The organism is Mesorhizobium sp. P2_C7, assembly GCF_056404515.1.
Map to the genome: position 1 here is coordinate 57672 of NZ_JBFUDW010000014.1, position 57671 is coordinate 115342.

Genomic DNA, 57671 nt, shown 5'->3' on the forward strand with positions numbered 1-57671 from the left:
TTCGCAAGATCTTTCGCCCACGCACGTATGTCTACATGGGTTTGTGGTCGCTGATCGGCCTGGGCCTGCTCTATTCGCTGCTGACGCGTGACAGGCTCGAAGTCAACGTGCTGCATGACCGCAATCCGCAATTCGTCACGCTGTCCGACGGTTCGATCCGCAACGGCTACACCGTCAAGCTGCTCAACATGATCCCCGAGCCAAGGACGATCGTCGTCACCATGCAAGGCTTGCCAGGGGCTGAAATGAGCGTGGTCGGCGACGACATCCCGGCAGGCCGTTCCTTCGCCATTCCGGTCGAGCCCGACCGCCTGAAGATGCTGAAGGTCTTCGTGCGCCAGCCGGTCGATCAGATCCGCGGCATAGCGCAGACCTTCAAGTTCCGTGTCGAGGACAAGGCGAGTTTCGAGGCGGACGAATACACCGCCACTTTCAACGCGCCGGAGACCGCCAGATGAGCGCGAATACGCAGAAATCCCGCGAATTCACCGGCAGGCACATGTTGGCCATCATCCTTGCCTTTTTCGGGGTGGTGATCGCGGTCAATCTGACCATGGCGACGCTCGCCAACACGAGCTGGACGGGCCTTGTCGTCGAAAACACCTATGTGGCGAGCCAGCAATTCAACAAGCAGGCCGAGGAGGGTCGCGCGCAGGCAGCGCTCGGCTGGACCGGCAAGCTGACCATCGCATGGGGCGAAGTTCGATACGGGCTCACCGACGCCGCCGGCAAGCCTGTTCCCTTGCATGGCGTCAAGGTGCTGTTTCGCCATCCCGCCTACGAGAAAGAGGACAAGGCCGTCACGCTCGCGCTCGCCTCCGGCCAGGAGTTTGCCGCGCAGCACATGCCGAAGGACGGCGTCTGGATCGTCGAGATCGACGCCGATGCCGGTCTGGCGAAACCCTATCGCGACGTCCGCAGGATCATGATTTCCCATGGAGCGCTGCAATGAGCTGTTGTGCGCCGGGCGCTGAAATGGCGCTGGATGTCTCGAGCACCACATCGGTCCTGCCATCTAGCGAGGAGATCAGGCTGGCGAGCCGATCGCTTGGCGATGACCTTCGCCAGACCGATCTTTCCGTGCCGACGGTTTATTGCGCAGCCTGCATCCAGACGATCGAGACGGCGTTGGGAAAACTCGATCGCGTCGAGGGCGCTCGTGTCAACCTGTCGACGAAACGGGTTTTGGTCCGGTGGCGTGGGGACGAGGTTCCACCGTTCGTCGCCGCGATTGGGCGGCTCGGCTACCAGGCGCATCTCTTCGCTCCCGAGGCCGACGCCAAGGACAGGACGCTTTCGGAGTTGATCCGCGCCGTCGCGGTCGCCGGGTTCGCGGCGGGCAACATCATGCTGCTTTCGGTCTCTGTCTGGTCAGGTGCCGAAGGTGCAACCCGCGACCTGTTCCACTGGGTTTCGGCGCTTATCGCCATCCCTGCCCTCGCCTTCGCCGGCGGCATCTTCTTCCGCTCGGCCTGGAATGCGTTGCGCCACGGCCGCATGAACATGGACGTGCCTATCGCGGTCGGGGTGTCGCTCGCCTACGCCATGAGCCTCTATGAGACGGTCAACCATGGCGATCACGCCTATTTCGATGCGTCGGTGTCGCTGCTGTTCTTCCTGTTGATTGGCCGCACGCTAGATCATGTCATGCGGGAACGTGCCCGGACCGCCGTGAAAAGCCTGTCGCAGCTGGCGGCGCGTGGCGCAATGGTCCTGCGCAGCGATGGAGCACGCGATTACCTGCCGGTTGGCGACATCGAACCAGGCATGCTGCTGCTGATCGCAGCCGGCGAAAGGATACCCGTCGACGGCAAGATCGTTCAGGGGGCGTCGGATCTCGACTGCTCGCTGGTTTCCGGCGAGAGCACGCCGAAAACGGTGGCGTCGGGGGAACGGGTTCAGGCCGGTACGCTCAATCTCACCGGCTCGCTGACGATCGAGGCGACAGCCGCCGCGAAGGATTCGTTCCTGGCGGAAATGGTTCGGTTGATGGAGGCCGCCGAGGGCGGCCGGGCGCATTATCGCCGGATCGCCGATCGCGTTTCGGCGCTCTATGCCCCTGTGGTTCACCTGACCGCCTTCGTGACGTTCCTTGGCTGGATGGCGGCAACCGGCGACTGGCATAGGGCGATCACCATCGCCATTGCTGTTCTCATCATCACATGCCCGTGCGCGCTCGGCCTCGCCGTGCCGATCGTTCAGGTGGTCGCCGCGCGGCGCCTGTTCGAGAACGGCATCATGGTCAAGGACGGTTCGGCCATGGAGCGCTTGGCGACGATCGATACAGCGGTGTTCGACAAGACCGGAACGCTCACGCTTGGACAGCCTCGGCTCGTCAATGCGTCGTCGATCGACCCAGCCATAATGGCAATCGCCGCAGACATGGCCGCGCATTCGCGTCATCCGTTTTCGAAGGCCATCGCCGGATTTGCCTCTCCTGGCAGGCAACAAAAGTTCGATGCCGTCACCGAGCATCCCGGGTTTGGGATCGAAGCTGCCGACGCGGGAGCCATCTGGCGGCTGGGCCGACGCGGATGGGCCGGATGGAAGGCCCGAACTGGCGGCGAAGGCAAGCATGGCTATGGCGGAACGGTCCTGACGAAAGACGGCATCATCGTCGCCACCTTCGATTTCGAGGATGCGCTGCGTGCCGACGCCAGGGCGGCAGTCGAGCGATTGAACGATGTCGGGGTGTCGGTGCAAATGCTGTCTGGCGATACCGCAGGCGCCTGCGCCGAAGTCTCGAAAATTCTGGGTGTCGGTGACTTCGTTGCGTGCCTGCTGCCGTCCGGCAAGGTCGAATGCATCGAGACACTGGCGAAAGACGGACACAAGGTCCTGATGGTTGGCGACGGCCTCAACGACACGCCTGCGCTGAGCGCGGCGCATGTCTCGATCGCACCGGCCACCGCAGCCGACATTGGCCGCAACGCGGCGGACTTCGTATTCCTGCGCGAAAGCCTTCTGGCCGTGCCTCTCGCACTGGACGTCTCGCGGAAAGCCGGGCGGCTGATACGCCAGAACATCGCGATCGCGATCGTCTACAATGCCGTCGCCGTGCCGATCGCAATCCTGGGACAGGTCACGCCATTGATTGCGGCGATCGCCATGTCCGCCTCCTCGCTGCTGGTTATTGGAAACGCGTTACGGCTGCAGGGCTTTGGGCCGCACACTCCAGCAAAAAGCACTGCGGCCGACAGGCGCGCCGGCTTTGGTGCACTGGCACGATCCTCATGACGACGCTCGTCTACCTCATACCTGTGGCGCTGTTCCTCGGCGCGCTCGGGCTGGCCGGGTTCCTGTGGGCCTTGAGGAGCGGTCAATACGAGGACCTCGACGGTGCGGCGGAACGGATACTCATCGACCGGGACGACAAGTCAAATTGACGTCCTCGACGCCGGAGATGACGCAGATCAAGGCATGCCCTCGCACAAGGCCCGACAATGATCCGATAGATGTTGGAGGAGGCAGACATGCAAGCCAAAGCCATAATGACCGCTCCCGTCATCGGAATAGAACCAACAGCATCGATCTCCGATGCAGCAGGGTTGATGCTCTCCAAGAAGTTCAGTGGCCTTCCCGTCATTCGCAGCGATGGCACGCTGGTGGGCATTGTCAGCGAGGGCGATTTCTTGCGCCGGGGAGAACTCGGCACCAACCGCAAACGCTCACGCTGGCTGGAGTTTCTTGTGAGCCCCGGAAGAGCCGCCGACGAATATGTTCAAGCCAACGGACGCCGTATCGAGGAGGTGATGACGACGGATGTCGTCACGGCATCGCCGGGCGTACCGCTGCCCGAGATCGTCGAGCTCATGACTTGCCATCGCGTGAAACGCATTCCGGTTGTCGACGACGGGAAAGTCGTTGGCATCATCACCCGTTCCGACATTCTGCGTGCGCTGCTCACCGTCCTGTCGGCCCCTTCGGCAGCCAGGGACGACGAACGGATCCGCCAGGACATCATCGCCGAGCTTGCGACGCAGAAATGGGCCGGCAAGGACATGATCGACGTGACCGTGGACAAAGGGGTGGTGGAGCTGAGCGGCGCCATCTTCGACGAACGCGAGCGCCAGGCGGCCATTGTCGCCGCCGAAAACGTCGCCGGCGTAAAGGCAGTGAAGGATGGGCTTTTCTGCCCGGGGCCGCTGTCGGTGGTGCTCGTCTCTTAGAGCGGTTCATCGTTTCACGGAACCGCTCTATCTATTTGTTTTGACGCAATTCCGGACGGAAATCGTTTCACACTTTTCCTGTAATTGCTCTAGTTCAGCACCAAAGAATTCGCGGACTCCGCATTGCGCGACCCGACATCCGAATTGGCGAAATGTCCGCGTTGAACCTAGATCAAGGCTACCGCTATCAACGGTCGAAGCAGCAACAGGGCGAATAGAACAAGCGCCGCGCCCGCGACTCTGTCTGCTACTTTTTTGCCTCCGTTCAGCCGCCTGCCGAGCAAGATCCACATCGACCCGGTGGCAGCCGTGGTCACCAGGAGCGCGATCCAGAAGAGGCCCAGTTCGTACGGTCCCGCTTCTACCGGCACGATTGCCAGACAATAGATAAAGGCTTTCGGGTTGAGTGAAGTGGTTGCGAGAACCGAAAGGCTATCGCCGCCGTCGGACGTGTCGACCCGGTCGGTGCCTATCAGACGCAGGCCAAGAATTACGAGCCATACAGCTGCGGCCAGCTTGAGCACCTGGATGGCGCCGGACGGCAGCAAGGGTCGCAGCAAAAGCCAGCAGGCCGCGGCGATCCCGTAGCCGCAGGCCTGTGCGACCAGGAGTGTAATTGCCTTCTCTCGCTTGACCGCCCCCGCCATCAGAAGAGCGTTGGTTGGCCCGGGCGCGATAAAGAGCAGAAATGCTTCCAGGAAAAATAGAGTGTCCAAAACTGCCTGGTCCCGTGGATGCAAATGTATCACAGAAGAACTCGGTTTGACGCGTTGACTCTCGTCAACCCCAAACGTCGAACGGCATTCGCAGACCTCTTTGCTGCAAGCAAGCTATAGGACACTAAATACGCACCAGCCCGTGTCTGGCGCTGAAAGCACTATCGGCGGCCGGCCGCATGCTGCAGCCGTGCGATCAGGTCGCGGTTACGGCAGTAATCCGGCGGATCATCCGCTTGCCGGTGTTCGTCGAGCCAGTTCGAGCATTCATCCTGGTGTCCGCAGGAGCGGCAGCGGTCCACCGCCCGATTTGTAACGGCTGCGTGGTCCGCGACGATCTTCAATTGTCTGTCGACGCCGAGCTTCCGCATCATACGGCCCATCAGGGCTGTCCTTGCGTCCACTGAAATCAGGTAGTCGAGAAAGGTCACGTCGGTCACTCCTATTTCTCAGCCATCTTTCCCAGCCATCATCGCCATGTTGGCGACCACTACATTGATCTCGGTCAACAGCGCGACGCACGCTCGGCCATCGTTCCAGCTTGTGACTGCGTGTGGCGACTTGAAGAAGCTGACGCGACACGCGTTCAATAGGACATCAAGCGATTGATGCCGTTGTCCTCGATCAGCGAGCGGGTGACGCCGCCGAATGCCCATTCCCGCAAACGGCTATGACCATAGGCGCCGGAGACGATCAGGTCCGCATGGATCGAGCGCGCGAATGCCAGCAGCCGGTCGCCGTCGGCCTCGCCGGCGATCAGTTCGGTCCGTGCCATGATGCCGTGATGCTCAAGAAAAACCGCCACGTCGGCGAGACTGTCGCGAATGCTTTCGTCGCGGTCGGTATCGATGGTGGCAACGACAACTTCGTTGGCCTTGGCCAGGAAGGGCAATGCATCCACCATCGCCCGTCGCGCTTCCCGGGTGTCCTTCCAGGCAACAAGCACGGTTTTCGCCATGACATGCTCGACATTGCTCGCGGCGACCAGGACCGGCCGTCCAATTCCAAGTGCGAGGCTGCCGACATCCACGGCGCGAAACACATTTTCGCCTTTCCCGCTGCCGGTAACGACAAGATCGGCGGCTCTGGCCGAAGCGCTGAGGAAGCGGGTTGGGCTGCAAACGGCTTGGCCCCATTCGCTAAAGATCGAAGCGGGAACCAGTTCCTCGAATTCGGCACGCAGTTCGGCAAGCCGTTTTTCGATCTCCGTGCGCTGGATCTGCATGATCTCGCCTTCGTAGACCATGCCGTCGCCTGTCGCGACCAGTGGCGGGACATCTGCTGCCGCCAGGCCGATAAGACGGGCTCCAAACCGTTCCGCAAGCTCGATCCCCAATTTCACCATGGCCGCCGGAGGTGCATCCACCGCAAGATTCACGATGATTGACTTGTAGGACATGATGGAGGCCTTTCGCTGGACCGGTGAAATACGATGGTGAAATGGCATCCATCGGCGCTCGACGCCTTGATGCGTGTCAAAGAACCCGCCAATTGCATCCGTGCGAAAAAAGTCGGCCTCGATCCGTTTTGCCTGTACGGAGAGAAGTGATAGTTAGCCTCTCTTGCAGGCGTATCGAGCCCAGGGATCTCAGGTGAGCCAATACGAAGCGCCTATTTTGTCGGCCGGCGGCGCGATGCTGAAATCAGTCTTGTCGCAAATGTTCGAGCAGGCTCCGGGCTTCATGGCTCTGATGCGCGAGCCGGACCATGTCTTCGAACTGACCAATGCTGCCTACCAACGGCTGATCGGCCATAGGCGGGTGATCGGAAAGTCGGTGCGCGAGGCCCTTCCAGAGTTGGAAGGTCAAGGCTTCTTCGAACAGCTGGACCAAGTGTACAAGACCGGCGAACCGTACAGAGGCCAGGGCATGAAGATTGCCCTTCGCAACAACAACGACGAACCGGCAGAAGAGCGCATCCTGGATTTCGTCTACCAGCCGATCAAGGGCGACGATGGTCGCATCACGGCCATCTTCGTCGAAGGCACCGATGTCAGCGAACTGTCCTTTGCGAATGCCGCACTTCGGTTGCGTGAGGATCATCTGCGCTCGATCCTGGCAACGGTGCCAGACGCAATGGTCGTCATCGACGAACAAGGCCACATCCAATCCTTCAGCACGGCCGCGGAAACGCTGTTCGGTTACAAGTCCAGCGAAGTCATAGGCCAGAATGTCAGCCTGCTGATGCCGGCGCCGTATCGTGGCGAACATGATGCCTACCTGCACCGCTATCTGACGACGGGGGAGCGCCGGATCATCGGGCTTGGTCGCACCGTCACCGGGATGCGCAAGGACGGTTCGACCTTCCCCATGGAGCTTTCCGTCGGCGAGATGCACCCGGGAACGGGACGCTTCTTCACCGGCTTTTGCCGCGACCTGACCGAGCGCCATCGGGCGGAAGCGAGAATACAGGAGCAGCAGCAGGAATTGCTCCACATGGCGCGATTTACCGCGCTCGGCGAAATGGCCTCGACGCTTGCACATGAGATCAATCAGCCACTGACGGCCATCACGAACTACCTCAAGGGCAGCCGCCGGTTGCTCGAGAAGAGTACGGAAGAGAACGCCCCTATGCTGCGCGATGCCGTGGAAAAGGCGGCTGAGCAGGCCCTGCGGGCAGGAAACGTCATTCGTCACCTGAGGGACTTTGTTGCGCGGGGCGAAAGCGAGCGTCGGGTCGAACGACTGCCGGCGCTGATCGAGGAAGCTTCGTCGCTCGCCCTGGTCGGCGCAAGGGAGATCGATGTCCGCGTCAGCTACGAGCTTGATCCCGCCGCCGAGCTGGTGTTGACCGACCGCATCCAGATTCAGCAGGTTTTGCTCAACCTCATGCGCAACGCGGTGGAAGCCATGCAAGGTGTACCGCGCCGCGAGTTACACGTGAGGACCGTCGCACGGGAGGATGGGATGGCCGAGGTAAGCGTGACGGATACAGGCACCGGCCTTGCGCCAGAAGTCTCGGTCCAACTTTTCCAGCCCTTCGTCACAACCAAGAAGCAAGGGATGGGGGTCGGACTCTCCATTTGCCGTACCATCGTCGAGTCGCATGGCGGCCACATCTGGGCCGAGCCAATGCCCACCGGAGGAACAGCATTCCGGTTCACATTGCGCATCGTTGAGAAGGAAGAGGTCGCCAATGGCCGGCAATGATCTTGTGCATGTCGTCGACGACGACGTCGACGTCCGCAAGTCGCTTGGGTTTCTTCTCGCCACAGCCGACTTTGCCGTGCGCCTGCATGAATCAGCGACAGCCTTTCTGGCCGCGACGACAGACAATATTGATGGCTGTATCGTGACCGATGTGCGCATGCCGGGTATCGACGGCATCGAGTTCCTGCGACAGCTTCGGACTCGCGGACATAGGCTTCCGGTTATTGTCATGACTGGCCATGCCGATGTGGCACTCGCCGTCCAGGCGATGAAGGAAGGCGCTGCTGATTTCATCGAAAAGCCGTTCGACGACGAGATGCTGATCGACGCGATCCGCTCCGCCTTGGCCAATCGCAATAGGATAGATGCAACGCACCCGCAATCCGCGGAAATCCGCGGGCGTCTGTCTACACTATCGGATCGGGAGCGGCAGGTGCTGGATGGACTTGTGTCGGGTCTGCCGAACAAGACAATCGCCTATGATCTGGGGATCAGCCCGCGCACTGTCGAAATCCATCGCGCCAATGTCATGAGCAAGATGGCCGCGAGCAGCCTGTCGCATCTGGTTCGCATGGCACTCATCGTGGATCCCAAGCACTAGGGCGACCGAGAGATAGAGTTGCCGATATCTGCCGGTGTCTTGTCCGGCACCCAGTCGCGCCAATGGGTCGGGTGGATGTCGAGATAGGCGCCGGTCGCGGCGTTCCTCCATCCTTTCCGCGTCTTCATGCAGGGAAATACAAGCGCATGCTCGCCATCCTCGTCGAGGACGGCCAGTTCGAGATCGCTGTCGAACGGAGCGCTTAGGATCGGCTTCCACATCCCCCTAGGATGCGCGAGATGGCATGCCTCGCCTTGATTTGAATCAGTTTTCGACACCCGAATGCAGCCTCGAGCTGGCTGCCCTGCGTCTGCCGAACCGCCCCTTTTGATCGCGATCAATGTCCATCTTGGCGGTTGGGCTACTTTCCCGGCTCATAAGGAGAAACGCGATGCACGAAATCAAGGTCGATGAAGCGCTGTGGGCGTCCAGCATGCTTCCCGAGGGCATTGTGGAACGATGGTTCGTTGCCAGCGGCGCCACGATCAAGGCTGGCGATAGAATAGCCGAGGTTCGAATTGAAGACGCGCTGCATGAGATCGTGTCGCCGGCAAGCGGTCGCGCGACGATCATGGCCCCCGTGAATGCCGTGATCGAACCCGGATCGGTTCTGGCAACATTGGACGATACGATCCGGGCCGACTGACGGCGCATGCCGACCACCGATCGGACATCGTCGGCTGTGGGTCGGATGCAGAAAATTGATCCGGCGCGATGCTCACGCACTCCCGGGATTGGAAGATCAAGCCAGACTTGAGCGAGCAATTGATATGACCCAAATCTCTCACACATCATTTTCTGGCTTTTCCCACGCCGCGCAGCAGGCTCAGCAGTGGGTCAACGAACTCGCCAGGGACCTTTGCTGGAGCGAGCCGAGCGCGTACCGGCTGCTGAAATCTGTTCTGCATACGCTGCGAGACTGGCTGTCGCCTGCGGAAACTGCCGACCTTGCAGCGCAGCTCCCTGTCTTGGTTCGCGGCATCTATTTCGAGGGTTGGCAACCAACGAAAGCACCTGCCTGCAAGCGAACGAAGCGAGACTTCATCATCGATGTCAGAAGCGATTTCGGCTACGATGACGAAGTCGATTTCGACACTGCGATCGGTGCAGTTTTCAAACTCCTCGATCGCCATATATCGCATGGCGAGATCACTCAGGTGCGAAATTCGATGAGGAAGTCACTTCATCATCTCTGGCCGGCGGACTGACGATGTTCCGCGACCGCAAAGAGGCTGGAGAGAAGCTCGGCATCGAACTGGGCAAGCTTCAATTGCGCCAGCCCGTCGTGCTCGCGCTGCCGCGTGGCGGGGTTCCGGTTGCCGCCGAAGTGGCCAAAGCTCTGAAGGCACCGCTTGATCTGATTATCGTGCGCAAGGTAGGCGCGCCGGGAAATCCTGAACTGGCCATTGCCGCAATCGTGGACGGCGATCCGCCGGACATCGTGCTGAACCGGGAGATTGTCGAAGCCTACTCGCTCGATGATGACGCACTTCGCGCCTTGATCGCGCAGGAACGACCCGAACTTGAACGTCGCCGGCTCGCCTATCGGGCAAAGCATCCACCCTTATCGATCGCGGGGAAGACGGCGATCATCGTCGATGACGGCGCGGCAACAGGAACGACGATCAAGGTTGCCATTCGTGCCCTGAGAAAACGAGCCCCCAAGGAGGTCGTCGTAGCAGTTCCTGTTTCACCGCAGGATACGATATCGGAATTGGCTGGCGAAGCCGACCGGGTGATTTGCCTTAGTCAACCAGCGCGGTTCGGTGCACTGGGCTACCATTACTTGTCGTTCCCACAGCTTTCCGACAGCTCTGTTGTCGCCGCAATGGACGAAGCTGCCCTGCGGCAAGCGACCCGCCAGCGCAAGAATCTCAAGAAGCCCGCCGGCCGCCCCACAATCGAGACTGAGCGGCAGCGTGACGGGGCCACCTCGAAAAAGTAGGAGATCGCACCGATGCTGATCCGTAGCCTTTCTGCCTTGGAATGCACGAAATTGCTGACCGCCAACCGGATCGGTCGTTTGGCATGCGCGAAGGACGGCCAGCCTTACGTCGTGCCGATACACTATGCCCATTCAGACAATCACCTTTACGCGTTTTCGATGCCAGGCAAGAAGATCGAGTGGATGCGAGGCAACCCGCTGGTGTGCGTTGAGGTCGATGAACGCGGCAAAGGGCGAGGATGGAGAAGCGTGGTGGTCGACGGCCGCTATGAGGAATTGCCGGATCAGATCGGCCACAAGGTCGAGCGCGATCATGCATGGTCTGTGCTCAGCAAGCACGCGGACTGGTGGGAGCCCGGTGCCCTCAAGCCGGCAATACCTCCCGTTTCAGACAGCGCGTCACCTGTGTTCTTCCGAATTCTGATTCAGCAGGTGTCGGGCAGGGAAGCGGGCGAGTAAACTGCCTCCCATGGATCCGCTCATCGCCCGGCTCGGACTCGCCTTGGCAATCGGCCTGCTCGTCGGACTGGAGCGTGGCTGGCGGGAGCGGGACGCACCCGATCGCAGCCGTACGGCCGGTATTCGAACCTTCGGCATATCCGGCCTGCTCGGTGGCATTCTGGCCGCCCTGGCCGAAGCCCTTGACGCGGTTTCGGTGCTGGTCGCGGGGTTTATCGCCTTTGCCGCGATCTTCGCGTGGTACAAGGCGCGAGAAGCTGCTCATGACCAGGATTTCAGCGTCACCTCGGTCATGGCCGGCCTGGGCGTGTTCGCGCTTGGCGCACTCTGTGTAGCCGGCGACTATCGGGTTGCTTGCGCTGGAGGGGCCGCGCTCGCGGCGGTACTTGCCAGTCGCGAGGTCCTGCACGGCCTGTTGCGACGACTGACCTGGATCGAGCTTCGTTCGGCGTTGATCCTGGCGGTAATGACCGCGATTGTCCTGCCCTTGCTGCCGAGCCGGACCATGGACCCATGGGGCGGTTTCAATCCTTGGGAGGTCTGGTTCCTTACGGTGCTGATGGCGTCGATATCGTTCGCTGGCTATGTCGCCGTTCGCGTTCTTGGAACCACGCGGGGTCTGCTCGTCAGCTCGCTCGTCGGTGCAATCGTCTCCTCCACAGCCGTGACCGTGGCGCTTGCCCGCAACGCGATGTCGTCGAGCAATCCGCTACCGCTGGCAGGGGCAGCTTCGCTGGCAGCGATGGTCTCATTGCTGCGCGTTTGCGTGGTGGTTTTGATCATCCAACCAAGCGTTTTCGTCCCAGCCGGCATTCCCGCGATTGCCGCCGCATTCGCCTTCGCGGCCTGCGGCGCATTTCTGTTGGTGCGCGTCGGCGGGGATCAAAAAGGTGGTGGGCTGACGCGCAATCCATTCGAACTTGGTCCATTGCTGCTCTTTGCCCTGCTCTTTGCGGTGGTCTCGACCGCCAGCGCCGCACTGGCGGGTCAATTCGGCGGGCGCGGCTTGCTGGCGAGCTCGGCGCTTGCCGGAACGTTCGATGTCGATGTCTCGGTGCTCAGCGCGTTGCGCCTGGTCAGGCATTCGGTCCCTGTCGAGACCGTGGGGCAGGCAGTGCTGGCGGCGCTGGCGGCAAACGCGACCGGTCGCGTCTCGCTGGCGGTCGTTGCCGGCCCGGTCAGGTTCTGGTTGCCGTTGGCCGTGGCGACCCTGATCGCTGCAGCCGCCGGTTACTGCGCCATGGTGCTGCTAGCGACCTTCTGACTGCGCAGAAACGACGGCCCCTTTGATCGGGATCAAGGCCAAATCCGGTCGTCGCGCTATGAACTCCGTCAAGGGAGTTCGCCATGACCGATCTGAAAGATCTTACCCCGAAGTTCCGGCATGTCCGGCTGCTGCTTGCCCGCGAGAAGGGCCATCCGGGCGGCGATCGCGAAGAGGGCTATGATGTGCTCGCCCCATTGAAGAGCGACGGACGGATCGACGCCGACGAGTGGAAGTCGCACCGGGGTTCCTGCCGCGTTCGCCGTTTTCGCGCTGACGAAGAAGACTTGGTCGGTCTTCTGCGGCGCAAGCCCGGTGGACAGTGGTACTTCGACTATGCAGAAGGCGACCGCGATGACGAGATCGGCTTCCACCTCGGCGACGAACGTTTCGTCACCGGCGAATACGTGTCCATCGAACGCAACGGCACCATGCACACCTATCAGGTGGCAAGGGTCGAACGGCCTTAGAGATATGACGCCTGGAAGCACGAGGCGAGCGGCTCGAACAAAATGCGCAAGCTGGGCGAGCGGGCCAAGTCATTTGTCCGACACGGGAGGCCTACCCGTCAGGTCACGCGCGGCGATGCCGCCTGGGATGCAGCCTGTACATCACTGGCGACTGCCCTCTCTTCATCCGTGGGAATGACAAGCACGTTGACGCTGGAATCGGCAAGGCTGATCACGCCCTCGCCTCTCCGGTTCAACTCATGGTCGATGCCGACGCCGAGCCAACCGGCCGCGGCACCGATCTTCTCCCGGACCAACGGCGCGTTCTCGCCGATGCCGGCCGTGAACACCAGCGTATCCAGACCTCCGAGGGCAGCCGCCAGCGACCCGATCTCGCGCCCGATTCGATAGACGAAGAGATCGATCGCCTCGGCGGCGGCAGGATCCTGGGAACCGATGAGCGTGCGCATGTCTCCGGATATCCCCGACACTCCGAGCAGGCCGGATTGCTCATAGAGAAGCGTGACCAGTTCGTCGGGCGACAGCTTACCGTCCTCCAGCAGATGGAGGATTATCCCTGGGTCCAGGGCACCGCAACGCGTGCTCATCACCAGGCCGTCCAGCGTCGAAAACCCCATCGTCGTGGCGATACTTCGTCCGGAGTCCATGGCGCAGAGGCTGGCACCACTGCCGAGATGGGCAACGATCGCTCGGCCTCCAGCCCGCGCGCCGTAGCGGTCGCGCAGCTTCGAAGCGATATGGCTGTAGGACAGGCCGTGAAAGCCATAGGAAAAGATGCCCGTCTCGGTCATCGCGCGCGGCAGGCCGTAGATTTTGGCGACCTCCGGCCGGGCCGAATGGAATGCCGTGTCGACGCATCCGACCTGGAGGGCTCGCGGCAGGAACTCAGCGGCCAGGGCGACAAGCTCGAGATTGATCCTTTGATGGATTGGCGCGAGCGGCTCGAGCAGGCGCAGTGCCTCGAGCGTGGGCTCGTCGAGCAGCGTCGCTCCGGTGAAATTGCGGCCGCCATGGACGATCCTGTGCCCGACCCTGGCGATGCGGCGCAGGAGGTCGTGATCGGCAAGCACAGAGGCGACGGCCGCGAATGCCTTGCCGATGTCGATCGGTCCGTCGTCCAGGCTTTTGTCTGTCGCCGGCTCACCCGCAGTGGCCTCGACACGCAGCCGCGGGTGCCCCGCCAGCGACGAGACGTTGCCGCGCAACAGCAGGGGAAGCGCGTCGCGTTCCTCGAAGACGGCGAACTTCAGGCTGGAGGAGCCRCCATTGAGGACCAGGATAGCGTCTGTCATGCGTTCGTCCTCAGCGGCGACCGGTCGACGCCGCACCGGGATCCTGATCCCACTTCCAGCCGAGTATTTCCGGCATGTCCTGGCCATTAGCCCGGATATAGGCTCGATGCTCGAGCAGCTTGCTCTCCATTGCCTGCTTCAGGCCAACCTGCACGCTCCTGAGCTGCGGAACCCAGTCAAGCACGCTTTGCACGAGGTGAAACCGGTCAAGGCCGTTCAGGACCGTCATGTCGAAGGGCGTGGTGGTCGTGCCCTCCTCATTGTAGCCGCGGACATGGATGTTGTCGTGATTGGTGCGCCGATAGGTCAGCCGGTGGATGGTCCACGGGTAGCCGTGATAAGCGAAGATGACAGGCTTGCCGGTGGTGAACAATGCATCGAAATCGCGGTCCGACAGGCCGTGTGGATGATATTCCTTGGGCTGCAGGGTCATCAGGTCCACGACGTTGACCACCCTGATCCTGAGCTCAGGAACGTGATGCCGCAGGATCTGCACTGCCGCCAGCGTTTCAAGGGTCGGAACGTCGCCGGCGCACGCCATCACGACGTCTGGCTCGTCGCCGTTCTCTGTCGATGCCCAGTCCCATATGCCGATCCCTGCCCGGCAATGGACGATGGCCTTGTCCATCGACAGCCACTGCCATGACGGCGGCTTGCCGGCGACGATGACGTTGATGCGGTTCCATGTCTGCAGCACGTGATCGGTTACGCAAAGCAAGGTGTTGGCATCCGGCGGCAGATAGACGCGCACGATGTCGGCCTTCTTGTTGAGGGCGACATCGATGAAGCCGGGATCCTGATGGCTGAAGCCATTGTGTTCCTGGTGCCAGACATGGCTCGACAGCAGATAGTTCAGCGAGGCGACCGGCCGTCGCCACGGGATGTCACGGCAGGCATCAAGCCATTTCGCATGCTGGTTGAACATGGAATCGACGATGTGGATAAACGCCTCGTAACAGGAAAACAGGCCATGCCGCCCGGTCAAAAGATAGCCTTCGAGCCAGCCCTGGCAGGTGTGCTCGGAGAGGATTTCCATGACCCTGCCATCGCGGCCGAGATGAACGTCTTCGGGCAGGATCTTTTCCATCCAGGCGCGCTCGGTGGCTTCGAACACGTCCTGAAGGCGGTTCGAGGCCGTCTCGTCAGGGCCGACGATGCGGAAGTTCTTCGCGGCCTCGTTCAACTCCATCACAGCCCGAAGGAAGCTGCCCATTACACGTGTAGACTCGGCCTTCACCGTGCCGGGCCGAGCGACGGCCACTGCATGGTCCCGCAGCCCGGGCAAATCGAGGGTCCGGCGCAGCAGGCCGCCATTGGCATGCGGATTGGCGCTGATGCGCCGCGCGGCTTGCGGCGTGGTGGCGCGGATCGCCTCGACAGGGGCACCAGCGGCATCGAACAACTCATCCGGCCGGTAGCTTTTCAGCCACTCCTCGAGCATCGTCAGATGCGCCGGATTTTCCGCAAGGCCAGACAACGGGACCTGGTGCGAACGCCAGAAGCCTTCGGTCTTCAGCCCGTCGACTTCCTTCGGACCGGTCCAGCCCTTGGGGCTTCGCAGCACGATCATAGGCCACTTCGGCCGCAACCCCGCGTCGGCAGATCCGCCGCGCGCACCTTTCTGGATCACTTCGATGCGATCCAGCGCATCGTCGAGCGCTGTTGCCATCCGCTCGTGCATCAACGTCGGGTCATCGCCCTCGACGAAAAGTGGATCATAGCCATAGCCGGTGAACAGCGCGCGCAGTTCCTCTTCGGGAATGCGGGCAAGGATAGTGGGATTGGCGATCTTGTAGCCGTTCAGATGCAGGATCGGCAGCACTGCCCCGTCACGCGCCGGGTTGAGAAACTTGTTTGAATGCCACGCGGCAGCCAATGGCCCGGTCTCCGCTTCACCGTCGCCGACAACGCAGGCAACGACAAGGTCTGGATTGTCGAAGGCTGCGCCAAAGGCATGAGAAAGCGCGTAGCCCAGTTCGCCACCCTCGTGGATCGAGCCCGGCACATCGGGTGCGGCATGGCTTGGAATTCCGCCGGGAAAGGAGAACTGCCGGAACAGTTTGCGCATGCCTTGTTCGTCCAGGGATATGTCGGGACTAAGCTCGCTGTAAGTGCCTTCGAGATAGGCATTGGCGACCATCGCCGGACCACCATGGCCCGGGCCGCAGACGTAGATCATGTTTGCATCCCTCAGCCGGATGGCGCGGTTGAGATGGGCATAGATGAAACTCAGGCCCGGCGATGTTCCCCAGTGGCCGAGCAGACGCGGCTTCACGTGTTCCAGCCGCAAAGGCTCCCGGAGCAGCGGATTGTCGAGCAGGTAGATCTGCCCGATGGTCAGATAGTTGGCGGCGCGCCAGTATGCATTGATGTCGTGCAACTGGCGTTCGGACAGCCGCCTGCCGGGAGTTGCTGTTGTCGTGTGCTCGGTCATGTCTAGCTCCCATAGTCCCCATTTGCGAATGCCGCTGGATCGCGACATGCGCCGCTATTCATCGAAATCGCCGCGAATGGACGACCAACGCATTCGCGCGCCATTCGGTTCATGACTGCCGGACCAGTTTTCAGCGAGGTGGCCGTCAACCGGGCGTATGGCGGGCGGTCGTTTGCGCCATTCATAGTGGCGACGAACAATGCGAGCTTTGATCCACCGCAAACGCGTTTGCATCAGGTACCGAAGGCCGAACGCCTGGATCACAATGCGTTCGCTGGCTATGGCCAACCCTGTCGAAAATTCCCGGCTGACAACGCTGTCGAAATCGTCACGACAAGGGGAGTCTAGGTAGTATCCCGTAGGGACATAACCGAATTTCGCGCGGCGCGGATTCGAGCGATTGCTGTGACAAGGATCAACCGGGGAAACAGCCATGCACGCCTACACGACCTCCAAAATTTCGCTGCCGTCGCATTTTGCCCAGCCGAGCCTGCCAGCGGCATTCGACCCGGCACCGCTGCAGCCGCTCAGTTTTTTTCCCGCCGGTGCGGAAATCTATGCCCAGGGCGAGAAGGCCGGAGCTTTCTACCAAATCGAGTTTGGGGCCGTTCGTGTGTACCGCCTGCTCGCCGATGGTCGCCGGCAGATAAGCGCCTTCCACCTTGCGGGAGAGACATTTGGCTTCGAAGCAGACACGACGCATCATTTCTTCGCCGAAGCAATCAACGCGACCGGGGTCCGCGTCTTCCGCATTGCCGCCGGGGCTGACATGTCCCGTCAGTTGCTGCCGTTGGCGCTCAAGGGGCTGACCAGGGCGCAGGAGCATCTGCTGGTCCTCGGTCGCCAGAACGCCATCGAGCGCGTCGCGGCGTTCCTGGTCGATATGGCAGAGCGCCAAGGCGGGCTTCGGCAGGTCGAACTGCCGATGTCGCGCGTCGACATTGGCGACTATCTCGGCCTCACCATCGAGACGGTCTCAAGAATATTCACCAGGCTGAAGGAAAAGGGCATCATCCGCTTGATCAGCCTGCGCTGCGTCGAAATAATCAAACATGATGCGCTTCAGAATATGAGCGAGTGATCGCGGTTTCCATCAAAACAAGGCATTGCACGCCGCCGCATCATGCAAGCGCCGACCTTGCAGGGCAGCGCTTCGATTGAGGGGCTTGGAGGATAGGAGCGTTTGATGCTCTTCAGCCAGCCGCTTGAGCCGACTTGCGCCGCGCATCACTTACCGTCAACCAGACAGCGGAAACGAGGAAGTAGAAGGCGCCGAAGGCCGCATAGGGCGCGATGTTGGTGATGTCGATCGTCGCCGCACTGCCCGCCATCTTCACAAAGAAAATGCCTGCCAGTGCCGACTGAGCGCCGCTCAACACCATTGCCCACTGCGCGCCGGACTTCCAGCGCCTAACCGCGGTTGCAAGCTGAAAAAGGCCCGACAGGACCGCCCAGACGCCGAAGACGGCGAGCACCGTGTTCATATCTTTTCCGAGAGCAATGGCGACTGCCACCGTGGTGATGATGCTGATGACGAAGTTGAGCAACTGCGTCTTGTTGCGGTTCAAGCCGCCGGTGCGCTGGGCGTCGATGAAGTTGGCCAGCGCATCCCAAGCCGGATAGGCGACCAGCATGATGGCTGCCAGGGGAGGCATTGCCTTGGCTACCGTGAAGGCCAGGAGGACCCAGGCGGTCGAAACGGCAAAGCGTGTGAAATAGTAGCTTTTGAGCCAGGCGGTTGAGGATTGGACCAGGTTGGCTTCAGTCATCTTAGCAAGCATTTCGATTTCTCCTTCGCGCTTGATATTAATATCTACCTACTAGTAGGTAGATGCTGTGACGTCAACCACTTTCTTGGCGGTCTGACGCCGTCCCGGACGGCAGGGGCTGGGCGACCGGAGCTCGGCACGACCGATCAACCAAGCGGTGGCGGAGATCGTGAACCGTATTGGCCATACGAAATGGCCGGCCCTAAGTTGCTACTTTCAGCACCGATGCACTGGAGGTCTCAACGGTTCCCTGTGAGATGCGAATTTGGTTGCGGCGGCTCGCCGCCATGCCGTGCAAATGACTTGTTAGTGAACCTTCGCCGATAAGCGCTGCAAGGTCGACGTCAGGATCGCGCCAAAGATGGCAGGGCTGCCATAGGCACGCGCCGACAACATCGCGCCATGGACAGTCGCCATGAAAGTCTCTGCCTCCAGCTCCGCAGAGCCGGCGAATTTGAGAACGCCCTGTTCAGCGCCCCGCTCCATGACCTTGGTCAACCAGGACGATAGAAATCGAAAGTAGGCCCGCACCTCGACGGCAACCTCGGGCGGGAGTGCCGGGAGTTCGCTGGCAAGCAGCGCGCAGACGCAAAACGGGATGCTCGCGTCTTCAATGCATTTTGCCCAGTAGCCAGCATAGGTTTGAAGCAGTGCAAGCGGATCAGGGAGTTTACTTTCCAGATCTGCCATGCTGGCCTCGGTACGCTCGCGATGGCGCGCCACAAGCGTGCGAACAAGGTCGACTTTGCTGGGGAAATGATGGTGGATGCTCGCCTTGCGAATCCCCACCACCTCAGCGATATCAGCATAGCTGAAGCCGTTGTAGCCGCCCGAAACAATGAAGTTGCGCGCGGACGAGAGGATCTGATCGGAGGTAATGACAAGATTGCTCATGTAACATGCCTACCTTCTAGTAGGATCGTTGTCAATCGACCTTACTCCTTCACCTAGGGACCGTGGCGCCCCGGCCGCGGGATCAGACGTGTCGGGACGACGGTTGCTCCTAGGTGCGCCCGGCGTCCCGCTGCTTGCGATCGTTCCCGGTCAGTTGCACCGGGGCGGTATGCAGGGATTGCCGCGCAGCGGCGCGAAAAAGCAGGGGCAATCGCGGCGGCCGGTGCCTCACCGCCCGGTCGACGGTTCATCGAGCCGCCCTCAGCCAAAAGCGTGGCTTAGACTGCTGAACGGATCCAGCCTGGATTGCGTATCACCCTGAGCCGTTCTGGCGCCGGGATATCCACCACGAATAGGCCACACATATGAGTGCCGCGGCCAGCAGAATAGCCAGCACCGCCGGGCCGACGCGATCGTCCGACAAGTCGAAAAGAGGCAGCGACACGGTGAGCAGCCCGGCCGCCCGAAAGACGAGGCCGCCGAAACGGTGAGTTCTCGTCCAGACGTCCCGATCCGCAAGGGTCCAGGGTGTTCTGATACCGAACCATCGGTTGGGCTGCAGGAGCGGCATTCGAGCACCGACGACGATCATGATCACGCCGAGGATGATCGGCATCAGCCGAAGGCGGTTCGTCTGGAATCCAAACGCCGAAGCAATCAAGAAGGCCTGCAGCAGGATGAGCAGCAAAAGGCCGATGAGCCACGCATGGTCCGGCGCAAAACTTCTTGCGGGTTCGCCGGCTGCCTGCCTGTTCTCGACCTGCCGCCCAGGCCACAGGCGCAGAACCATCCACAGCACGGCGAGCAGCACCGGCGCACCAAGCAATGCGACCCAGCGGCCCGCAAAGACGTCAGCTTCGCCCGACGCCGACCAGTGAACCGCAATGCGTGCATTCGGCGACGTGAAGAGTGCCGCGACGATGCCGCTCAATACCATCACAACGAGCGCTATCAGCCTTCCGTGAATGAGAGGTCTCCCTGTTCGACCATTTGCCAGTTCAGGCGGCCGGTTCGCAGCGCCGCGTCCGCTCGCGCTACCGCGAAGGAATGCTGCCCCGAATCGGCGTCAGGATCAACGGCATGGCCAAACACGGCCTCGCATTCGATTGTGAGCCTGATTGTAAACCCTTTCTTAACTCACATTAGCAACGGTAAAATAACGTACTTTTCTTGCCTGAAAACTGGCGATAGGGTAGTAATCTTTAAGTTTCCGCCGCGAATTTGGAAACAATATTACGCTGGCAAACTGACGATTGTCACATTCGAGAGGCATGGCCAACGCGCTCAGCGTAGGGGGAACCTATGGTGTCGCCTTATGCAGATTTCATAAAGAAGCTCCACAGGGACAAAGCGTTCCGGCAGGCATTCGCCGATGATCCGCGCGGCGTTCTTCGCGCGAGCGGGCTCGATCCAGACCTCCTTGACCTGCCTTCCAAGATCGATCTCGACGCGCTGGAACGGCGTATCGACGCGCAAATATCCTCCGCTCCGCCGGATGCGGCCACACTGAGGCATGCATCGGCACAGGAACTGTGGGACAAGTTCAATTTCATCCGCGTCAACTATGATCTTGCGTCGCCGTCGATCCCAGCGACGAGCATCATCTACGGTACGACGGCAACCACCTCCGTCATATCCCTTGTTACGGCGCAGGGCAGCGCAGCCCGCACGGATGTGGAGTTGGCGCGTCTCGGCCGGTTGCGCAAACTGACCCGGCTGCCAGCAAGGGCCCTCAGTTTTGCGGTGAGCGGACCGGACGGGAGATCACTGCACGGCCTCGGCATCGAAGCGATCAAGGCGCTGGTCGGCCGCCTGCGCTGAGCGGCCCGACCCCGCAAGCATGCGAAGTACAAGGAGCTTGTCATGGGAACCGAAGCGGCGAGTTTCATCAACCGGTTGCGCAAGGACAAGGACTTTCGCCACCGCTTTGTCCAATCGCCCAAGGACGTGTTGTCCGAAGAGGGGCTGAACCCCGACGTGCTGGCGCTTCCCGACCGCATCAATGAACGGGATCTGCTGAAGAAACTCGAACACGTGTTTTCGGGGCGAGAGTGGCAAGACGAGTTCGCACGGGCCAAGCCGGAGACGTTGACGGCAGGGGAGTTGTGGGAGCGGTTCGGCGTGATCGGCTGGAAGGGTTCGGCAGCCGCGGGCGGCAAATCCGGGATCGACGTGTCGGTTGCCTCGGCGGTGGTCATCTACGGCGTCTCCGTGGTGACGTCCTCATCTACGCAGGTGGCGGCCGCCGGATCATTGGCCATGACATCGGTGGAGCAGTTGAGGTCCCTGCGCGAACTGGCTCGCTTTCCCAAGGAGAAGCTCAGCTTCTCTATCGTCGGGCCGGATGGCGTTGCCATCGAGGGCGTGAACGCCGACATGCTCGCCGCCTTTCTCGCACGTGTGAAGTGATGGTGCGCCCCAATGCTTGACGTCTACGATGGTGATCCGACGAAGACGGTGCGCTGGTGGTCCGGCCCGTCCGAGCCACCACGCGTCTGCGTCTGGGAAATCACGCTGAAGTGCGATCTTGGATGCCGGCATTGCGGTTCGCGGGCAGGCGCCGAACGCCCTGGTGAGCTGACGCTCGAGGAGGCCCTCGACACCGTGAAGCAGCTTGCGGCGCTTGGTGTTCGCGAGGTCACTCTCATCGGCGGCGAGGCCTATTTGCGGGATGACTGGGTCGATATCGCCAGCGCAGTCACCAAGGCCGGAATGGCCTGCACCATGGTGACGGGTGGCTATCGCTTTGATGATTTCCGCATCCAGGAAGCGCTCGCGGCCGGCATCAGGCGGATCGGCGTGTCGATCGACGGCATCGGCGCGACGCACGACCACCTTCGCGGCCGCATCGGCAGCTACGAAGCAGCACTCGACGCGGCAAGACGGATCATGGCCACTGGCCGGATCGGCCTCAGCGTCAACACCCAGATCAACCGGCTTAGCCTGCCGGAATTGCCGGCGCTTGCCGACCTGTTGGTCGAGATCGGCGCGAGCGCCTGGCAAGTGCAGCTGACGGTCGCTCTCGGCCGCGCGGCAGACCGTCCGGACCTGCTGCTGCAGCCCTACGATATGCTCAACGTGATGCCGCTGCTGGCAAGGCTCAAGCGGACGGTGCTGGAGCCGGGCGGCGTCCAGCTCTTCCCTGGCAACAACATCGGCTATTTCGGTCCGCACGAGCCCTATCTGCGCTACGGCGGCGCCGACGGGCATACATGGAGCGGTTGCCTCGCGGGCCAGGCTGCGCTGGGCCTTGAAGCCGATGGTACATTGAAGGGCTGTCCCTCCTTGCCGAGCGCCGACTATGGTGCGGGCTCGGTGCGCACCAGCTCTATCGAGGACATGTGGCGGTCGAGTGAGCGTATACGCGGCCTCGGCGCCAGGACGCGCTCCGATCTGTGGGGGTTCTGCGCCACCTGCGAACACGCCGATCGCTGCAAGGCCGGCTGCACATGGACGGCACATGCGCTGTTCGGGCGGCCCGGGAACAACCCGTTCTGCCACCACCGGGCACTGACGCTCGCGGGCCAGGGCCTGCGCGAGCGTATCCGTCTTGTCGAGCGTGCCCCCGGCGTGCCGTTCGACTACGGCCGCTTCGAGATCATCGAGGAGCCGCTCGATGGCGAGGAAGGCGATCAAGGCGGGCTCGAGGAGCTTGCCGCGCTCGCGACGCTCTTGGGCGCGGCCGGCAGCGGTGTCTGGTCGAACGCCGGGCTGCGGGCGGCGACGGCAAAGACAGCGCAGCCCCGTCACCGGGACGCCGCGTCATGAATGCGATCGGCACAGACGTTCAACGTCCGCTCGAACTGGGAATCATGTTCACGCACCGTTGCCCGATCGCCTGCCGCCATTGCGGCATCCTTTCCGGCCCGGACAATTTCGACAGCATGGCCATGGAATTGGCGGAGCGCTGCATCACCGAGGCGGCCTCACTCGATCCCAGGCCGTCGACGATCGTCTTCACCGGCGGCGAGCCGATGATGTACCCGCACCACCTGGAGCGCCTGCTTGGCGTGGCCAACCAGCTGGGATTTGCGACACGGGTGATCACCAACGGTTTTTGGGGCCGCAATCAAGCCACCGGCCGGCGCCTTCTCTACCGGCTGCAGCTCGCCGGGCTTGATTCCCTCAATTTCAGTGCCGACAAATTTCACCTGGAATTCCTTCCGGCCGAGGTATTCCGTCGCGCAATCGAGATCGCCTGGGAAGCAGGCTTTCCAGTCATCGTCAACACGGTCCTCAATATGCCGGGCGATCCTGTCGCCCTGTTCTCGCAACTTTACGGCATCCCCACCGGGAAGATCCGCCTCTTCGACGAGGACGAGTTCATCAGGCAGGTGGCTACGGATACAGTGCCACCCGAATTGAGCCAGATGGTGAACCTCTCGTTTGGCAGGCTTGTCGGCCTCGGACGCGCCGCCGAATACCCCGAAGAGCACTACCGCTCGGATCTCGCCACCTACACGTACACGCCTTGCCAAGAAGTGGTGAACCGACCGGTCATCTACCCCGACGGCAGTTTTCAGGCGTGCTGCTGCGCAGGCGGCAAGATCGCGAGCTTCACGGTCGGCAACGTGCGTGAGCGTTCGCTCGCGGACCTGTTTGACGAGATGCAAACGCGGACGCATTTCCGGTTCATAAATCAGTTCGGTCCGCGCGCGCTGCATGAGGCGATTGCGGAAATGAGCCCAGATCGCTCCTCCGACCCTGACGGCTACGCCTCGATTTGCGACGTCTGCGTCGCGGCCACGAAAGGCTTGTGCGCGAAGGAAGTCGATGCGCGCCTCGATCACTGGCTGCTCAAGCGATTTCTCGAGAAGGATGAAATTTCGGTCGCGAGCGAACCGAAGCGGTCGGAGCTGGCGGAGCGTGACGAGGAAGGCGTGATCGCGGCCGGATTTTTCGACACCGGCCGGCGACTGCCTGGCTCGCCGGAAGATATGAAAATTTCAACTGGATCGCTTGAAAATGTAATATGAGTAACATATAATAAAAAAATCTTGAAAAGTGCTGAAACCTGTGCTGATATTTAGTCGGCGCGGCATTTGTATTTGTATACACAACAGATATATCTCGAAACTCTTAGCTGGTATTTCTTAGTGCGGGTGTAATTCTGTGGCCAGGACGGATTTTCGGAGCATCGGTGGTTATATCGATGCGGCAGGAGCGGCGTCCCATGAGTATGCTTTCTCCAGTTGACCAAGCGACGTCGTCGACCGTCGCGTGCTGTCTTGAGCTGGAAATACGCGACGAAGACGGACGGCTTCCGCAGGGAAACATGTTCCCGGTACTGACCCATCTCGACAGCGGACGCACATGGCGCATCCTTCGCTACGCCCGCGCCTTCGACGGTTTGCTGTTCAGGGATTTGCCGCCCGGCGAGTTCAGACTGCATGTTGCGAGCCCCCGGCACGAAACGGTGGAGATGGAGATCATGCTTGCCGCGGGTGGGCGCGAGCGGATCAATCTGCAACTGAAAAGAAAGCCGGGGCGCCAACCGCTGATCATCGATATCGGGGCCGACGAGGATACGCTAATCCCTGCCCGCCATTCGGTCTCTCGGCTCGTATCCTGTCTCCTCAGTGATCGCGCCGTCCTCAATGCGGTCGAGGCGCCGCTTGATGCGTTGGATGCGATCGAAAAAAGCGAGCGGCACCATGTCCGGCGGCTGCTTTGCATAGGATTTCCCACCCCGCGCCGGCCGCTTGCCCAGCGGCTGTTCTGGAGCATTGTCGACCGGCGCTGCCGTCTCGAGGCATTGCTCGCCACGGTGTTCGCCAATGAGGCGGTCACCGAAATGCTGAATTGTGAACCAGATCAGGTGGCGGATGAAGCGCGGACGGCAGTCGACGGACTGGACCGCCTGGATATCGCCGACGCGTTGATGATGCTGGCGCTCTACAACGCGCCATGGAAGGCGGTGATGTCCGAGGTTTGCCGCACCCAGGCCGGAATTCGCGACGTGCTTATTCCAGCCGGCCTTGCCCACATGCTGCAGCCCGATGCAAACCCGGCAATCCCGACGCGGCCGAGCCCGCGCGGGCGCTGGGCCGGCGAGCCGTCCGACCAGACCGTGCTCGAGGCAGGTCCGCTGATAGCGCGCATCGCCCTGGTGATAGCTGGCGCTTCCGAGGCACAGCCGGCCTACTTCGCAATGTTCGACCCGGTCATCAGACAGATGCGGGAGGGCAACGCATGAACGCCGGCAGGAAACCAACCACGCTGACCTTGCTGACGTCCTACCAATGCACGGCGGCCTGCGAGAACTGCTGCTTCGCGTCGCATCCCGGGATCGCGGAGAAACTGCCGTTGTGGCGCATGCTCGATGCCATTGAGCAGGCGGCGGAGATGCCATCGATGAAGCTTGTGGTCTTCTCCGGCGGGGAATGCTTCATGCTGGAAGATGAGCTTGTCGTGGCGGTTGCGCGCTGCACCGAGCGAGGGCTCGCCAGCCGGTGTGTCACCAACGGCTATTGGGCGAAGTCGGTGAAAGCCGCGCACGCACGCCTCGAGCCGCTCTACAGGGCTGGCCTGCGTGAAATCAACTTGAGCACCGGCGACCACCATCAGCAGTTCGTACCGGTCGAGCGCATCGCCTATGGCGCAGCCGCAGCGATCAGGCTCGGCATGAATGCCGTCGTCGTGGTGGAACGCGAAATGGACCGGACTTTTCATGCCCAGGGACTGCTCTCTCATCCGGAGATGGCAGCGATCCGCGACCATCCCAACCTCATTGTGTTCGACAGTCCCTGGATGGCGATGGAGGATCGTAACTCCGTGCGGCATGGCCCCGCCAGCCTGACCAACCACCTGAACATTCACCGCCGCGCGCCCTGTGAAAGCGTGCTGGACACGATGGTGGTCAATCCGCGCGGCGAGGTCGGCGCCTGCTGCGGTTTGACGCGCGAACAGATTCCCGAAATGCAGATCGGATCGCTTCAAGACGCAACGCTCGTGGAACTCGCGGAAGCCGCCGGCAATGATTTCCTGAAGATATGGCTCGCGGTAGAGGGGCCGGAGCACATACTCGCCTGGGCTTCCACGATCGATCCACGCATCGACTGGGAGAACCGATTCAATCATCACTGTGACGCATGCCGCGCGCTCTATGACGATGCATTGGTGCGCGACGTGCTTGCCCACCATTGGCGCGAGCGGCGCGACGACGTCCTTTACCGTTATCGGCTGGCTCATCAAAAACCCGAGGCAGAATGGCCGGACCAGTCCACCCGGCATACGCCAATCGCCTCATCCCGGCAGGAGGCCATAGACCATGCATGATAGCGATCTCATCAGAAAACTCGTCAGCGATAACCCTCCGGAAAAAGTCAGGAACCTGTCAGAAAGACTTGCGTCCGACCCGAGCCTGCTCGAGAAATTCGTCGACAAACCGTCAGCGGTGCTGAAGGATCACGGCCTTGCGGTGAGCGGCGATATCAAGCTCGGCGACCGTGAAAAGGCGATGATCCGGATGTTCTCCGATCCTCGCGTCATCGAATTGTACAACAGCGGCAAGATCGACGACCTGCGCGCCCACATCACGGACAAGTACAGGGAAATCGTGATCACCAATCCCGGCGACACCCACGCAGTGGCGGTCGCGGACTTCGACGTGGCTATCGAGGTCGAGGTCGTCGCCGTTGCGGTGGCCGTCGCGGCGATCGTTGTGGCGGGCGCAGCCGACAGGTTTTCCAAGCTGGCAACGATCGAGGCCGAGGCGGGAATTCTCAGCGCCAAGGTGGCGGCGCTCGAGGCTCGGGTCAATCTTGTCGACAAGCTCGATGCGAAGGTCACCCGTCTCGAGCAGCGCATTCGCTGACGCGGCATCACCGGGTGAACGCCCATAGCGTTCACCCCCGTTCTTCGTCCGTGTGGAGACTGGAGGGGCTGGTATGCGGCAAAGGGAACTGTTGCGGGAATTTGTGACGGCACCTCCACCGGTCGGGCTGGCCCGGCTGCGCGACGACATCGCTGCCGATCGCAGAGTGCTCGACAGTTTCTGCGATCATCCCGGAACGGTGTTGCGGACCTATGGCGTGGCCGCCGACCAGACGATTGCGCTTGGCGACCGTGAGAAGGCAATCATCCGGCTGTTCTTCGACCCTCACGTGGTCGAGCTGCATAGCCGCGGGGAACTCGACCGGCTGCGCGAGTATATCCTTGCGCATCATCCTGAAGTCGGCATCGCCAACCCGACCGACCTGGCCGGTGCGTTTGCCTATGTCGACGTCGACGTGGCGATCATTGCCGAAGCCGTGGCCGTGGCGGTTGCGGTGACGGCGATCGCCGTCACCGGTTCCTTCAAGTCTGGAAGCACGGTTGGCAAGGCGATCGAGCCTCTCGCCGCGCGCATTTCGGTTCTGGAGAGCCGGTTGGCGAGCCTGTCGCGGCTGGAAGTCCGCCTCGCCGAACTGGATCGGCGAACACAGCAAGCCTCGGAGGCCGCCAATGCGAAAGGCCGCTAATTCGAAAGTGCTGCTGTGCGTGATGCCGTTCCTGCCGATCGAAAGGCCGGCCCTGGGCGTAAGCCTGTTTGCCGCGCGTCTGCGACAGCAAGGCATTGCATGCGACGTATTCTACGCCAATCACCGCTTTGCCGACCGCATCGGCTTTCCGCTCTATCAGCGGATCGCGCAAAGCGCTCCGACGCACGACCTGCCGGGGGAATGGGTGTTCAGCCGCGCACTTTGGAGACACGACGCGCTACCCGACGAGGCCTTCGATAGATATGCCAGGACCACGCCGGGCGATTACTACCCCAACGCCTTCCTGGGCCAGATCCGCTATGCACGGGAGCAGGCTCCCCAGTACATCGACGCTCTGGCGGAAACGATCGACCTTCAAGACGTCGACATTGTCGGTTTCTCGAGCACCTTTCAGCAGAACCTCGCGAGCCTTGCCATGGCCAAGGCGCTCAAGGCGCGCGCGCCAAACCTGCATGTCGTGTTCGGCGGCGCCAATTGCGAAGGTGAGATGGGGCTTGAACTGCATCGCAGCTTCAGCTTCATCGATGCGGTCTGCCGCGGCGAGTCCGATACGAGTTTTCCGCAGTTGATCGAGGCCGTTCGCAAAGGTTCGGACATGTCAACCATTGGCGGCCTCGTCTATCGTGGCGCGGGAGGCGAAACCGTCGAGAGCCTCGTGCCACAAGCTGCGATCCGCGACATGGACAGCCTCCCCTTCCCCGATCACAGCGATTTCCTCGCCGCGTTCGAGCGGTCCACGGCGCCGCAATTCATCGAACCGGAGCTAACCATCGAAACCTCGCGCGGATGCTGGTGGGGCGAAAAGCACCACTGCACCTTTTGCGGCCTCAACGGCCTCGGTATCGGCTACCGAGCAAAGTCGGCGGACCGCGCGCTGGCCGAGTTCCGCCATCTGCGGGACAGCACGGGGATTCATACCTTTTTCGCAACCGACAACATTGTCGACATGCGCTACTTCGCGACGGTGTTTCCGTCCCTGGTGGAGGACGGCACCAAGCTGCAGCTGTTCTACGAGACCAAGGCAAACCTCAAGAAGGACCAGATCGGGGTTCTCAGACGCCTGGGAACGACCTGGATGCAGCCCGGAATCGAGCACCTGAACACGCATGTGCTCAAGCTCATGGACAAGGGCATTCGCGGCATCCAGAATGTGCAGACCTTGAAATGGGTCCGCCAGCACAAGATGCTGGTCACCTGGAACGTTCTCTGCGGCTTTCCTGGGGAACGGCCGGAGGACTATGAGGAAGCCATCCGTTTCATGCGGTCGATACGTCACCTGACCCCACCGTCGTCCTTCGCTGCGTTTCGGCTGGACCGATTCTCGCCGATGTTCGACCGGCCGGACGATTTCGGGCTTTCCGACATCAAGCCATACCCATCCTATGACCTTTGCTACCCGGGCGTTTCACCAGGTGCACGGGCGCGCATCGCCTATTTCTTCACCTACCGCGGGACCACCGACGCGCAGACGCTGGAGGGGATCAATCGCGCCTGGCGCGAGGCGCAGGACTGGAAGCAGGAGCACCGGCACGCCGCGCTGAGCGCTATCGTCGGCACCGATCTGGTTACCATCATCGACCTGCGGCCGGATCACCCGGTTCGCCCTTACATATTGGTCGGGGACGATCGGCTCGTCTATCTCGGCCTCGACAGCATTCAATCCATTGCTTCTCTCACCGCCAATTTGCGCGGCGTTGCGCCCGATCGCGCATGGGACGAGGAAACCGTGGCCAAAACGGTGCAAGGCTTCATCCAAAACGACCTCGTTCTCCAGGAGGACGATCTCTACCTTGCGCTGGCGATCCAAGTTGCCGCCGACACGAGCCAGGATGCCGAGCACGTGGATATGGCGGCGCCATCGATGCGCTTTGCCCGACAAGACGAAGCGGCGGTGACCTGAGCCGGTGCAATGAAGCCAATCGATTTGCCTCGCATGGAGGGTTTCCAAATTTTGCTTCGCGGCGAACTCTTCGTCGAACAGGCGCGGCGGCGCGTATCGTCGACCGTCGACGAATATCACTGGACCACGCACGCCGAGAAGGTTGGCGGACCCAAGCCTGTTCAAGAAGCGGCAGTCATAGAAATCGGTGACGACGGCAAGGTTGCGAACTATTCGCTGTTTTCATCGGGCGCCGTGCTTCACCACGCCGCTTTCGGTCAGAACCGCGCGCTCCTGACCTTGCGCGACGGCAACGAGCATGCGTTGGCGCTGACTGTCGCACCCGACCTCGTGCTTCAACAGAATTTACTTCTGCAGCTTTCGCGCTGTCTTGCCGCGCTCGATCGCGATGAAGGTCCGCGCAAACTTCACTACTTTTCGCCCGAAGCGCTGGCAGTGCGCGAGTTCGACGTCGCGCCTGCCGGAGCGCTGGACTGGGAGACGTCGATCGGCATACGGCTCAACATGAGCGCCAGTGGCGCCCTGGTCTCCGCCGTGGCAATGGACGAGAAGGGAACGCTTGTCGGGCGGGCGGGGACGCCGGTGTTCCACGCGGTGCCGATTGAGACCCTTCGCGGCGCCGAGGAAAGCATCGAACCACCACCGCCTCCCCCTGGCATCGACCGCGAAGAAGTTACGATCGAAAGCGAGGATATCACGCTGCACGGCCTGTTCGTGCACGCACGCGAACCCGCCGGGCCTAGTCCGACCTGCCTGTTCCTGAATGGATCGGGCTCCATCACCCGCTGGGGCGGTGCGCCCGGCATGCGCCTGAAGACACTCGAGACCATGGATGCGCTCGCGCAAGTCGGCGTAGCCAGCTTGGCGATCGATGCGCGCGGAGCAGGCAAAACCGGATTCGGCAAGGCTGACCGCCCTTTGGGCGCGACGAGGCTGGCCGATGCCGCCGCCGCCTGGCGCTGGCTCGCCGCGCGCGCCGACATCGATGCCCTGCATCTTTTCGCAGCCGGTCATAGCCTGGGCGCCCTTGTGATCCTGCAGCTGTTGTCGACCGACCCGGCCCTGGCGCCGGCCGGCCTGATCCTGCTCGCGCCCCCGGGTAGGCCGTTGCGCGACATCCTGATGGAACAGAATGCACGCGAGAGCGCACGCCTGCAGGTGTCGGAGGAAGAGGCCGGCAAGCGAGACGCGGCACTACGGCAGTGGCTCGACCGGGAAGCAAGGACAGATGGCGCGGAACTGCGGCTCGGGGGGCTGAGACCGCTCACCGATCCGGCCGTTCTCGAAACCGATCCACGCGCAGCGGTTGGAGCCGTCCGCTGTCCGATGCTGATCTTGCACGGCGACAAAGACATTCAGACATCGGCAGACCGTGATGCCAAAGCGCTGCACCGCGCCGCCCGTAGCCACAATGTCCGCTCCACATACAAGGAAATCCACAACGCCGACCATCTATTCCGGCTCGAGCCCGAAGTGTCGACGCCGGAGCGTTACCGCCAGGATCTGCCACCGAACCCGGAGTACCTCGCAGCCGTTGCTGGATGGATTGCCGGACTTGCTGCCAGTGCACCCAAACCGCGACGTTGACGCCGAGTGCGTCACGCTTGGCCAAATACATTCTGGCGAAGCGTTCGACCTATATATAGCAATTGTCGGCGCCTGACCTCGGTCATGTCGCTTATAGAAAATTTTTTGCAGTATTTCTTTCTATAACAATTTTATTTTAATAATACAGATTAAAATAAATCTGTTGACGATGGGCATTGCAAACTTTAAGTTGCTTGCGCGGCGCAGATGCGAGCCGCTAGAGCGTAGTGAAGCCGTCCGATTTGGAGGCCGACCTGGAGTCTGTTTGTCTTGGAAGCGACAGACGAGACCGTTCGGCAACGCTACCTCCGACTAGTTTTTTCGGGAGGGCCGGCATGGTCCGACGTAGAAGTCGCGCGTCCGACGAAGTCGCTTCCAAGCGACGTTCTGCGCCTGAGCCGTCAGAGGGCCCACGATCGCGGGAGCTCGCCATGAGTGCTGAAAATGCCTATTCGAACTACTGCCTGAAAGGGTTTGAGGTGGCGCAGCAATATGCAGCGCGCGCGCAGGAACTATACGGCCGCAGCCGCCAGCAGCTGGAAGAGGCCGAAGTCCCGGCCCGTGATCAACTCCAACAAATCATGGCCTCGTGGCAGCGGGCGTTGAGCGAGGCTGGCAACGGCGACGACGCGCAACAGCGCGCCGCGTCTGCTTGGCTCGATCACGCGCGCCAGTACGGGCAAGTGATGAGCAAGCATCAGAACAGCGTCGGGCAGACCATCAAGGACTTGGGCGAGCAGTTGGCGTCCGCATACGACGAAGCTCAGCAAAAGGCACGCGCGAATTTTTCGGACTACCTGGCCGACCTGCAGACACTGGCGAGCGGCAAATCCGACGAATGACATTGCTCTGTTTGGGGTCGGCATATGACGGCAATCCCCATATCCGGCAACATAAGTGCCGAACGTCGTTCGCTGCTCGGCAAATTGCTTGGCTCGGCCGGACTGCAGCCCCCCGCGTCAGATGATCCGCTACTGTCGCCCCGCAGTCACCCTGGCCCGGCAGCGCTTTCCTGGGCCCAGCAGCGTCTGTGGTTCATGCAGCGCCTCGCGCCGGCAAGCCCTTTCTACAATGTGCCTCTGAACTTGCCCTTGCGCGGCCCTCTCAACTTGTCGGCGCTCAAGCGCGCCCTTGATCACGTGGTTTCACGCCATGCCGCCCTGCGCACTGTGTTCACTGACATTGCAGGCGAGCCGATGCAGCAGGTGATGCCACCCGGCCCGGTGCCGATGCCGCTGCTCGACCTTATGCATCTTGAGCCGAAGGAGCGCGAGAAGGTAGCGCGCCGCGAGGCCGGCGAACAGGCGCGCCTGACGTTTAATCTGCGGCATGGGCCCATGGTGCACGCACGTTTGCTGCGGCTGTCGATGCACGAACACTGGCTCCTGCTGACCCTGCATCACATCGCCTGTGACGGCTGGTCCATGCAGATCCTGCTGCGCGAACTGGCTGCCGCCTATGGGGCCTTCGTCGCCAACCGGCCCTCCCCGCTGCAACCTCTGGCGATCCAGTATGCCGATTTCGCCGAATGGCAGCGCCAGTACTTCAACGGCGAACGGCTGGAGACGGAACTGTCCTATTGGCGCCGGCAGCTCGCCGATCTGCCGCAATTGGCGCTGGTGTCGGACCGACCGCGTCCGGACGAGCCGAGCTTCGAAGGTGATTTCGAGGAGTTGAGCATCGGGGCCGCCGTGCTCGTTTTGCTGAAACGGGTGGCAAGTGAAGAAGGCGCTACCCTGTTCATGGTGCTGTTGGCAGGCCTTGCCGCGATGCTACAGCGCTACACAGGCGACGAAGACATAGCGATCGGCGCCCCGATCGCCAATCGCACGCGGCCCGAGGTCGAGGCGCTGATCGGCTTTTTCGTCAATACACTCGTGTTTCGCATCGACGTCAGCGGCAGACCGACCTTCCGCGAACTGGTGCGCCGTGTGCGGCAGACCGCGCTCGATGCCTACACACACCAGGACATGCCCTTCGAGAAGTTGGTCGAAGCGCTCCAGCCCGAGCGCCAGCCTAACCGCAATCCGTTGTTTCAAATCGGGCTGGTGCTGCAGAACGCATGGAACATCGATAGCGGCAGTGCACTGCCGGCTCAGGATTCAGTGGTCTCCATCGAACGCGGAACCTCCATTTTCGATATCGCATTCCACCTGCATGAGCATGCCGGCGGGATTTCCGGAGGCATGGAATACAGCACTGCGCTGTTCGATCCCGAGACGGCCGCGCGCATGGTCGGGCATTTCTGCTTCTTGCTGAACTCGGCGGCGGCGGACCCCGAGCAACCGATCGATACGATCGCGATGCTCGACCGGGACGAGCGGAACCGGTTCCGGCACGCGTCCGAGGGCAAAGCGGTCGCCTTCGACGAGACGCCGCTCTGCAAGCAATTCGAGCGCTTCGCAGCGAACGCACCCGACCGTATCGCACTTACCGGCCCCGCGGGCACCTTCACATATGGGGTGCTTGATCAGCAGGCTGAAGAACTCGCCGCCGGACTTGAGGAGGCCGGCGTTCGGCCAGGCGAACCGGTACTGCTGCTGCTCGACCGTTCCCCTGCGGCCGTGGTCGCGATACTCGCCGCGCTGAAGGCAGGCGCGGCGTTCGTACCTCTCGATATCGATCTTCCGATCGAGCGCTTGCGCTATATTGCCGAGGATACCGGAGCGCGCCACGTCCTTACCGAGCCTGCGGCGTGGGGCCGTGTCGAGGGCGCGCTGTCGTTGCTCGAATGCCGGCCACTCTTCGTCAGCGCGATGGCGCGCGACGGCACCACGGCCCCGCGTTCAACTGAGCGCGCATCAGGTGAAGTGGCCTACATCATCTACACTTCAGGCTCGACGGGCCAGCCCAAGGGCGTGGTCATCGAGCAGCGTGGACTGGCCAATGTTCTGGCGGCCCAACGACGACTGCTCGACACGACGGCGGAAAGCCGCGTGCTGCAGTTCGCCTCGCTCAGCTTCGATGCCGCCGTGTTCGAACTCGGCCTCGCCCTCGGGGTCGGCGCCACGCTGGTGATCCCGGGACCGGAGCAACGAATGCCCGGTCCCGCGCTCGCCCGGCTGATCGACGAGGCGCGCGTCACCCACGCGGTGTTGCCGCCTTCCGCGCTGTTCGCATTCGATGCATCGGGGTTGCGAACTCTCACCACGCTGATGGTGGCGGGCGAAGCCTGTCCGGCCTCGATAGTGGCCCAATGGGCACCCGGCAGGCGCTTCTTCAACCTGTACGGCCCCACGGAAACGACCATCTGGGCGACATGGGAGCGATGCGAGGATTTTTCGCGCGCGCCGACCATCGGCGTGCCGATCGACAATATGCGCGCCTTCGTCCTCGATGCGCACGGAGAGCTGGTGCCGATCGGCGTCCCAGGTGAGCTCTGTCTGGCAGGGATCGGACTGGCGCGGGAATATCTTGGCAGGCCGCAACTGACGGCCGAGCGGTTTGTCGAGCAGCCGCTGGGCAATGGCGCTGTCGAACGAATCTATCGCACCGGCGACCGCGTGCGATTGCTTGCCGACAGGCGCATCGACTTCATTGGCCGCATCGATCGCCAGATCAAGCTTCGCGGTCACAGGATCGAACTCGGCGAAGTCGAGGCGGCATTACAATCGCATCCCGAGATCGCCGAGGCGGCGGTCGCGGTGCGCGAGGTCGGCGCTGGAGATGCGCGTCTCGTCGCATATGTGGTGCAGCGCGACGACCCGCGCGCACCTGACGCACAGTTCGAGAGCGCAGCTTCCAGCGAGCAGGTGGAACACTGGCACCGCATCTACGATGAAACCTACGGTACGATAGCGGAAGCTACCGACCCGGCATTCGTCATCGATGGCTGGAACAGCAGCTACACGGGCCTGCCGCTCGACGAGCGGACGATGCGAGAGTGGCTGGCAAGCACGGTTGAACGATTGAATTCTCTCGCAGCCGAGCAAGCCCTCGAAATTGGCTGCGGCACCGGGTTGCTGGCTTTTCGCCTGGCACCCAAGGCCCGGCGCTATGTGGCAACCGATATCTCGCAGGGCGCGCTTGACCATTTGGCCAAGCATGCGGCCAGCACCGGGATCAAGGGTATCGAGTTCCGTCGATGCGCTGCGCACGAGGTCGCGGCCCAATCGATGGACACAGTGGACCTGGTGATCCTCAATTCGGTCGTGCAGTACTTCCCGAGCGAACGCTACCTGATCGACGTGATAGGCGCCGCGTTGTCAACGCTGGGTACCCGCGGCACCGTATTCATCGGTGATGTGCGGAGCCTGGCGCTGCTGGAGTGTTTCGCAGCCTCCGTGGAGTTGTACCGGGCCGAGTCCGACCTGCCTCTGGCCACCTTGCAGGAACGCGTGGCGCGCCGCCTGGGGCTGGAACAAGAGCTGGCGGTCGATTCCGAATTTTTCCTCGCGCTGGCAGCGGATTTCCCCGGCATCCGGGCCGTTGAAATTCTGGCCAAACCGTGCCGTGCCGATAATGAGCTGACGCTTTTCCGATATGACGTCATGCTCCATGTCGGCTGGTCGCCCGAGGTTGTGGAGGCGGGGGACACCTGTGACTGGGCGAGCGTGGGCAGCGCCGAAGCGCTGCTGCGGACGTTGCGGGCACTTGACGGGAAAACCCTGCTGGTCGCCGATATTCCAGGCCAAACCGTCGCTGCCGAGCTGCACGCAGCCGCAGAGGTCATGGGCAGCGATGGATCGCGCTGCGTCGGCGACCTGCGCTCGAACGCAGGACCGGTGACCGTGCAGGGGCTTGACGCGGACCAGTTGCTCGCGTGCGCGACCGAAGCCGGCTGCAAGGTCGAGCTTCATGTTGCGGGACGCCACGCGACCGGTCACATCGACGCCGTGTTCAGTCCGCTCGCAATGAATCGGGCGGGCCGCGGGCCAATCCCGAGGCGCACTCTTGGAGGCGGCGCCGCGCACCGCCGGCGCTGGACCAACAACCCGCTGCAATCCGCCTTCGCGCGAAAGATGGTGCCGCAGGTCCGCGCCTTCCTTGCCCCGCGTTTGCCGGCCTACATGATCCCGGCGCGCTTCCTGTTGCTTGACGCGCTGCCGATGACCGCGAGCGGCAAGATCGACCGCCACCGCCTGCCGAAGATAGACGGCATTCGGCCTGAACTCGGAGCTGAGTACGTTGCCCCATCGACGGCTGCCGAATTGCGGCTCGCCGCCATCTGGGGCGACATATTGCGGCTCGAGCAGGTGGGCATCAACGACAATTTCTTTGAGCTCGGCGGCGACTCCATCCTCGGCATCCAGGTCGTCGGCCGCGCGCGTGAAGCGGGGCTGTCGATCGAGCCGAACGACATCTTCGTCCACAAGACACTGGCCCTGCTCGCTCGCGCCGCGAAGCCGACCGAATCCGTTGAAGAGAACGTTGGCGAAGAAGAGGACGTTGGGGGGTTCGCCCGTCATATCAAGGCGGAGGATCTGGTCACGTTGATGTCGCGCCTCAACCGCGGGCAGGGAGGCCAAGATTGAACACGAACAGCGTTGACGTTGAAGACTTCTGGCCACTCGCGCCGCTCCAGGCGGCGATGCTGGTCGCCAGTCTGCGTGCGCCGGAAAGCGGCGTCTTCATCCAGCAGGAGGTGATGTCGCTGCCGGAGCCCGTCGATGCGAGCGCGTTCCAGGCGGCGTGGCATGAACTGGTTCGGCGCACGCCTGCACTGCGCACGTCCTTCCACTGGCAAGACCTTGAGCATCCGGTGCAAGTTGTTCACCGTCACGTCGCGCTGGCTTTCGAAGAGCTCGACTGGCGACATCTCGACGCGGCCGCCTTCGAAGCTCAGCTGGCAGGGTACTTGGGGGACAGCCGCCGGGCGGGCTTCGTGCTCGATCGTCCACCCTTGATGCGGCTGGCGCTGATCCGTGGCCGCGCCGGCCAAGTGAGATTTGTCTGGGAGTTCCATCACATCCTGCTCGACGGATGGAGTGCGCAACTGCTGGCAGCGGAGATGATCGAACATTATCGCGCGCTGGTCCGCAACGCGCCTTTCCAGCCTCCGGTGCGACGCTCGCTACGCCACTACATCGACTGGCTGGCCACGCGCGACCTCGAAGCAGCGCGCGAATATTGGGCCGATGTGCTTCGAGGCTACGACGAGCCGGTGGAGATCGGCCTGCCGCGGCCGCCTGGCCGAGCGGCTCTTGCAGATGCAGACACTGAGGTCAGCGGCAACCTCGATGCAGAGGAATCGGAGCGGCTCAGGGCGTTCGCACGCCAGCACGGCCTGACGTTGAACACCGTGCTGCAGGGTGCGTGGGCTTTGCTGCTCGGCCACTATACGGACCGCGACGATGTGGTTTTCGGTGCCGTCGTTTCCGGGCGACCGCCTGAGGTCCCTGGCATCGAGCAGATGATCGGTCTCTTCATCAACGCGGTCCCGGTGCGGGTGCGCGTGGATCCGCAGGCAGCACTGGTGCCATGGCTCAAGGATTTGCAGAGTGCGCAGGCACGCGGCTCGGCTTTCCACCACCTCGACAGCGCCGAACTGCAACGCTGCTGCGAGATCGCCTCTGACCGATCTCTGTTCGACACGCTGGTGGTGTTCGAGAATTTCCCGCAAGCAGCGGCCAAGCTCGAATCCACGACCGGCGGCGTCGACTTGGCGCGTGCCAATGTGCCACTCAGCTTGCTCGCGGTTCCGGGTGATCGGCTGCAGCTCAAACTGCGGTTCGACCGCAGCCGCTTCCATGGCGATGACATGGGAGCTCTTATCGAGCATCTGCTCAACCTGCTGCGGGGCATATGCGCTGCGCCCTTTGCAACTTTGGCGACCTTTTCGCCGCTCTCCGATGCTGAACGCCGGCGGCTGGTCGTAGAACCAAACGTCGGCGAGGCCGATACATGCGTGGATTTGGACCCGCTCGAATTGTTGCGGGGTCTGGCGCGCGACAAAGGCGCGGCTCCGGCCTTCATCGCCGACGATCGTGTGCTCGACTTCGACACGTTGGAGCGCGCGTCGTCGCGGCTTGCACGACGGTTACGCGACCTGGGTGTGGATCGCGGCGTGCCGGTCGCCGTGTCTGCACCCCGATCGTTGGAGCAAGTTGTGGCCTTCTACGCCGTGCTGAAGGCGCACGGCGTCTATCTGCCGCTCGATCCGGCCTATCCCAGGCACCGCCTGGAGCAGATGCTGGCGGACGCCAAGCCGGCCGTGCTGCTGGCAACCGGCCCAACGCCGCCGGACGGACCGGCAACCGTGATCGACATCGGCGACGTCCTCGAACCCTGCAGCGGCAACGCGGCAAACGACGAACCGGTCTGTTGGCGTCGCGACGACCCCGCCTATATCGTCTTCACATCGGGCTCGACGGGCCGGCCGAAAGGAGTGCTGGTTCAGTGGGGCCAGGTGTCGAACCGGCTCGCATGGATGTGGCAGGCCTATCCTTTCGGTGCGAACGAGATGGCGTGTCAGCGTACCGCGATCAACTTTGTCGATTCGCTGTGGGAACTGTTGGGCGCCACGCTGTGCGGTGTGCCGACCACGATCGTTTCCGAGCAGATCGGAACGGATGTTTCCGCGTTGACCCGCCTGCTGGCATCGAGCGGCGTCACGCGGCTGTGGCTGGTGCCGTCGCTGCTTAAGATGATGCTCGAGGCGCAACCGGACCTCGGGCGGCACTTGCCGCACCTGCTGTTCTGGGTTTGCACCGGCGAGCCGCTCCCGGCAGACCTCTACCACCATTTCCGACGACACCATGCGGAGGCCACGCTCTACAATCTTTACGGGACTTCGGAAATCTGGGACGCCACTTGGTTCGATCCCGATCAAGAGCCTCCTGTGCTGGGCGTCGTCCCGATCGGCCGACCGATCACCGGCGTGCGTGCCTATGTGCTCGACAGCAAGCTGCGCCCCGTTCCGCTTGATGTGGCGGGCGAGCTGTACATTGGCGGCGCAGGTGTCGCGCTTGGATATCTCGGGCCTACCGAACTGACGCGCGAGCGCTTTGTGGCCGACCCTTTTGCAGGCAGCAAGGCGGCACGAATGTACCGCACCGGAGACCTGGCCCGGGTGCAGCGCGACGGCTTGATCGTTTGCCTCGGCCGGCGCGACCAGCAGATCAAGTTGCGTGGTTTCCGGATCGAACCGGCCGAAATCGAGGCGGTTCTTCGCCAAGCCCCCGAAGTCAGCGATGCCATGGTCGTGCTGCGGGAGGATCGCCTCGTTGCCTACGTCGCCGCGCCCGCATCAAGCTTCGATGCCCGGCGATTGTTGGCTGGGTTGCGGGAACGGCTTCCGCACGCGTTCCTGCCGGCGGTCATCGTGCGTTTCGATGCGCTGCCGCTGACGCCCAACGGAAAGCGCGACAGACTGGCGCTGCCGCCGCCGGGAGAACTGCCGGATGCTGGCGATGCCAATCCGGTGCTGCCATTTGAGAAAGAGGTCCAGGCGTGTTTCGCTCAGGTGCTGCAGCTGCATCTGGTGACGCTTGACGCAGACTTCTTCCTCGATCTCGGCGGGCATTCGCTGGCGGCCTTGCGCGTCAGTTCACGACTGTCACGCCAACTCGGAACCGATGTGCCGGCGGGAGTCGTGTTTGACCACCCGTCTGTCCGCCAGCTTGCCGGTTGGATCGCGGAGCGCCAGGCCGCGACTCCGGAAGCCAGCGACGACGAGCTGTTGGAGCTGTTGACGTCGCTGCCGGCGGCCGAGCGCGAGGCGCTGCTCGCCTCACGAGAACCAGCTGAATCGAGAGGGGCGCCTTGAACAGTCTGCAAAACCGTATCACCGCAATGACTCCGGAGCAGAAGCGCTCGCTGCGCGAACACCTCATTCGGGTTCGGCCGGCGCAGGAAATCCCTGTCCAGCCGCGCGACGGACGCGACTTCCCGCTTTCACACTCGCAAGATCGCCTGTGGTTCCTCGACCAACTCGTTCCGGGCAATCCCTTCTACAATATCTCGATTGCCCAGAGGCTGCCGTTTGTCCCCCTCCAGCGTTACCTGGAAAAGGCACTGTCGGCGGTGGTCGCCCGTCATGAGGCGCTGCGCACCGTGTTCCCGCTCGTCCGAGGGCAGCCGGTGCAGCGCATTCTGCCTGCAACGACCATGCGATGCGAGATCGACGACCTCAGCTGCGAGCCGGATCCGGAGGCGCGCGCCGCGCAGATTGCCTCGGCTGCCAGCCAGCAGCCTTTCGACCTTGCCGAAGGCCCGCTTCTGCATTGTCGGCTGTTGGAGCTTTCTGCCGGTGAATCGCTGCTGCTGCTCGTGATCCATCACATCGTCGCCGACGGATGGTCGCTGGAGAAATTGCTGGCCGAAATCGGCCAGGTCTATTCCGAGCTGTTGACCGGCAGGCTTCCGTCCCTGCCACCATTGCCGGTGCAGTATGCCGACTTTGCCGTCTGGCAACGCGAGGCAATGTCCGGTGAACGGATGGCTCAGCACCGCAAATACTGGGTGCAGCGGCTGGAGGGCATGCAGCAACTCGAGCTGCCCACGGACCATCCTCGGCCCGCCCGGCCAAGTTATCGCGGGGCGCGCGCACCGATCACCATCGATGCAGCCGCAGCCGCGGCCGCCGAAGCATTGGCACGCCGCCTGCACACAACACGCTTCACCGTGCTGTTTGCCGCTTTTGCCGCGCTGCTGCACCGGCTCGCCGGACAGGACGACGTGACCATCGGCACTCCGATGGCGGCGCGTCCCTATTCCGAGCTCGAAGACGTCGTCGGCTTTTTTGCCAACACCGTGGTTTTGCGGCTGGATTTCAGCGGCGGCTGCAGCTTCGAGGAAGCGGTGGAGCGTACGCATGCGCGGCTGCGTGAGGCGCAGAACCATCAGGACCTGCCCTTCTCCATGGTGGTGGCGGCCCTGGCGCCCGAACAGGATCTGTCGCGCAACCCGCTGTTTCAAGTTTCGTTCCAGGTGCTCACTTCCAGCCAGGTGCGCAGGACGATCACGGATGCCGCGCCGGCGTTCAACTTCGCGCGTGGCACGTCTGCCTTCGACCTTACCCTGCAGCTTGCCGAAACGGCATCGTGCCTGGTCGGCGAACTGGAATACGCTACCGATCTCTTTCAGCAGGCAAGCGCCGAACGACTGGTGGAGCGCTTCCTGCGACTGCTTTGCGCGGCACTGGCCGATCCCGAAGCGTCGGTGGCGGATCTGCCGCTGATGGATGCCGCCGAACTGCGTCAGTTGGAAGCCTGGTCGCGAGGCCCTGTGATGCCGTCGGCCGAAACCGACCTGTGCGGGCTGTTCGAAGCACAAGCGCGTCTTAGCCCGGACGCAGTCGCCTGCCAGGCACCCGACGGACGCCTCAGCTATGCGGAGCTCGACGGCGGCGCCAACAGTCTCGCTCATCAGCTCATCGCACATGGCGTGGAGCCCGGCGATTGCGTGGGGGTCGCGGTCGAGCCGTGCACGTACCTGCCGATGGCACTGCTCGCCGTGCTCAAGGCCGGCGCTGCCTATGTGCCGCTGGGGCGTGAATTGCCAGTTCAGCGCGCCCGCGACATGCTCGCCGATGCAGGGGCGACAGTGCTTCTTGTTTGCAAAGGCACGGAATCCGACTTGCAAACGGGGTTCACCTCGATCGCGGTGGATCGCGAACCACCGCAACCCGGCGTACCGTGCCCTAAGGTGCGGCGCGACGCCGAGAGCCCGGCCTACATACTGTTCACTTCCGGTTCCACCGGACGGCCCAAGGGCGTCTCGGTGCCGCATCGTGCATTGCTCAACTACCTCCGCTGGTGCATGAGCGTCTATCCGGTGAACGATGGCGAAGGGGCACCGCTGTGCACTTCGATCACCGCCGACATGTCGGTCACCACGCTTTTCGTGCCGCTCTTGAGCGGCAAGACCGTGTTCTTGCTGCCTGCCGGGGGCGGCCTCGAAGCGCTCGAGGAAGCGCTTCACTCGGGCCGGCGCTACAGCTTTGTCAAATTGACCCCAAGCCACCTCGAAGGTTTGCGCCAGCTTGCGGCAGGGCGGGCACCCGCCTGCGCAACCGGCTGTTTCATCGTTGGGGGCGAAGCCTTGCACGGCGAGACGCTGGAGCCCTGGCGCACGCACATGCCGGGATTGCTGATCGTCAATGAGTATGGGCCAACAGAAACCACAGTTGGCTGCTGCGCGCATTTTCTGCGCGCCGGCGACATTCGACCGGGCCCGGTGCCGATTGGCCGTCCAATTGCCCTCACGCGGTTGAATGTGTGTAACAGGTCCGGTGCGCCGGTCCCCGTCGGGGTGGTTGGCGAACTGCGAATTGGCGGTGCCGGCGTTGCGCTGGGCTATGTCGGCCAGGCCGGTCTCACCGCGGAGCGTTTCGTACGCGGACCGGACGGAGCCCTGGTCTACCGTTCAGGGGACCGAGTGCGGCACCGTCGTGATGGCACGCTCGAATACCTCGGCCGCGCCGACAATCAGATCAAGTTGCGTGGCCACCGTGTCGAGCCAGATGAGGTGGAGGCTGCATTGCGCACACACCCGGCGGTGGCTGAAGCGGCCGTGGTGCTGCACCGCGCCGGACCGGGTGATGACAGGCTGCATGCGGCATTGCTGCTTTCGCCGGGGTGCGACCTCGATCAGGCCGACTTGACCGGGACTTTTCGCAGCCATCTCCAGGACAAACTGCCGCCGTTCATGATCCCGAGCGCCTTCAAGATCGTCGAAGAGATCCCGCTGACCGCCAATGGCAAGGCAGACCGCGATCGTATCGCCAGGATGCTTGCCGGCGCCGCCCCGAGGCAGCGGCCGCACGCGACTCCGCAAACCGCCCTTGAAACATTGCTCGTCAGGTGCTTCTGCGACGTGTTGAAGGTCCCGGAAGCCGGCGCGACCGACGATTTCTTCGCCGATCTCGGAGGCCACTCGCTTTTGGCTACGCGACTGGTTTCGCAACTGCGGGAGCTGTTGCAGATCGAGATTCCGCTGCGTCGCGTGTTCGAGGCCCGATGCGCACGCGAGCTTGCACGCGCGATTGCTCCTGACGATTCGGCGCGGCAGCGGCTGGAAGCGGCCGCAGCCATCGTGCTGCAGGTGCTTGAAATGAGCGATGCCGATGTACGCCAACAATTGCTTGAGCAAGGAGATGGCGCATGCGTGTGATGCTGGATGTGTTCTCCGGTCGTCCCAACCCGACATGGCAAGTGCCGCCGGCTTTGGCCCAACATTTCAGGCAGCTGATGTCGCGCCAGGGCGGGCCGGCTTCTGCCACCCCGATGCCGGCGCTTGGCTATCGCGGCCTGCTCGTCGGGAGTGGTCCGGAAGACGCCGACGCGCCGGCAGCCTTTTATGTCGGCGTGCCACCGCTTGCGACAGTGGAGACCAGGGAGGAGCTCGTCTCCGCACCACGGGCGCGGCTGCCGGATGACGAGCGCGAGGCCGTTTTGGCGCTGTTGGAAAGCGCCCGACCGATCGTTGCGCGTACAGTGATCGATGAAGCAGCGCGCTGCGTCGAATGGCGGGGCGACGGGGTGGCACCACGTGCTGGCCGCAGCGCCGCGCTACGCGCCAGCCACGCGGACGCGGCCACAGCTGCCGAACAGCCGGAGGTCGGCCCGCCCTGTGAGCCGATCCTCGCCGCTTATAGCCCCTGGTTCTGGAACACAGCTTCCGTGCGCCTTCGCAACAATTGCTACAATTATGCCAGCAACTATGTTTCCAATTTCGTGGCGCAGCCCGGACGCAGGGTTGGCCGCCAGTATGACGAGTTCAGCTGCGAGGCGGTTGCGCGAGCTGCAATCGCCGATGGGTTCAGGGCCAACTGCGACGGCCCGGCGCGGCTGGCGGCGCTGGCTGTTTGGCCGGGACACGATTTCCATTGGTACCGCTCGCATGGCGCCTTCTGGGCCCACAAACTGGGCATCTACAGTGCCCGCAACGTCGACAACCAGGGCCGCGTCATCGCCGGCGCACTGACGCCGGCGACGTGCGACCGCGGCCCCTACACACAATGTTGCAGTTATCTGTTCGTACCACCGGGCGTGGAGGTCTTGTAGTGCGCGTGGTGTTGGACGTGTTCTCAGGCAGGCCGAATCCTACGTTCGGGCTGGCACCCAATGAGGCCGCGGAACTGGCCGCCCGGGCGCGGGCGTTGTCGGTTCCAAGCGCCGCGCCGGCCGGGCCTCAGGCGGGCTGGCGCGGGTTCGTCGTTCTGGGCGACGGCCTGCCCGGTTCCGAGCCGATCTTACTGCGCGTCAAGGAGAAGGTGGTCGAGATGCAAAATGGCGCCTGGCAGGACAGCACCGGTATCGAGGTATTGCTTGAGACGTCTGCGCGACGTCATGGCTATGGCGCGTTGCTGGATGAAGCGCGCAAACGGACCAACTCTGGAGCTGTATCATGAACCCGGAGCAACAATCGCCTTGGCAATGGACCCATGACGGTCCCCAACTCGACTTCGCCCGCGCTTTCGCACGCTTTCGCGGCGTCCTCGAATCCGCCTGGACATCGCCAGAGGATGGCGCGGCCGTTGCCGAGACCTTCGCCCGCTGCGCCGAGGCGATGCAGGAGCCGCTCCAGGCCCCCGAGGCGGCGGAACGCATAGCTCAGTCATTTGCCACCTATCACGAGGCGCTGCGTGCGGCGACACTGACGCCGGAAGCGCGAAGGATAGTGCGGGAGGCACTGCACGAATACGTGGCCGACCTCATCAAGGCCTGGGCTGCGGTCCCGCCTGACAATTTGGCGGCTGCGGATCTTGTGGCGATCGCGCAAAGCATGAGCTGGATCGCCAATGTGGCGGTCGACATCGAAAATGCCTGAGCCGCCGGACGTCGGCAAGGTCGACTTGTGGCTGCTCGACGTGCGGCCATGCATTGCGGCAGAAGCCGATGCGCTGGAGCTGCTCGACGATGAAGAACGCGGGCGCGCGGAGCGGCTGCGTTGCCCCCGGGCGCGGGCACAATTCGTGCGCACGCGAGCGGGATTGCGTCGCATCCTGGCGAGTTACCTGGCGGTGCAGCCACAGTCCGTCCCCTTTGCGTATGGCGCTCACGGCAAGCCTCGGTTGCCGTGCGAACGGTTGCGCTTCAATGTTTCGCATGCGGGTGGGGCGGCGCTTCTCGCATTTGCATCTGAGTGCGAGGTCGGCGTCGATCTGGAACGCATCGAGACCATCGATGCCGCCGAAATCCTGACGACATGGGCATCGCCACGCGACTATGCCGCCTGGAGAGCCTCCTCCCCCGGCGACCGCCTGGCCGCCCTCTACCGCGGCTGGGTGCGCAAGGAGGCGATACTCAAGGCGTGGGGTTGCGGATTTTCCGTGGCGCCTCAAGAGCTTGACGTACCCATGAGTGCGAGGGCCGGGGAACATATCGTCGTCGGTACGGCCTTGCACCGTCCCAACTGCCGAGTTCTCGATGTGCCGGTAGGCAGTTCCTGGACTGCGGCGCTCGCAGTCGAAGGCGGGGCACCTTGTACGGCCTCGTTCATTGTCCAGCCTGCGTAAGACCGACCCGGCTGTCTCGAAAGATGCGCGGCAATTTGGTTCTGGAGAACAGCTTTCCTTGACGAGAGCGGCCGAGCGACCAATGTACGGAGGCCATCTTTGTCTGCGCAGGAACATTTGCTTATGACAGCCTCGATCTACGATATTCCGTTCAGCCGCGCCGACGGCTCAACCACAAGCCTTCGTGCATATGCCGACAGCGTCCTGCTGATCGTCAACGTCGCCTCCAAATGCGGCTACACCAAGCAGTATGATGGGCTGGAGGCGCTCTACGGGTCGTACCGCGAGCGTGGCCTGGTGGTGCTCGGCTTCCCGGCCAATGACTTCGCCGGCCAGGAACCGGGCACCGACGCCGAAATCCAGGAATTCTGCCGGCTGACCTATGGTGTCGAATTCCCTGTGTTCGCTAAGATCGTAGTCAAGGGACCCCAGAAGCATCCGCTCTATCAAGCGTTGATCGAGGCTCTGCCGAAGGCTGTCTTCCAACCGGGTAGCACGCTGGCGGCCCGGATGGCGGGGAAAGGTGCCGCGCCCGAACCCGACGAGGTGAGTTGGAACTTCGAGAAGTTTCTGGTCGACCGCAAAGGGATCGTTGTCGCCCGCTTTGGCTCCGACATCGAGCCGCAGGACGAGGCGATCGTCGCCCCTCTCCGCAAGCTCCTGGCGGTGTGACGCAAGATACAGCTTGCTGGTGCGGCCCTTCCATGGCTGCGTGCTGCAAGGTTTTTGGCCACCGCTGCGTTGCAGCTTCAGTGGTGAAGCCACCCATCTAACGCGAGGAGAGTAGGCCATGGATCTGCAACTGGACGGAAAACGCGCCCTGGTCACCGGCGGCAGCAAGGGAATTGGTCGTGCCATCGCCCGGCAATTGGCCCTGGAAGGCGTCGATCTCGTCATCGCCGCACGCAACGTTGCCGATGTGGACATTGCCGCACGCGAACTGGCTGCGGAGACCGGACGCAAGATCGTCGGACTGACCGTCGACACGCAGGACGACAGCTCGGTCAGAGCGCTGGTGGCCGCAACGGTCGCGGCGCTCGGCGGCCTCGACATTCTGGTCAACGCCGCGGCCAAACCGGGCGGGCAGGCACCGCCGCCGAAACTGGCCGAGATCACCGACGACGTGTTCTGGGATGACGTGAACGTCAAGGTGATGGGCTATCTTCGCATGGCGCGCGAGGCTGCTCCTCACATGGCTGCCGCGGGCTGGGGCCGAATTATCAACATAAGCGGCCTCGCGGCGCGCCAGACTGGCTCGATCATCGGCTCGATCCGTAATGTTGCCGTCTCTGCCCTGACCAAGAATCTCGCCGACGAATTGGGCCCGAAGGGGATCAACGTGACGGTGGTCCATCCTGGCCTCACCCGCACCGAAAAGACCGCTCCCCTGGTCGCCGCCCGCGCGGCTTCGGCAGGCGTTTCGCCCGAGGAGATCGAACAGCGTCTTGCCGCCAATGTCACGATCGGTCGCCTCGTCGATATGGCCGAGATCGCCGACGTCGTTGCATTCCTCGCTTCGCCGCGAAGCGTTGCCATCAACGGCGACGCGATCGCATGCGGCGGCGGGGTCAAGGGGCCGATACACTATTAGCCGGCAACGGCCGGTGGCTGTTGCAGTCGGCTACTTGTGCATCAAAAATTCTCCACCCAAGGCCGCAATTCGATCTCCCACGTCCAGGCGCTTCGATGCTGCTGATGGATTGCGAGATAGGCGTCGGCGATCGCGTCCGGCGACAGCCAACGGTCGGGCGGGGTGGAGTCTGGCGACCGCACCGGGTCGCTGGATGCTATGCCGCCATCGATGACGAAATGCGCCACGTGGATGTTCTTTGGCGCAAGCTCGCGCGCCATCGACTGCGCCAGCCCACGCAGACCAAACTTCGGCATTGCGAAACCGGCGGAATTGGCAAAGCCCTTGACGCTGGCCGTGGCTCCCGTGAACAGGATCGATCCGGCGCCCGCGGCCTGCAACCGACGTGCTGCTTGCTGACCGAACAGAAAGCCGCCATAGGCACCCACGAGCAGTGCTCTTTTCACCTCCTCCGGATCGAGATCGGCAATGCCGCCGCGCACGCGGCCGGCCGCATTGAAGATCGCCAGCGAGAGCGGGCCGATGCCATCCACCGCACGGAACAGGTTTTCCACCGATGCCGGGTCCGACACGTCGGTTGAGATCACCTCGGCCCCGGTCTCGGTGGCAAGCGCGTCGAGCTTCGCAACATTGCGCGCCGCCAGCACCAGCTTGAATCCTTGGCGGCTGAATACCCTCGCCAACGAGGCGCCAAGGCCGGATCCCACGCCTGCGATAACGGCAACTTTGCTTGTCATGGTTCTCTCCGACGTTGCGCCCTTGTGATGGGATAAGCCCTCAGTCAGGCAGATGAATAGCTCGCTGGTTGTAAAGGATCTTGCGGATGTGGGCCTGTTCCTCCGGCGTAAGCTTGCTCTGGTCGGTTGACAGGTCGGCGCCCACCGCCAGGCCACGCTGCACGCCCGGGCGCGCGCCGACCTCCTCGAACCAGCGTTTGAAATGCCTGAACTCATTGATGTCCTGGCCCTGTGCCTGCCAGTTGACGGTCCAGGGATAGCTGATGATATCGGCGATGGTGAAGTCTTCACCTGCAAGGTAGCGGCGATCGCGAAGTCGCATATTGAGGACGCCGTAGAGCCGGTTTGCTTCGTCGGTGAAGCGGCGTAGCGCATAGGACTGGTCGCCTTCCCTGTCGCCCAGCCTGCGGAAATGACCCGCTTCGCCCAGCTTCGGCCCCTGGTTGGCCATCTGCCATATCACCCACTGCGCGACATCGTACTTGGTGCGCAGGTCCTGCGGCCAGAGCTTGCCGGTCTTCTCCGCAAGATAGAACAGGATCGCGCCGGACTCGAACACGCCGACGGGCGCGCCGCCGTCTTTCGGTTCGGTATCGACGATGGCCGGCATGCGGTGGTTGGGGTTGAGCTTTAGGTATTCAGGCGTGAACTGGTCACCATGTGAGATGTCCACAGGCTTCAGTGCGTAAGGCGTGCCTGTCTCTTCCAGGAAGATCGAGATTTTTTTGCCGTTGGGCGTCGGCCAGTAATAGAGATCGATCATGCTGCGTCCTGCCTGCACTGTTGGGGAAGCGGCATCAGCTTCGCGCCATTCGCTCATGAAGCAAGCTAGACGAAATCGGGTTCCGGTTCACGAAGCGACGATCTACGGATGCACGATTTTGAGGAAAAATTGTCTGTACGAGGACGGAGGCTGAGCAAGCGTCAGGACGCGCTTGACCGTGGCCCGCGGGCAGCTACGGCACCAGCGCCGCCTACGCCGGAATAAACACCGTCAGCCTGATGCCGGATAATGGACAAATTGCTTACGTTAGTCGTGCTCGCGTGGTGCGCGGCGTGGCCAGGAGCAGGCTTGTTTCGCTGCCCGTTATGCCGGCAATCAATCGGATGCGCCGTAGCACAGCATCGAAATCTGTCAGTGATGCCGTCCCGAGTTCGACCACCAGATCCCACCGGCCATTGGTGGTGTGGATGGTCGAGACTTCCGGGAAGCCGCCCAGCGCCCGGACCACGCGGTCGGCGGCATGGCCCTCGATCTCGATGAGCATGATACCGCGGATGCGCTGATCGACGGCGTCGGCGCGCAGCACCACCGTGTACCCGATGATGTCGCCGGACCGTTCCAGGCGCTCCATACGCGCCCTGACCGTGGCGCGCGAGACGCCGAGATCGACGGCGAGATCCGACACGCTGCGCCGCGCGTCATGCCGCAGCAAGGTTACGAGCCGTTCGTCCAGCGTATCCATCAGCTTACCATTTTGATCAGTTCTGCTGCCAATACGATAAACAATGCATTTCGAATTGCCAATTCTGCCTGTTCATATCGCCGGCTCGCCATGGTTCTCTCGCGGCATTCGAACTTGGCCGTGGGAAAAACAATGCGTTGCAAAATCGTCGGGGCACCGGTGCAGGACGGCGCTGGCAGAATGGGCTGCGAAATGGGGCCGAGCGCCCTGAGGACCGCCGGACTTGTTGAAGTGCTGTCCGGCCTCGGCCACGCTGTCGAGGATATGGGCGCCGTACAGGCGATGCCGGCGAGACGCATTTCGCATGGCAATCTGGCGCTGAAGGCCCTGCCCGAAATATCGGCGTGGACATCCGCCATTGCCGCAGCCGCCTACGCGGCGAGCGAGGACGCCATGCCGATCTTTCTCGGCGGCGACCACTCGATCTCGGCCGGGACCGTGTCGGGTCTCGCCCGCCGCGCCGCTGAGACCGGGCGGCCGCTGTTCGTGCTGTGGCTCGACGCGCACCCGGACTTCCACACGCTCGACACCACCGCCAGCGGTAATCTGCACGGCGTTCCGCTCGCTTACGCCAGCGGCCAGCCGGGTTTCCACGGCTATTTTCCGGATCTGCCGGCAGCGGTCGATCCCAAGCGTATCTGCACGATGGGCCTGCGCAGTGTCGACCCGGCCGAGCGCAGCGCGCTCAACCAGGCGGGCGTGACCGTGCACGACATGCGCGCCATCGACGAGCATGGCATCGCGCCGCTGCTGCGCGCCTTCCTGGCGCGGGTGTCTGATGAAAACGGGCTGCTGCATGTCAGTCTCGACGTTGACTTCCTCGATCCCTCGATCGCGCCCGCAGTCGGCACCACGGTTCCCGGAGGCGCGACGTTCCGCGAGGCGCATCTGGTGATGGAGATGCTGTCAGATAGCGGCCTCGTCTCCAGCCTCGACCTGGTCGAGCTGAATCCCTTTCTGGACGAGCGTGGCCGCACCGCGACGCTGATGGTCGACCTGACCGCGAGCCTGATGGGCCGCCGCATCATGGACCGGCCGACCCGCAGCCATTCCGGGAGCTTTTGATCATGACCACAGCAAAGCTGAACATCGTCCCCTTCGTCAGCGTCGACCGCATGATGAAGCTGGTGAATGTCATCGGTGTCGAGCGCTTCCTGACCGAACTCGCTGGCTACATCGAGGAAGACTTCCGTCGCTGGGACCTGTTCGACAAGACGCCGCGCATCGCCTCGCACAGCCATGACGGCGTCATCGAGTTGATGCCGACAAGCGATGGTCGCCTCTATGGCTTCAAATATGTCAACGGCCATCCGAAGAACATGCGCCAGGGTCTGCAGACGGTCACGGCCTTCGGCGTACTCGCCGATGTCGGCAGCGGCTATCCGATGCTGCTCACGGAAATGACCATCCTGACTGCCCTGCGCACCGCCGCCACGTCCGCTGTCGCGGCCAAGTATCTGGCACCGAGCGGCGCGCGCACCATGGCCATCATCGGCAATGGCGCCCAATCGGAATTCCAGGCGATCGCCTTCAAGGCGCTGACCGGCGTCGATCGGCTGAGGCTCTACGACATCGACCGGTCCGCCTCGCGCAAATGCGCCAAGAACCTGGCTGGCATGGGTTTTGATATCACCATCTGCGAAACCGGGCAGGAAGCGGTCGAAGGTGCCGGGATCATCACGACCGTTACCGCCGACAAACAGTGCGCCACCATTCTCACCGACAACATGGTCGGCTCCGGCGTCCACATCAACGCCGTCGGCGGCGACTGCCCCGGCAAGACCGAACTGCACAGGGACATCCTGCTGCGCTCCGACATCTTCGTCGAATTCCCGCCCCAGACACGCATCGAGGGCGAGATCCAGCAGCTGGATCCCGACCATCCGGTGACCGAGCTCTGGCAAGTGATTGCCGCCAAGGCGCAAGGCCGCCGAGATGCCAAGCAGATCACCCTGTTCGATTCAGTCGGCTTCGCGATCGAGGATTTTTCGGCGCTACGCTATGTGCGTGACCAGCTGCAGGCGACTGGCCTCTATGAGGAACTCGACCTGCTCGCCGATCCCGACGAACCGCGAGATCTGTTCGGCATGCTGCTGCGGGCCGCTATGCAGCCGGCAGCATAACAAGGCTCATCTCGAGAACAGCAGGTCTCTGCCTTGCCAGCCGAGCCAGATTTCCTTTTACGTTTGAACAGAAGTTTAGACGCTCAGGGAAATGGATCGAAGGTGCGCAAAAGACAGTTCTTTACGATCCGTTAACCGCGTCGATACTTTGGCGCAAATTTCCGTTACGGAAGCCAAAAACCAGGTGCATTGGTCGCCAATCCGTTTTAGTTTACATTCTATAAATGCGTTATTTGGCGAAGTTGACTTTGAGTTAGCCACGCTTTTTGTGGCCGATCCTCGCTGTAACGATCCAATACAAAATTGATCTTGCAAAGATATTGCCTGTAAAGAGCGATGAGGCTGCCGCTTCGGTGGCCGGGGGGCTTTCGTGCATTTTCTTTTGCTCGTCTTGCTGAAGAGATACGTCTTCAATCCGGCGATTGTCTTGGCAGCCTTCCTTGTCTACGGCGAAGGAACTCACCTTGCCGCAGCTCAGCAAATGTGCGGCCAGGCGCTGTCACAGTGCGACCTGCAGACCGACTCCGCATGCCTCGAGCGCACCTATGCCTGCGGTGAATATGATACCGTTATCCAGTCGCTCTTCGTCGAGCGGTTCGAACCGACGCCCGACCAGAAATACTTCGTCGGCGCATCGTTTTACGGCCGCCACATCCGCGAGCGCGCCGCCGGCGTGCAGTGCGAGATGGTGAAGTTCGCGCGCGAATACCTGACCGACTACCTGTCCGGCGTCGAGGCCGAGTTCACCACCAGCGGCTCGTTCGGCACGATGCGACAGATGGATCAAATCTATCATGCCGCGCAGATGCTGACCGACCTCGGCGACGTCACCGGCTGCCCGGAATCGGCGCTGACACGCGCCACCGTCGAGGACATCGCCCGTAGCGAGGCCGTACGCTATGCGCGCTCGGTGTTCCTGCAGCCGCCGCCGGAAGCTCGTTCCTCGTTCGACACGCTGCAATTGGCGCTGAGAAGCTTCGTCAGTCGGGCGTCCGATCTCGAGACGGGCATCGCCCTGCGCCGCGTCGAGATCAAGTCGGCCGAAACGCACCTGAAGGCGATCCGCGTCATTTTCGCCGATATCTTCGGACCGGTGACCGGGGCGGGCGCGACGCTGGTCGCCAACACCTCGATCCTCGACGGCCTGGCTGCGAAGACGACRCAGATGTTGCGCTCGGTCGAAGTGTCGGAGGGAGAATTCAAGCGGGCACTGGGCAACGTCACGCCAGAGCAATACGCCAATCTCAATCGCAACACGGTCGCCAGCGCGGAGGATTTTCTCAAGGTCTCCGCCTTCCACATCAACATGATCGGGGTGCTGCTGCCGACCGATCCGGCAAAGCCCTTCTGGCGGCTGGACGCCGAGGTTCATGCCGACAACGCCGCCCAAGGCGCATTCAACGATCTCGCCAAGGTAAAGGCGGACTGGAAGGCGCACGGCGCGGCCACCGGCATCTGCGCCCAGGCAGGCGCTGCCGACAGGGTGTGGTACTGCCGATGACAAGCTTCCGAGCCATCGCGTTGTCCGTGATTGTCAGTTGCGTCCTGGCCGGCGCGGCCGGTGCCGCATCGATCCTGGAGCGCGCCTACACTTCGGAGAAACTCGACGGTTTCTGGAACGCGACGCTCTCCAACGCGACGCCCGAGACGAGCCGGTTCAGCCTGCTCGCCCCCGGTCCCGCCGCCGTCGAACCGAGCCACGAGGCGACGCAGCCCGATTTCGGCTTGCCCTTCACTGGCGAGGTGGTCGGCGAGGCGTCGGGCTCCTCCGGCGGCAGCCGCAGCGTCGGTTTCCCGATCATCCCGCTTTCGGCCGACGACGCCTCGGTGCTGATGCGAAGGCTCGCATGGTCAGAAATCTACCTCAGCCGCTACCGCTTCTTCGCCCCAATCTCGACCGATAGCGCCGAAGAGCTCGCCGCGCTCGTCGGCCGACAATACGCCGCTGCCGTCGAGGCCTACCTGATTACCGGGCGGCTTTACTTCTCCGGGGCCGACTTGCCGGAGAAATGCCGGCACCTGACGCGGATGAACGAGATCAATGCCGGGCCTTTGTCGGGCGCCAGCCTGGATTCGCTGCCTGCGGCCTGGCGTCCGCTGTTCCCGATCGTCGAGGCCGTGCGTGCACGGCTTGGTTCGGACGCGCTGGCGAAACTGGTCTGTTCGGTCAAGCCGGTACGCGGGCGCGCCGAGACGACCGGCCTGATCGAGACGCGGGTGCGCGCGCAAATCGTCAAGGCAGTCAGGACGAAGGTCGACGACACGCTCAACCTGATGAACGCCGCTTCGACCGAATACCAGTCGCTGGTCAACGAGATGGACGTGTCGATCAAGTCGGCCGAGGTGATGGAGCTGGAGCGTGTGCTCGGCAACGCACAGGCCAACATGGTGCTCGTCAAAGAGGATCAGCTCAAGGCAGCCGAGACGATCGCCACGCTGCAGGCTGTCGACCTCTCCAGCCTCAACCAGCCGGAATCGCTGAAGGAGTTCGAAGACGGCAAGGCAAGGATGACGCAGATCGTCGGGCAGATCGAAGGCGTCATGACGGCTCTCTCCGGCCTCGCGCATGTCGTCGACGATCCGGCGATCACCGCCGAGCTTTCTTCCTGCGCAGGATTGGCCGGAGCGTATTCGAGGCTCGACCTCACGCTCGACACTGGCGCGCTGACCGCGACGATCAACGGCCCTTACGAGGACTGCATCAACCATGCCCGGGCGGTGGTCGGGCGGTTCCAGAATCCATCGCTTTCCAAGGCGCAGATGGCCGAACTCGCCCGGCACGTGCGCCAGATTTCCGAGGTCTTTCTGTCGACGGGGCAACCATGAGACGGTTCTTCCTGCTTTGTGGACTGGTCGCCAGCATCGTTTTCGGCGCTGCGGGAATGGCGCGCGGGCAGGACTGCATGGCGCTCGACATCGACGCGGCCGCCGGCCATGCCGGCGAGCTGACGACGCTGCTCAAGATCGCCAATTTCCGCGCCGACGTGAAATACATGGGCGAAGTCGCCACCGAACTCGAACAGTTCCTGACGACCTGCGGCGACGAGGCGACCGGACGGCTGGCGATCGTGTGCGATTTCGACTGCCACCTGCAACTCGGGCGCTATCGCCTGTTCCTCGCCGCCGACATGCCCTTCCTCTCGTCGGCGAGCGGCGTCAGCCGAAACGATACGCCGGTTTCGCCGCAAGCGGCGCAGGAATTCGGCCGGCAAGGCATCGAGATCGTCGACCGGGGCCTTCGCATTCTCGCTCGACAACAAGGCGGTGACCAGGGCACCGCGGCGGGAGCAGATGCGAGTTACCGCACCTTCGTGCGGCAGCTGACGGCGCTGTCCTCGTTGAAGATCCAGCTGCTGATGAACACCGGGGACGTCTGGTACCAGACCGTCTCGGAGGCACGCGTCAAGGCGCTCGACTTCCTTGTCAACGATACGCTGGGCGCCGTCGGAGGCGCTGGCCTCGACAGCCAACCCAACCTCTCCAAGGCCTACACCAATTACGAGGCCGCGATGTGGGTGCTGGTCGAGACGCAGATGGATATTCCGGGCGAGTCCACCTACGACGACCTGCGCGCCGACCTGCTGCTGCAGCAGAGCGACCTCGATGCGCGCATGGACAGCGTGCGCAAGGGCTTCCTGTTCCTCAACATCGACCCGATGCAGTTCACGACGATCCCGTTCGAGGACCTGCAGCAGGCGTTGACCGAGAGCGAGCAGCGGTTGACCGAGGTCGAGCGCAATGTCGAGGCGCTGGTCGAGCGGTGGTACGCCAACAAGGAAGGCGAAGCGACGCGCGCTCTCGACGAGGAGCGGACGATCCGCAGCCAGGAAGTCAACCTTATCGCCCACAAGATCGGCAAGCTGGAGCATGAGGCGCAGACCTTCGCCACCACTGTCCAGCAAGAGATCAACGCGGTCGACGCCGAGAAGGACACATTCGGCTATCGCCAGCAGATCAGATCGCTGGAGATCGAGCTCGGCACCAAGATAGCCGAGTTCGAAAACCAGCGCCGCCAGATCAATGACAGGCAGGAACTCGACCTCATCGTCCTCTCCAAGGAGGCCGAGGTCGAGCGGCGCAACGAACTGCGCTGGCTGCTGAACTGGGAAATGACCCAGATGAACCTCGATCTGCAGATTTCCTCGCTCGAGAGCCAGATCACCGAATACGCCCGCCAGACGGAGCGCAACGCCAACCAGCTCGAACAGGCGGTTCGCCAGCGGCAGATCCTTCAAACCCAGATCGCCAACAACCACGGCGCGATCGCCCGCGCCAACGACACAATCACCGAACTGCAACTGCGCCAGACCGACCTCTATCAGCGCCGCAGGGCCGTCGACCGCGAGCAGCTTTGCGGCATCGAGAATCAGCTCGCCCTGATCGGAGATACGGCCGACCATCCGTTCACGCCGCTGCTCGCGGGCGAACAGGCATGCCAAACTGTGACGCCGGCCTTCACGCGCAACCAATACGTTGCCCAGATGTGCGGCCCGGACGGTCAGTCGGGCCTCAGGGCCCAGCTCTTGAACTCGCAGACACAAGCGAAAGCGTTCCTGATGAAGTGCGTCATCGGCAGCGCCGACTTCGCCGATGTCGAGCCGCTGATCGCCGACCAGCAGATGATCACATCGAACATCCCGCTGCCGCAGGAACTTGCGAACGTCGATTGCGGTTCTTTTTCCCAGACAGAAACGGACTTCGCCAAGAAACTCTACGAAGCCGAGAGGGACCTCTATGCGAAGAGGAAGGCGGACCTCGAGGAGGCGCGTGACCAGGTCGACGGCCAGTTGTCGGAAGTGATCGCCTGGTTCGTCGCGTTCAACGGCACCACACAGGCCGCGCAGGTCATCCTGACTTCGGTGCAAGGTGCATACTCGATCGGCGCCGCGGTGCCCGAAATCATCACCTGCGCCTGCGGTTTGGGCAGCGGCGTCGCGACTGTGGTGGACGTCGCCAAACCGATCAGGGCGGCCTTGGAAGCGGCCCAATCCATCCTGTCGACGATCATCACCACCGGCCAGATCACTCAGGCGAATATTAATGAAATCAACGCGCTGAAACAGCGCCTCACGCAGCTCCGCCAGGCGATTGGCCAACTCGATCTCGACAAGGCGCTCAAAGCAAGGGCGCTGGTCGACACGCATTTCCAATTGGCCGGCCGGTTGGCGCAAGGGGCGCAGGAGATCAAGGAATTGGCGCTACAGGGCTCGATGGCGGCGGTTGACTGCCAGAGCCAGGATCTCAGCATCGACGAGCAGGTGGCGCGGCTCAAGTCCGACCACGAACGCATCCTCGCCGGGCTCGATCTTCAGGCGCGCGAGAACGACATGCTGAGTTTCCAGATTACGGACCAGCAGCGCACGATCGACCGGCTGACCAACGAGATCGCGATCCTCAATCTCGAACTCGACAAGCTGTCCCTGTCGGAAGCCCAGCTCAACCAGGACAATGCACGTGTCGCCGAACTGGTCGCGGCAACCAACGGCCGCATCGACCGCGTCCGCGCCGCGCAGACGACAGTGACAGGCCTCGCCGAGGAATCAAATGCCTCGACCAACCTGATCAACGAACTGCGCGACCGGCAGAAGGACAAGATGCTGGCGCTGAACGATGCCGAACTCGCCTTCGTCGAGCAGCGCATCACGCAGTCGCGTGGCAACACCGAGGAACTCGTCGCGGGACTGAACCAGGCCAAGGATCTTGGTCTGAAGAGCCGCGCGCTGCAGGACAGCATCCTGAAGTTCCAGAGCAACGTTCAGGCCGAGGTGACAAAGCAGCAGGAGGACATGACCAAGCTCGTCACCCAGATCGACGATCCGGCGACGCGCAAGAATCTGTTCATCGCGACCCAGGACACCATCGCCGACCTGATGAAGGGCATTCCCGAATATCTGGTGACCAAGCGGCGCGTGCTCGAGACCGCCAACCGGCTGATGCACCTGATGCGGCGCCGCTTTGAAGTGGTGCAGGCCTTCACCGGCGACGCGGCGACAGTGCCCGCGGTCTATGTGCGCAACGCAACCCAGCTCCAGGCGATGATCGACGACATCGTTGCCAAGCGCTTCTTCGACGAGCGGCAGATCAACATCGATGTCGCCCAGATCGTCGTGCCCGCCAATTCAGGTTTCGCCCGCAAGCTGGCGCTCGACGAGAATGTCGAGTTCGAGGTTTCCCCTTTCGCGTCGACCGACGCGCTGATGAAGGCAAACGGCTATTTCGCG

General features: G+C 62.6%; 52 protein-coding genes and 1 pseudogene (2 of these 53 cut by a window edge). 39 read left to right on the forward strand and 14 right to left on the reverse strand.

What is annotated here, in order from left to right:
- The 5 genes from ccoG to AC1D2G_RS25730 all read left to right on the forward strand — a co-directional run.
- Positions 1-458, forward strand: partial view of a cytochrome c oxidase accessory protein CcoG gene (gene ccoG / locus AC1D2G_RS25710; protein ID WP_477417496.1) — the 3' portion only. 1102 nt of this gene lie to the left of the window's left edge; 458 of the gene's 1560 nt are visible here — the last part of the coding sequence; its start codon lies off the left edge, out of view; it ends in the stop codon at positions 456-458.
- On the forward strand, positions 455-952 hold the full coding sequence (locus AC1D2G_RS25715) for a FixH family protein (RefSeq protein WP_095080471.1): 498 nt from the start codon (positions 455-457) through the stop codon (positions 950-952). The genes ccoG and AC1D2G_RS25715 overlap by 4 nt, the downstream gene beginning before the upstream one ends.
- The gene (locus AC1D2G_RS25720; RefSeq protein ID WP_477417498.1) at positions 949-3237 is read left to right on the forward strand and encodes a heavy metal translocating P-type ATPase; all 2289 of its coding nucleotides are present in this window, start codon (positions 949-951) and stop codon (positions 3235-3237) included. Before AC1D2G_RS25715 ends, AC1D2G_RS25720 begins: the two co-directional genes overlap by 4 nt.
- Positions 3234-3386, forward strand: coding sequence for a cbb3-type cytochrome oxidase assembly protein CcoS (ccoS, locus tag AC1D2G_RS25725; RefSeq protein ID WP_457153287.1), 153 nt, complete (start codon positions 3234-3236; stop codon positions 3384-3386). The genes AC1D2G_RS25720 and ccoS overlap by 4 nt, the downstream gene beginning before the upstream one ends.
- An 87-nt stretch (positions 3387-3473) precedes the next feature.
- Positions 3474-4169, forward strand: a complete 696-nt coding sequence (locus AC1D2G_RS25730) for a CBS domain-containing protein (RefSeq protein WP_477417500.1) — start codon at positions 3474-3476, stop codon at positions 4167-4169.
- 167 nt (positions 4170-4336) lie between these two features.
- On the opposite strand, the gene AC1D2G_RS25735 is transcribed toward AC1D2G_RS25730, so the two are convergent.
- From AC1D2G_RS25735 to AC1D2G_RS25745, 3 genes are all read right to left on the reverse strand, one after another.
- Entirely contained in the window at positions 4337-4885 is a 549-nt protein-coding gene (locus tag AC1D2G_RS25735; RefSeq protein WP_477417502.1) for a hypothetical protein, read from the reverse strand.
- A 161-nt stretch (positions 4886-5046) separates the two neighbouring features.
- Positions 5047-5325, reverse strand: coding sequence for a DUF6455 family protein (locus AC1D2G_RS25740; RefSeq protein ID WP_477225694.1), 279 nt, complete (start codon positions 5323-5325; stop codon positions 5047-5049).
- A 146-nt stretch (positions 5326-5471) separates the two neighbouring features.
- Complete coding sequence (locus tag AC1D2G_RS25745) at positions 5472-6284, reverse strand: universal stress protein (protein ID WP_477225693.1); 813 nt, start codon at positions 6282-6284, stop codon at positions 5472-5474.
- A 235-nt stretch (positions 6285-6519) separates the two neighbouring features.
- Between AC1D2G_RS25745 and AC1D2G_RS25750 the strand changes: the two genes are divergently transcribed.
- Positions 6520-8034, forward strand: coding sequence for a PAS domain S-box protein (locus AC1D2G_RS25750; RefSeq protein WP_477417664.1), 1515 nt, complete (start codon positions 6520-6522; stop codon positions 8032-8034).
- Positions 8021-8635 carry a response regulator FixJ gene (gene fixJ / locus AC1D2G_RS25755; RefSeq protein ID WP_477225692.1) on the forward strand — a complete coding sequence of 205 codons (615 nt, stop codon included), beginning with the start codon at positions 8021-8023 and terminating at the stop codon, positions 8633-8635. The genes AC1D2G_RS25750 and fixJ overlap by 14 nt, the downstream gene beginning before the upstream one ends.
- On the opposite strand, the gene AC1D2G_RS25760 is transcribed toward fixJ, so the two are convergent.
- The gene (locus tag AC1D2G_RS25760; protein ID WP_457155418.1) at positions 8632-8856 is read right to left on the reverse strand and encodes a hypothetical protein; all 225 of its coding nucleotides are present in this window, start codon (positions 8854-8856) and stop codon (positions 8632-8634) included. The two genes, fixJ and AC1D2G_RS25760, sit on opposite strands and share 4 nt — an antisense overlap.
- Before the next feature lie 170 nt (positions 8857-9026).
- On the opposite strand from AC1D2G_RS25760, the gene AC1D2G_RS25765 reads away from it, so the two are divergent.
- The 6 genes from AC1D2G_RS25765 (at position 9027) to AC1D2G_RS25790 (ending at position 12773) form a co-directional block, all read left to right on the forward strand.
- Entirely contained in the window at positions 9027-9281 is a 255-nt protein-coding gene (locus AC1D2G_RS25765) for a lipoyl domain-containing protein (RefSeq protein ID WP_477417504.1), read from the forward strand.
- Between the two features lie 55 nt (positions 9282-9336).
- Entirely contained in the window at positions 9337-9843 is a 507-nt protein-coding gene (locus tag AC1D2G_RS25770) for a DUF2267 domain-containing protein (protein WP_477417506.1), read from the forward strand.
- A gap of 2 nt (positions 9844-9845) precedes the next feature.
- On the forward strand, positions 9846-10580 hold the full coding sequence (locus tag AC1D2G_RS25775; RefSeq protein ID WP_477417508.1) for a phosphoribosyltransferase: 735 nt from the start codon (positions 9846-9848) through the stop codon (positions 10578-10580).
- Positions 10581-10592: 12 nt separating this feature from the next.
- Positions 10593-11039: a pyridoxamine 5'-phosphate oxidase family protein gene (locus tag AC1D2G_RS25780; protein WP_477288364.1), complete on the forward strand. Its 447-nt coding sequence runs from the start codon at positions 10593-10595 to the stop codon at positions 11037-11039.
- A gap of 10 nt (positions 11040-11049) precedes the next feature.
- Positions 11050-12303, forward strand: a complete 1254-nt coding sequence (locus AC1D2G_RS25785; RefSeq protein ID WP_477417510.1) for an MgtC/SapB family protein — start codon at positions 11050-11052, stop codon at positions 12301-12303.
- An 83-nt stretch (positions 12304-12386) separates the two neighbouring features.
- Positions 12387-12773, forward strand: coding sequence for a hypothetical protein (locus AC1D2G_RS25790; protein ID WP_095080458.1), 387 nt, complete (start codon positions 12387-12389; stop codon positions 12771-12773).
- A 98-nt stretch (positions 12774-12871) separates the two neighbouring features.
- Here AC1D2G_RS25790 and AC1D2G_RS25795 read toward each other — a convergent pair whose 3' ends face one another.
- The 3 genes from AC1D2G_RS25795 to AC1D2G_RS25805 are packed head-to-tail and all read right to left on the reverse strand — an operon-like array spanning position 12872 to position 16934.
- Complete coding sequence (locus AC1D2G_RS25795) at positions 12872-14065, reverse strand: acetate/propionate family kinase (protein WP_477417512.1); 1194 nt, start codon at positions 14063-14065, stop codon at positions 12872-12874.
- A 10-nt stretch (positions 14066-14075) separates the two neighbouring features.
- Positions 14076-16499: a phosphoketolase family protein gene (locus AC1D2G_RS25800; RefSeq protein ID WP_477417514.1), complete on the reverse strand. Its 2424-nt coding sequence runs from the start codon at positions 16497-16499 to the stop codon at positions 14076-14078.
- A 54-nt stretch (positions 16500-16553) separates the two neighbouring features.
- Positions 16554-16934, reverse strand: a complete 381-nt coding sequence (locus AC1D2G_RS25805; protein ID WP_477417516.1) for a hypothetical protein — start codon at positions 16932-16934, stop codon at positions 16554-16556.
- Here AC1D2G_RS25805 and AC1D2G_RS25810 point away from each other — a divergent pair.
- The gene (locus AC1D2G_RS25810) at positions 16933-17580 is read left to right on the forward strand and encodes a helix-turn-helix domain-containing protein (protein ID WP_477417517.1); all 648 of its coding nucleotides are present in this window, start codon (positions 16933-16935) and stop codon (positions 17578-17580) included. The genes AC1D2G_RS25805 and AC1D2G_RS25810 overlap by 2 nt on opposite strands.
- 112 nt (positions 17581-17692) lie before the next feature.
- Here the strand turns inward: AC1D2G_RS25810 and AC1D2G_RS25815 are convergent, their stop codons facing one another.
- The 4 genes and pseudogenes from AC1D2G_RS25815 to AC1D2G_RS25830 all read right to left on the reverse strand — a co-directional run.
- Complete coding sequence (locus AC1D2G_RS25815; protein ID WP_477417519.1) at positions 17693-18280, reverse strand: DUF308 domain-containing protein; 588 nt, start codon at positions 18278-18280, stop codon at positions 17693-17695.
- Positions 18281-18574: 294 nt separating this feature from the next.
- The gene (locus tag AC1D2G_RS25820; protein ID WP_477417521.1) at positions 18575-19162 is read right to left on the reverse strand and encodes a TetR/AcrR family transcriptional regulator; all 588 of its coding nucleotides are present in this window, start codon (positions 19160-19162) and stop codon (positions 18575-18577) included.
- 313 nt (positions 19163-19475) lie between these two features.
- Positions 19476-19973 carry an SdpI family protein gene (locus AC1D2G_RS25825; protein WP_477417666.1) on the reverse strand — a complete coding sequence of 166 codons (498 nt, stop codon included), beginning with the start codon at positions 19971-19973 and terminating at the stop codon, positions 19476-19478.
- Positions 19974-19976: 3 nt separating this feature from the next.
- A pseudogene (locus AC1D2G_RS25830) lies at positions 19977-20099 on the reverse strand (DUF1648 domain-containing protein); the annotation flags it as partial.
- A 368-nt stretch (positions 20100-20467) separates the two neighbouring features.
- Here AC1D2G_RS25830 and AC1D2G_RS25835 point away from each other — a divergent pair.
- The 20 genes from AC1D2G_RS25835 to AC1D2G_RS25930 all read left to right on the forward strand — a co-directional run bounded on the left by AC1D2G_RS25835 (position 20468) and on the right by AC1D2G_RS25930 (position 47124).
- Positions 20468-20983: a hypothetical protein gene (locus AC1D2G_RS25835; protein WP_477417523.1), complete on the forward strand. Its 516-nt coding sequence runs from the start codon at positions 20468-20470 to the stop codon at positions 20981-20983.
- Positions 20984-21025: 42 nt separating this feature from the next.
- Positions 21026-21571, forward strand: a complete 546-nt coding sequence (locus AC1D2G_RS25840; protein ID WP_477417525.1) for a hypothetical protein — start codon at positions 21026-21028, stop codon at positions 21569-21571.
- Positions 21572-21583: 12 nt separating this feature from the next.
- Entirely contained in the window at positions 21584-22930 is a 1347-nt protein-coding gene (locus tag AC1D2G_RS25845; RefSeq protein WP_477417527.1) for a radical SAM protein, read from the forward strand.
- Positions 22927-24138 carry a radical SAM/SPASM domain-containing protein gene (locus tag AC1D2G_RS25850; RefSeq protein WP_477417529.1) on the forward strand — a complete coding sequence of 404 codons (1212 nt, stop codon included), beginning with the start codon at positions 22927-22929 and terminating at the stop codon, positions 24136-24138. Before AC1D2G_RS25845 ends, AC1D2G_RS25850 begins: the two co-directional genes overlap by 4 nt.
- Positions 24139-24314: 176 nt before the next feature.
- Entirely contained in the window at positions 24315-25358 is a 1044-nt protein-coding gene (locus AC1D2G_RS25855) for a hypothetical protein (protein WP_477417531.1), read from the forward strand.
- Positions 25355-26440 carry a hypothetical protein gene (locus tag AC1D2G_RS25860; RefSeq protein ID WP_477417533.1) on the forward strand — a complete coding sequence of 362 codons (1086 nt, stop codon included), beginning with the start codon at positions 25355-25357 and terminating at the stop codon, positions 26438-26440. The genes AC1D2G_RS25855 and AC1D2G_RS25860 overlap by 4 nt, the downstream gene beginning before the upstream one ends.
- On the forward strand, positions 26433-26978 hold the full coding sequence (locus AC1D2G_RS25865) for a hypothetical protein (RefSeq protein ID WP_095080443.1): 546 nt from the start codon (positions 26433-26435) through the stop codon (positions 26976-26978). The genes AC1D2G_RS25860 and AC1D2G_RS25865 overlap by 8 nt, the downstream gene beginning before the upstream one ends.
- 73 nt (positions 26979-27051) lie before the next feature.
- Positions 27052-27624, forward strand: coding sequence for a hypothetical protein (locus tag AC1D2G_RS25870; protein WP_477303428.1), 573 nt, complete (start codon positions 27052-27054; stop codon positions 27622-27624).
- On the forward strand, positions 27608-29545 hold the full coding sequence (locus AC1D2G_RS25875; RefSeq protein ID WP_477303426.1) for a RiPP maturation radical SAM C-methyltransferase: 1938 nt from the start codon (positions 27608-27610) through the stop codon (positions 29543-29545). Before AC1D2G_RS25870 ends, AC1D2G_RS25875 begins: the two co-directional genes overlap by 17 nt.
- 51 nt (positions 29546-29596) lie before the next feature.
- Positions 29597-31132 (forward strand): alpha/beta hydrolase family protein, encoded by a 1536-nt coding sequence (locus AC1D2G_RS25880; RefSeq protein WP_477417535.1) that lies wholly within the window; start codon positions 29597-29599, stop codon positions 31130-31132.
- A gap of 431 nt (positions 31133-31563) precedes the next feature.
- Positions 31564-31974, forward strand: coding sequence for a hypothetical protein (locus AC1D2G_RS25885; RefSeq protein ID WP_477417537.1), 411 nt, complete (start codon positions 31564-31566; stop codon positions 31972-31974).
- A 24-nt stretch (positions 31975-31998) separates the two neighbouring features.
- On the forward strand, positions 31999-36606 hold the full coding sequence (locus AC1D2G_RS25890; RefSeq protein ID WP_477417538.1) for a non-ribosomal peptide synthetase: 4608 nt from the start codon (positions 31999-32001) through the stop codon (positions 36604-36606).
- Positions 36603-39839, forward strand: a complete 3237-nt coding sequence (locus tag AC1D2G_RS25895; protein ID WP_477417540.1) for an amino acid adenylation domain-containing protein — start codon at positions 36603-36605, stop codon at positions 39837-39839. Before AC1D2G_RS25890 ends, AC1D2G_RS25895 begins: the two co-directional genes overlap by 4 nt.
- Positions 39840-39865: 26 nt before the next feature.
- Positions 39866-43186: an amino acid adenylation domain-containing protein gene (locus AC1D2G_RS25900; RefSeq protein WP_477417668.1), complete on the forward strand. Its 3321-nt coding sequence runs from the start codon at positions 39866-39868 to the stop codon at positions 43184-43186.
- A complete protein-coding gene (locus tag AC1D2G_RS25905; RefSeq protein ID WP_477417542.1) occupies positions 43177-44079 on the forward strand; it encodes a hypothetical protein in 903 nt (300 codons plus the stop codon). Before AC1D2G_RS25900 ends, AC1D2G_RS25905 begins: the two co-directional genes overlap by 10 nt.
- Complete coding sequence (locus tag AC1D2G_RS25910) at positions 44079-44426, forward strand: hypothetical protein (RefSeq protein WP_477417544.1); 348 nt, start codon at positions 44079-44081, stop codon at positions 44424-44426. The genes AC1D2G_RS25905 and AC1D2G_RS25910 overlap by 1 nt, the downstream gene beginning before the upstream one ends.
- Entirely contained in the window at positions 44423-44845 is a 423-nt protein-coding gene (locus AC1D2G_RS25915) for a hypothetical protein (protein ID WP_477417546.1), read from the forward strand. The genes AC1D2G_RS25910 and AC1D2G_RS25915 overlap by 4 nt, the downstream gene beginning before the upstream one ends.
- Entirely contained in the window at positions 44838-45533 is a 696-nt protein-coding gene (locus AC1D2G_RS25920) for a 4'-phosphopantetheinyl transferase family protein (RefSeq protein ID WP_477417548.1), read from the forward strand. The genes AC1D2G_RS25915 and AC1D2G_RS25920 overlap by 8 nt, the downstream gene beginning before the upstream one ends.
- Positions 45534-45656: 123 nt before the next feature.
- Complete coding sequence (locus AC1D2G_RS25925; protein WP_477417550.1) at positions 45657-46205, forward strand: glutathione peroxidase; 549 nt, start codon at positions 45657-45659, stop codon at positions 46203-46205.
- 118 nt (positions 46206-46323) lie between these two features.
- Complete coding sequence (locus AC1D2G_RS25930; protein WP_477394564.1) at positions 46324-47124, forward strand: SDR family NAD(P)-dependent oxidoreductase; 801 nt, start codon at positions 46324-46326, stop codon at positions 47122-47124.
- Positions 47125-47165: 41 nt separating this feature from the next.
- Here the strand turns inward: AC1D2G_RS25930 and AC1D2G_RS25935 are convergent, their stop codons facing one another.
- The 3 genes from AC1D2G_RS25935 to AC1D2G_RS25945 form a co-directional block, all read right to left on the reverse strand.
- Entirely contained in the window at positions 47166-47861 is a 696-nt protein-coding gene (locus tag AC1D2G_RS25935; protein ID WP_477417552.1) for an SDR family NAD(P)-dependent oxidoreductase, read from the reverse strand.
- Between the two features lie 40 nt (positions 47862-47901).
- Complete coding sequence (locus tag AC1D2G_RS25940; RefSeq protein WP_477417554.1) at positions 47902-48624, reverse strand: glutathione binding-like protein; 723 nt, start codon at positions 48622-48624, stop codon at positions 47902-47904.
- Positions 48625-48886: 262 nt separating this feature from the next.
- Positions 48887-49327, reverse strand: coding sequence for an Lrp/AsnC family transcriptional regulator (locus AC1D2G_RS25945; protein ID WP_095080404.1), 441 nt, complete (start codon positions 49325-49327; stop codon positions 48887-48889).
- Between the two features lie 132 nt (positions 49328-49459).
- On the opposite strand from AC1D2G_RS25945, the gene rocF reads away from it, so the two are divergent.
- From rocF to AC1D2G_RS25970, 5 genes are all read left to right on the forward strand, one after another.
- Positions 49460-50392, forward strand: coding sequence for an arginase (rocF, locus tag AC1D2G_RS25950; protein WP_457151213.1), 933 nt, complete (start codon positions 49460-49462; stop codon positions 50390-50392).
- 2 nt (positions 50393-50394) lie between these two features.
- Positions 50395-51450 (forward strand): ornithine cyclodeaminase, encoded by a 1056-nt coding sequence (locus AC1D2G_RS25955; protein WP_477394575.1) that lies wholly within the window; start codon positions 50395-50397, stop codon positions 51448-51450.
- Positions 51451-51820: 370 nt separating this feature from the next.
- On the forward strand, positions 51821-52951 hold the full coding sequence (locus AC1D2G_RS25960; RefSeq protein WP_477303400.1) for a hypothetical protein: 1131 nt from the start codon (positions 51821-51823) through the stop codon (positions 52949-52951).
- The gene (locus AC1D2G_RS25965) at positions 52948-54276 is read left to right on the forward strand and encodes a hypothetical protein (RefSeq protein WP_477417556.1); all 1329 of its coding nucleotides are present in this window, start codon (positions 52948-52950) and stop codon (positions 54274-54276) included. Before AC1D2G_RS25960 ends, AC1D2G_RS25965 begins: the two co-directional genes overlap by 4 nt.
- Positions 54273-57671: the 5' portion of a coiled-coil domain-containing protein gene (locus AC1D2G_RS25970; protein WP_477417558.1), read on the forward strand. The gene runs 450 nt beyond the window's last position; 3399 of the gene's 3849 nt are visible here — the first part of the coding sequence; its start codon is at positions 54273-54275; its stop codon lies beyond the right edge, outside the window. The genes AC1D2G_RS25965 and AC1D2G_RS25970 overlap by 4 nt, the downstream gene beginning before the upstream one ends.

What these genes read in the sequence shown, in the direction of transcription:
- AC1D2G_RS25745 (WP_477225693.1), bottom strand. Translation starts at nt 6,284, where the DNA reads ATGTCCTACAAGTCAATCATCGTGAATCTTGCGGTGGATGCACCTCCG.
- AC1D2G_RS25925 (WP_477417550.1), top strand. Translation starts at nt 45,657, where the DNA reads ATGACAGCCTCGATCTACGATATTCCGTTCAGCCGCGCCGACGGCTCA.
- AC1D2G_RS25850 (WP_477417529.1), top strand. Translation starts at nt 22,927, where the DNA reads ATGAATGCGATCGGCACAGACGTTCAACGTCCGCTCGAACTGGGAATC.
- AC1D2G_RS25730 (WP_477417500.1), top strand. Translation starts at nt 3,474, where the DNA reads ATGCAAGCCAAAGCCATAATGACCGCTCCCGTCATCGGAATAGAACCA.
- AC1D2G_RS25930 (WP_477394564.1), top strand. Translation starts at nt 46,324, where the DNA reads ATGGATCTGCAACTGGACGGAAAACGCGCCCTGGTCACCGGCGGCAGC.
- AC1D2G_RS25945 (WP_095080404.1), bottom strand. Translation starts at nt 49,327, where the DNA reads ATGGATACGCTGGACGAACGGCTCGTAACCTTGCTGCGGCATGACGCG.
- AC1D2G_RS25900 (WP_477417668.1), top strand. Translation starts at nt 39,866, where the DNA reads ATGACTCCGGAGCAGAAGCGCTCGCTGCGCGAACACCTCATTCGGGTT.
- AC1D2G_RS25955 (WP_477394575.1), top strand. Translation starts at nt 50,395, where the DNA reads ATGACCACAGCAAAGCTGAACATCGTCCCCTTCGTCAGCGTCGACCGC.
- AC1D2G_RS25865 (WP_095080443.1), top strand. Translation starts at nt 26,433, where the DNA reads ATGCATGATAGCGATCTCATCAGAAAACTCGTCAGCGATAACCCTCCG.
- AC1D2G_RS25760 (WP_457155418.1), bottom strand. Translation starts at nt 8,856, where the DNA reads ATGTGGAAGCCGATCCTAAGCGCTCCGTTCGACAGCGATCTCGAACTG.
- AC1D2G_RS25775 (WP_477417508.1), top strand. Translation starts at nt 9,846, where the DNA reads ATGTTCCGCGACCGCAAAGAGGCTGGAGAGAAGCTCGGCATCGAACTG.
- AC1D2G_RS25780 (WP_477288364.1), top strand. Translation starts at nt 10,593, where the DNA reads ATGCTGATCCGTAGCCTTTCTGCCTTGGAATGCACGAAATTGCTGACC.
- fixJ (WP_477225692.1), top strand. Translation starts at nt 8,021, where the DNA reads ATGGCCGGCAATGATCTTGTGCATGTCGTCGACGACGACGTCGACGTC.
- ccoS (WP_457153287.1), top strand. Translation starts at nt 3,234, where the DNA reads ATGACGACGCTCGTCTACCTCATACCTGTGGCGCTGTTCCTCGGCGCG.
- AC1D2G_RS25805 (WP_477417516.1), bottom strand. Translation starts at nt 16,934, where the DNA reads ATGGCTGTTTCCCCGGTTGATCCTTGTCACAGCAATCGCTCGAATCCG.
- AC1D2G_RS25890 (WP_477417538.1), top strand. Translation starts at nt 31,999, where the DNA reads ATGACGGCAATCCCCATATCCGGCAACATAAGTGCCGAACGTCGTTCG.
- AC1D2G_RS25875 (WP_477303426.1), top strand. Translation starts at nt 27,608, where the DNA reads ATGCGAAAGGCCGCTAATTCGAAAGTGCTGCTGTGCGTGATGCCGTTC.
- AC1D2G_RS25765 (WP_477417504.1), top strand. Translation starts at nt 9,027, where the DNA reads ATGCACGAAATCAAGGTCGATGAAGCGCTGTGGGCGTCCAGCATGCTT.
- AC1D2G_RS25885 (WP_477417537.1), top strand. Translation starts at nt 31,564, where the DNA reads ATGAGTGCTGAAAATGCCTATTCGAACTACTGCCTGAAAGGGTTTGAG.
- AC1D2G_RS25870 (WP_477303428.1), top strand. Translation starts at nt 27,052, where the DNA reads ATGCGGCAAAGGGAACTGTTGCGGGAATTTGTGACGGCACCTCCACCG.
- AC1D2G_RS25715 (WP_095080471.1), top strand. Translation starts at nt 455, where the DNA reads ATGAGCGCGAATACGCAGAAATCCCGCGAATTCACCGGCAGGCACATG.
- AC1D2G_RS25915 (WP_477417546.1), top strand. Translation starts at nt 44,423, where the DNA reads ATGAACCCGGAGCAACAATCGCCTTGGCAATGGACCCATGACGGTCCC.
- AC1D2G_RS25785 (WP_477417510.1), top strand. Translation starts at nt 11,050, where the DNA reads ATGGATCCGCTCATCGCCCGGCTCGGACTCGCCTTGGCAATCGGCCTG.
- AC1D2G_RS25855 (WP_477417531.1), top strand. Translation starts at nt 24,315, where the DNA reads ATGCGGCAGGAGCGGCGTCCCATGAGTATGCTTTCTCCAGTTGACCAA.
- AC1D2G_RS25845 (WP_477417527.1), top strand. Translation starts at nt 21,584, where the DNA reads ATGCTTGACGTCTACGATGGTGATCCGACGAAGACGGTGCGCTGGTGG.
- AC1D2G_RS25920 (WP_477417548.1), top strand. Translation starts at nt 44,838, where the DNA reads ATGCCTGAGCCGCCGGACGTCGGCAAGGTCGACTTGTGGCTGCTCGAC.
- AC1D2G_RS25860 (WP_477417533.1), top strand. Translation starts at nt 25,355, where the DNA reads ATGAACGCCGGCAGGAAACCAACCACGCTGACCTTGCTGACGTCCTAC.
- AC1D2G_RS25810 (WP_477417517.1), top strand. Translation starts at nt 16,933, where the DNA reads ATGCACGCCTACACGACCTCCAAAATTTCGCTGCCGTCGCATTTTGCC.
- AC1D2G_RS25790 (WP_095080458.1), top strand. Translation starts at nt 12,387, where the DNA reads ATGACCGATCTGAAAGATCTTACCCCGAAGTTCCGGCATGTCCGGCTG.
- AC1D2G_RS25905 (WP_477417542.1), top strand. Translation starts at nt 43,177, where the DNA reads ATGCGTGTGATGCTGGATGTGTTCTCCGGTCGTCCCAACCCGACATGG.
- AC1D2G_RS25750 (WP_477417664.1), top strand. Translation starts at nt 6,520, where the DNA reads ATGCTGAAATCAGTCTTGTCGCAAATGTTCGAGCAGGCTCCGGGCTTC.
- rocF (WP_457151213.1), top strand. Translation starts at nt 49,460, where the DNA reads ATGCGTTGCAAAATCGTCGGGGCACCGGTGCAGGACGGCGCTGGCAGA.
- AC1D2G_RS25940 (WP_477417554.1), bottom strand. Translation starts at nt 48,624, where the DNA reads ATGATCGATCTCTATTACTGGCCGACGCCCAACGGCAAAAAAATCTCG.
- AC1D2G_RS25815 (WP_477417519.1), bottom strand. Translation starts at nt 18,280, where the DNA reads ATGCTTGCTAAGATGACTGAAGCCAACCTGGTCCAATCCTCAACCGCC.
- AC1D2G_RS25965 (WP_477417556.1), top strand. Translation starts at nt 52,948, where the DNA reads ATGACAAGCTTCCGAGCCATCGCGTTGTCCGTGATTGTCAGTTGCGTC.
- AC1D2G_RS25935 (WP_477417552.1), bottom strand. Translation starts at nt 47,861, where the DNA reads ATGACAAGCAAAGTTGCCGTTATCGCAGGCGTGGGATCCGGCCTTGGC.
- AC1D2G_RS25840 (WP_477417525.1), top strand. Translation starts at nt 21,026, where the DNA reads ATGGGAACCGAAGCGGCGAGTTTCATCAACCGGTTGCGCAAGGACAAG.
- AC1D2G_RS25820 (WP_477417521.1), bottom strand. Translation starts at nt 19,162, where the DNA reads ATGAGCAATCTTGTCATTACCTCCGATCAGATCCTCTCGTCCGCGCGC.
- AC1D2G_RS25800 (WP_477417514.1), bottom strand. Translation starts at nt 16,499, where the DNA reads ATGACCGAGCACACGACAACAGCAACTCCCGGCAGGCGGCTGTCCGAA.
- AC1D2G_RS25720 (WP_477417498.1), top strand. Translation starts at nt 949, where the DNA reads ATGAGCTGTTGTGCGCCGGGCGCTGAAATGGCGCTGGATGTCTCGAGC.